The sequence below is a fragment of the Marinigracilibium pacificum genome (assembly GCF_012926615.1).
Lineage (GTDB): Bacteria > Bacteroidota > Bacteroidia > Cytophagales > Cyclobacteriaceae > Mangrovivirga > Mangrovivirga pacifica.
Genome location: NZ_JABBNU010000004.1, coordinates 57,672 through 115,342 on the forward strand (window position 1 = coordinate 57,672; position 57,671 = coordinate 115,342).

The following is a 57,671-nucleotide window of genomic DNA, read 5'->3' on the forward strand; positions in this document are numbered from 1 at the left end:
TTGAAGAACTGGAGCTGGGAAATTGATACAAAGCTAAAACACATTATAAAGAAGGTAAATGAATTAAGAAAAATTCATCCGGCCTTACAGGACACATATAATTACAAGGCTTGTAATATAGATAATGAGCAGATTATTGCTTATTATAAGGAATCTGAAGATAAAAAGGATCAATTATTAATGGTAGTTAATCTTGACCCTCATTACACTCAGTCTGGTTGGTTGCAATTACCTCTTGATTTATTGGAAGAAAAGGCCGGTCATCATTTCACCGTTACTGATCTGCTTTCAGAGAATTCTTATTTATGGGATAAGGAATGGAATTTCGTAGAGCTAAATCCTGCATCAATTCCTTTTCATTTGTTTAAAATAACTCATTAAAACATGGAAACCCTGATTAGAGCAGTACATACCAGACATAATTGGCAAGAAGTATTTGAAGACCCATTATTCAGAGATGCATTTATTGAAGAATGGGTTCCTCAATATATCACGAAACGCCGATGGTTTGCGGGTAAAAGTACTCCTGTCAAGGTCTTTAAAATTGAACGTATTCTACCGCTACCTACTGATTTTGGGTATTATTATCATATCATAGTTGAAGTGGTATATGAGCCCGGGTATACCGAAACCTATCTGTTACCTCTTTCATTCGTGACAATATTGCCTAAGGAAGATGATATTAAAATTCTAGGTAAATGTGTTATCGAAGGAACCGAAGGGTTTCTTGTAGAAGCTGTATATCTTGAAGATTACAGGAATGCCCTTTTCAACCATATGATTAAATCCAGTAAAATCGGAATCGGTGCAGACAACTTCTTCCTTTTCGAACGGGGTAAAGTTATGACCGAAAATGAGGGGGATAAAATTTCTAGTGAACTGCTAAATGTCGAACAAAGTAATACTTCGATTATTTACAATAATAAATACATCCTTAAGATATATCGTAAACTTTTCATGGATCATAACCCTGACCATGAATTAGTGAGGTTCTTGTCTGACCAGGCCGGATTCACACATTCCCCAAAATACGGAGGTAGCGTTTCATGGGTTCGATCAGGAAATTTTATGGTTTCGATAGCACTTATGACAGAGTTAATTCCAAACCAGGGTGAAGGTTGGGATTATATGCTTAAAAAAATAGAATCTGCGTTTGATAACTTCTTAAATTCTGATTTAAAAATTTCAGAGCTTCCAAAATTAAAGTACCTGAGGAAAATGAAAGCCTCTTCAATTCCAGATCAATACAGTGTTTTAATTGGAGAGGAATTTTTAGATAATATTGAAATGCTGGCCAAGCGTACGGCGCAAATGCATGTTGCCCTGGCTTCGAATAAAATAGACCGACATTTTGTGCCAAGATCTTATAACAGCGATTTTAGTGTTTGGTTGAAAAACAGGCTAATCTATATATTCGAGAACCGCTATAATATGTTAGAGTCAAACCTTCATAAACTTGAAGGCGATGGACTTGAATATGCACATGAATTTATCTCTCATAAGTCGGATATAATCAAACACTTTTTATCCTTTGATGAATTAAAACTGAATAGCAAGCGCATCCGGATACATGGAGATTACCATCTGGGGCAAGTTCTTTTGGCTGATAATGACTTTTTTATTCTTGATTATGAAGGAGAACCTGAAAGTACAATCCGTGACAGAAAGGTTAAGCAATCACCTTTAAAAGATGTTGCTGGAATTTTCAGGTCATTTCATTATGCTATTTATGCTACCCTGTTCAAGAAAAAGAAGTATCAGGATAGCCAAAATGAATGTTCTTTACTTGGGTCAAAGTTGTTCAGGGTAATTACGAATGTTTTTCTTGATAAATATTGTCGGGTGGCTTTTAAAAACAACCTTGACATAGGATATAGTCAAGAAATTAAATATTTATTGAAATACCATTTGCTAGAAAAAGCAGTGTATGAATTGGGGTATGAATTGAATGCCAGACCAGACTGGGCAATTATTCCTTTAAAAGGGATTATGCAAATTTTAAATGTTGAAGAAAATGAAAAATAGTCATGAGTCACCTGAAAACAAGGTACAGGCTTTAAGTATGCTTACAGATTTTGATATCAGTCTTTTTAACTCTGGTAAGCATTTTAAATTATATGAAAAACTTGGAAGCAGGGTAACTGAGCATGAAAATAAAAAGGGTGTATATTTTGCCGTATGGGCACCCAATGCTTCAAAAGTTAGTGTAATAGGTGAATTTAATGGCTGGGCTGGTGATGAACATTATTTATTTCCTCGATGGGATAGTTCGGGTATTTGGGAAGGGTTTATTGAAGGACTTGATAATGGAACACTCTATAAGTATAAAATTCAAAACAGTGCTTCAGGCAGAATTTTAGAAAAGGGAGATCCTTTTGCTTTTTATTGGGAAGTCCCACCAAAAACAGCTTCAATAGTCTGGGATAACTCCTATAAATGGAAAGATAAAAAATGGATGCAAAAGAGAATTGAATTAAATGCTCTTGATCGTCCAATTAGTGTTTATGAAGTACATCTTGGATCATGGAAAAGGAAGTTTGAAGAGGCAAACAGGTCATTTTCATATCGTGAAATGGCTGAAGAACTGGTATCTTATGTCAAAGAAATGGGATTTACTCATATTGAGTTTATGCCAGTAATGGAGCACCCGTTTTTTGGTTCATGGGGCTATCAGGTTACAGGATATTTTGCTCCGTCTTCCAGGTATGGTACACCGCAAGACTTTATGTATCTGGTTGAAGCTTTTCATAATGAAAATATCGGGGTATATCTTGATTGGGTTCCTTCTCATTTTCCAAATGATGCTCATGGGTTATTTGAATTTGACGGAACATCTCTTTATGAACATGAAGATCCGCGTCAGGGTTATCATCCTGATTGGAACAGCTATATTTTTAACTATGGTAGAAACGAAGTACGTTCATTTTTAATATCAAATGCATGCTATTGGCTGGATGTTTTCCATGCTGATGGCTTAAGAGTTGATGCTGTTGCTTCCATGTTATATCTGGATTATTCAAGAAACGAAGGTGAATGGATACCAAACAAATACGGTGGAAGGGAGAATTTGGAGGCCATAGATTTTATGAAAGAAATGAATGAAGCGGTTTATGGTAATTTTGAAGGTGTTCAGACAATTGCAGAAGAAAGTACTTCCTGGCCTATGGTTACTAAACCGACATATCTTGGAGGTCTCGGGTTTGGTATGAAATGGATGATGGGCTGGATGAATGATACACTGGTCTATTTTGGTAAGGATGCGATCTATAGAAATCATCATCAAAACAATATTACATTTAGTATGACCTATGCTTTTACTGAAAACTTTATGCTTCCATTATCACACGATGAGGTGGTTCACGGTAAAGGCTCATTACTATCCAGAATGCCGGGTGACGAATGGCAAAAATTTGCAAATCTTCGTTGTTTGTATGGATATATGTTTACCCATCCCGGTACAAACCTGATATTTATGGGTGATGAATTTGGTCAAAGTGATGAGTGGAAGCACGATAAATCACTTGACTGGTGGCTTGAAGAACATAAATATCATTCAGGAATAAAAGAGTTAATTAAGGATCTAAACAAAGTTTATAAGTCACAACCTGCAATGTATGAAAAGCAGTTTAGTGCTGAGGGCTTCGAATGGATAGATTATACTGATTCGACAAATTCAGTAATAGTTTATATGAGAAAAGGTCACGATCCGGAAAATACAATTTTTATAGCAGTGAACTTTACGCCTGTACCGCGTGAAGGATATGAGATCGGTGTTCCTTTTGAAGGAGAATTTGAGGAAATTCTCAATACTGATTATGAGAGATACGGAGGAAGTAACATGTTTAATGGTGGTGAGTTAAAATCAGTACCAGGACAGCAGCATGGACAAAAATACAAGCTGAAGTTGTCACTTTCTCCACTGGGAGTAAGTATTTTAAAAATGAAATAAATGAAAAAATATATATGTATTCATGGACACTTTTATCAGCCGCCACGAGAAAATGCCTGGCTGGAAACTATAGAAGTTCAGGAATCTGCTTTTCCATTTCATGACTGGAATGAAAGAATAAATTTTGAATGTTATGGACCAAATGCTCAGGCAAGAGTACTTGATAGTGATGGGAAAATCATAAACATTGTAAATAATTACAGTAAGATCAGTTTTAATTTTGGTCCTACCCTTCTGTCGTGGATGGAAGAATACGAACCATCGACTTACAAAGGTATTCTGGAGGCAGACCTGGAAAGCATGTCCAGATTTAAGGGGCATGGGTCTGCGATGGCACAGGTGTATAATCACATTATCATGCCATTGGCCAATACCAGGGATAAGGAAACTCAGATTATTTGGGGAATTAAAGATTTTGAGCATCGTTTCAAAAGGCAACCCGAGGGTATGTGGCTGGCTGAAACAGCTGTTGACCTGGAGTCTTTGGATCTTATGGCCAAGCATGGTATTAAATATACCCTGTTAGCACCAAGGCAGGCAAAAAGATTTAGGAAAATTGGAGATAAAGAGTGGACTGACGGAATTAACTCTAGAAAGTCTTATATCATAAACCTTCCTTCAGGCAGACAAATGAATTTGTTTTTCTATGATGGAGATAGGTCGCAAGAAATTGCATTTAAAGGCCTTTTATCTGATGGAGAGAAATTCGCTCATCATTTAACAAGTTCTTTTGATGAAACAGATAAAGATAGCCAATTAGTTCATGTGGCAACAGATGGTGAAAGCTATGGACACCATCACAGATATGGAGAAATGGCATTGGCTTACTGCCTAAAAAAAATTGAGTCACTAAAAGAATTTGAGTTAATAAATTACGGTCAATATCTGGAGATTAATCCACCGGTTCATGAGGTCGAAATTCATGAAGATAGCTCCTGGAGTTGTGTTCATGGCATAGAAAGATGGAGAAGTGACTGCGGCTGTAGTACAGGTGGCCGCCCTGAGTGGAATCAAAAATGGAGGGTTGGACTACGGGATTCTCTCAACTGGCTAAGAGATGAGCTTGCAGCATCCTATGAAAAAGAAATGAAAAAGTTTGAAACTGATCCATGGGAGCTTAGGCAAAAATATATAGAAGTTCTTCTTAACAGGTCAAGACCGTCAGTAGATCGGTTTATCAATAAATATGTCAAGAAGATACCAGAAAATCAGACAGAAAAGACTCATTTGTTAAGGCTATTAGAACTGCAAAGGCAAAGTCTTTTAATGTTTACAAGCTGCGGGTGGTTTTTTGATGAACTATCAGGTATTGAGACCGTTCAAATTCTTCAATATGCTGATCGGGCTATTCAGCTCGCTGAAAGTGAGGCAAACATAAATCTTGAAAAGGAATTTGCAAATAAGCTAGAGGCGGCACTAAGTAATATTGAACAGTTTGGTGATGGGAAGAAAATATATAATGAACTGGTCAGAACAGGTAGGTTAACATTAACAAGTATCGGACTTCATTATGCTGTTAACTCTTTGTTTGCTGATAATCCAGCTATGCTCTCTGTATTAAATTATGACTGTGAAAGCGAAATATATAAGAGATATGAAGCGGGGATGCAAAGGCTTGCATTGGGTAAAACTAAGGTTGTTAGTAAGGTAACTCAAAGTGAAAAAGTATTTTGGTTTGTAATTGTTTATCTCGGGCAACATCAGTTATTAGGTACTTCATCTAATAAGTTTGATGATGAATCTTTTGCCAGGGTTTCAAAAGAAATAAGAGATGAATTTAATATTGGTAACATATCCAAAACCATAGATATAATAAGAGCGAACTTTAAATCAAAGAGTTTTAGCTTTTATGATATGTTCAGAGACGAGCAAAACAAACTTCTGGATACGGTATTACAGGAAAGTATTTCACAGGCCGAATCTTCCTACCGTAGAATCTATGATCGAAATTACAATCTATTAAATGTAATGAAGAATCATGGACTGCATATTCCATTAGCTTTAAAAAGGAATATTGAGGGTGTGGTGCAAACAGAACTGAAAAAAATATTCCAAAATGCAAAGCTTGATATGGTTAAACTGGAAGGAACTGTTAAGGAGGCCAAAAAGTGGAATGTTACCGTGAATAATGTCATTTTGAATCCATTGGTAAACAACAGACTCATACAGATGTTGAATGATTATATTGAACAGCCGGATGATGAAGGGACAATTAAGAATATTAGGAAATCGATAAGGCTTATGCGGTCTATCGGACTAGAAAGTAATTTTAAACAATTACAAAACCTGACTTTTAATATGCTTAGAGGATATGATCCATTTATTCACAACAATATGGATCTTATTGAGTCCTTAGCTGAAGAGCTCAATTTAAATCCTGATGCAATTAGAGAGAATGTAAAGATAAGAAAATAATAAAGCCCGGGGTGACCGGGCTTTTTTTAGACAATTACTACAGAATTATCTTCAAATGTCAGATTGTTTGGAACATACTTGTCAGCTTCAGGATCATTTTCCCATTTTTCGCCGTCAATTAAATATCTGAACTGATATTCTTCACCAGTTTTCAGGCTTGTTACTAATTTGAATTCTCCGGATTTAAGTTTTTTCATAGGTAGTGCATCTGCATCCCAATCAACAAAATCCGCAACGATGCTTGCTTCTTTTGCTTCTTTACCCAATTCTTTTGGGATTAAAAAAGTCACTTTACATTCAGACTTGCTCTTTAAATACTGTTTTTTGATACTCATGATGGACTAAATTTTTATTTTAAAGAACAACTAATTTTTACTTTTTACTATATTAAAATGTGTTTTATATAGATATGAAGCTGTTTTTTTAATATAAAAACAAAAAAACGGGGGTTATTTTGATAAAAAACTAATGATATTGATTATCAATCGTTTACGGTTTTACTTTTCGTAAAAATAATGCATCAATCTTAGTCCATCGAGTGTTAAGTTAACATCAACAATATCAAATGAATCATTAAGAGGAGTTAATATTGATGATAACCCACCTGTTGCATACACATGGATAGAGGTATCCAGCTCTTGCTTAATCAATGAAATCATTTTCTCTACTAATCCGGTATAGCCTCCCAATATGCCAGCTTGAATAGCATGAACAGTATTTTTACCAAGGACAGATTTTGGCATTTCAAGCGGGACCTCCGGAAGCTTTGCCGTATTTTGAGTAAGTGCTTTAATAGCAGTTTTTAATCCTGGAGCAATAGCAACTCCTGCTACACTACCATCATTATTTACTGATGTAAAAGTCAGAGCTGTACCGAAGTCGACAACAACACATGCTTGCCTTCCAGATCTTATATATGCTGAAAGAGCATTACACATCAAATCAGAACCAATTTCTGTAGGCCGCTCAGTGGAAATAGGAATTTTATTATATACTTCAGGGCCAATTATCAATGGTGATATTCCAAAAAGTGCTTCCATTGAAGAACTAACTTTGTCAGTAAGAATTGGCACAACACTACTTAATGAAATGGATGTGATTTCACTGATTTTTATATCTGACTCCAGTAGCCATTGACGAAATATCATTTGAAAAGCATCAGGATTTTTTTCTTTGGAAGATGGTGTTCTCCAAATATGCTCGATTTTGTCATCTCTCCATAGTCCAACGACAATATCTGAATTCCCAATATCTATTGAAAGAAGTGTTTTCATAATTTCCTATGCAAAGAAAGCCAATTTAATATTAATGGACTTAATTTATGGAAAATAAAATGGATATGACTTTTAATTACCCTTCATTATTAATCAATAAGAATATAGCCATTGGAAATATAAAAGTGATGGCTGAAAAAGCCTCTAGTCTTGGAAAAGATTTGAGACCTCACTTTAAAACTCATCAATCTGCCGAAATTGGAGAATGGTTCAGAGAATATGGAATTGATAAGATAGCAGTTTCATCTCCACAGATGGCAGCATATTTTGCTGAGCATGGATGGAATGATATACTAATTGCTTTTCCGGTAAATATCAGGGAGATTGATCTCATAAATCAACTAGCAAATAAAATTACACTGGGAATATGCATTTCTGATTTGAAGGTGGTAGAAAAACTGGTAAATGAAATAGTGGCTGAAACTGATATCTGGATTGAACTCGATGTGAAATATTATCGTAGTGGAATTGACTTTTCTGATACTGAAGGCCTTCAGAATATTGTTAGCAAAATTAAAAAAAATAGTAAGCTTAATTTTAAGGGCTTAATGGTTCACAAAGGTGATCATTACACAACGAATGTAGAACTGCAGAAACAAAAGCATTTTGAAGCAATTGAGATTATTCAGAATGTGAGGGAGTTTATGGATAAATACTCCGAAAATTATATAGTTTCATATGGAGACACACCTTCTTGTTCTTCATTTGATAAATTTGATGGTGTTGATGAACTGCGACCAGGAAATTTCGTGTTTTATGATTTTATGCAAGTGTCATTTCAAGCTTGTGATTTAAATAATATAGCTGTTTGTTTAAGTTCTCCGGTTGTCGCAACATATGAGGATTCGAGAAAAGTGATAACCTATGGAGGAGCAGTCCATTTAGCAAAGGATTTTATTTCTGGTGAACAGGAGTCTTTTGGTAAAGTAGTAAGGCTCAGAAGTGATGGATGGGATACTAAAATAGTCGGGAATGTTGATAAAGTTTCTCAAGAGCATGGTATTATAACCTGGAATGAAGATGAGGATTTACCACTTCCCGGAGAGGTAGTTGGTATTTTACCAGTTCATTCTTGCCATACAGCTTCAACAATGGGATGTTATTATGATTTGAATGGAATAAAAATTAATCGTTTTAATGTTGCTGATCTTGGTCACTATCAAAAAATATAATATATATTTAAGCTGAACCAATTTTTAAAAACTCTATAAATTATGACTTTTAGGAAAATTTCGTTTATGATTTTTTCTGTTCTGGTACTGGTTTCATGTGGATCTCAGAGTGATGAAGCTACAGATGAACAGCAAAAGCAAACTCTTGTATTAAATGGTACGGTAAGTAATATTCCTGACAGGGAAATGGTGTATTTGTACTCAAGTGTTACTAAAGATAAAGATGTAATTGATTCAGTAATGCTCGACTCAGGCAGGTTTAATTTTGTATTAGACTGGAAGGGGCCTGAGGCTGTCGGATTACAAATAGGTGACCAAAATATTAGATTCAACAATATTATTTTAACTCCGGATTCTATTGAAATGGTGATTGATCCTTCAAATAGAAAATCGCCTATTATGGTTAAAGGCTCTGAGTTAAATGATGAATTTATTTCCATAGCAGAGAAGAGAAAAAATTATAAGGCAGATATTTATGATGCTCTTGTAAAGGAATATTATAGACTGGATAGTCTTGGAGATAAGGCTAAGCAACAGGAAATTAGTAAGCAGTTAACTGATATTTACTATGAGAGAACTAATCTGGCTAAGCAATATGTAGCTGAGAATCCAAATTCTTATCTATCACCATTATTAATCAGAACTGAATTAATGTATGGTAAAAACTATGAGCAATTAGATAGTTTAATGGGATTACTGGGGAAAGATTATGCAGATTCTAAAGTAATGAAATATCTAAATGCTCGTTTGAGTGATTTGGAACTTGTGAAAAATGGTAATGTTGCACCTGAAATTTCTCAAGCTTCACCAAAAGGAGATACTTTAAAGCTTACAGATTATAGAGGTAAGTATGTGTTAATCGATTTTTGGGCTAGTTGGTGTGGACCTTGCAGGAAAGAAAATCCTTATATGGTTGAATTATACAATAAATATAAGGGAGATCAATTTGAGGTTTTCGGAGTTTCTTTAGATAACAATAAAGATGCATGGCTTCAGGCAATTGAAAATGATAAAATTTATTGGGAGCACGTTTCTGATCTACAAGGATGGGGAAATGAAGCTGCACAAAAATATGTAGTCAATTCAATTCCACATACTGTATTAATTGGTCCTGATGGAACAATTATAGAGTCTGGCCTACGTGGTGAAAGTTTAGATGCTAAACTTGAAGAAATCTTAAATAAAAAAATGTAATCCTTATCTGGTTAAGGAAACATAATCATCAATGATTTTTGAAACGAACTCATCTTTATTTCTGAACTTGAGTTCGTTTCTTTTTATTTCAAGCCTTTCTATCAGATCATCTACTATCTCTTTGTATAGCTTTTGATTAACTTGATTATCATAATTTTTAGTTCTCTCCTTTACTTCTTTCAGAGCTAATACATACTCATCATTTAGACTAGTAACCTGAGGGAACATTGGTTCATAATTAGATCTGTCAGATAATTTCAATATGTCATTTAAAGAAATATCATATTTTGGTATAAGTTTAATTACCGTAGTATTTGCTGCTATATCTCCTACTCTTTGAGCAAACTTGGTTGAAGAAATTGAAAGAACTCCAATCGATCCAAAACTAAACATAATATCTATTGGTTTTAAAGCCCATCTGAGAAAATAATCTCCCCAGGAAGCTTGCTCACCAGTCATTTTTACTACCTGAATTTTCATTATTCTTTTTCCAGGTGTCTGTCCACTCCAGATTATTTCAAAAAACAAACTATAAAATACAACTTGCGGCACCAGCATGATTGCTAACAACTCACCAACATAATCAAAAGAAAAAATTCCTCTTATCAATAAAGATTGAATTGCAACTCCTATTGCAATTATTACCACATCTAATAAGTAGCTGATTAATCGATACATAACTCCTGCGAGTTCATATCTTATGATTACATTTTGACTTGTATTGATTTCTATAGTTTGCATTTTTATGATCAATTAGTGTATCTTCGACCCATGCGTGAGTCGGAATTTATCAAACAAAATAAAGAAAAGTGGCAGTATTTTGAAAGGTTATCCAAAACTTCAGGATCAAACCCGGATGAATTTCACAAATTATATATAGAAATTACTGATGACTTAAGTTATTCACGCTCGCATTATCCTAACAGGATGATAAGAGTATATCTAAATAATATAAGTCAAAGGCTATATCAGAGTCTGAGTAAAAATAAGAAACACGGCTTTAGTAAAATTATAGAGTTTTTCAGATATGATTTGCCACGTACCATGTGGAATACCAGAAAAGAATTACTGGCTTCTTTTATAATGTTTACCATATTTTTTGCTGTTGGTGCATTTTCTGCTCATTATGAACCTGAATTTGTAACACAAATTTTGGGTTCCCAATATGTTGAAATGACTGAGGAGAACATAGCAGCAGGTGACCCGATGGGGGTTTATAAGGACAGCAATGAGCTGGAGATGTTTGTTGGAATAGGTTTAAATAACCTGATGGTGGCCGCTAAAACTTATCTCTTTGGTATATTTTCTCTTATAGGCACATTTCTGATATTGCTTTATAATGGGATAATGGTTGGAGCTTTTCAATACTTTTTTATTCAAAAAGGATTGTTTTGGGAATCTTTCTCGACAATTTGGATACATGGAACTATAGAAATAAGCTGTATAATTTTGGCCGGAGCAGCAGGATTGGTACTTGGTAAGGGATGGATGTTTCCCGGAACATATTCAAGACTTCAAGCTTTTCTGATTCAAGCAAAGCGTTCTATTAAAATTATTCTTGGAACGGCACCCTTTATTGTAATTGCTGCCTTTATTGAAAGCTTTATAACTCGATTTGATGATATTCCAATAATTTTCAGGCTAGCATTTATTTTTATATGCTTTGTATTAATGGTTGGATATTTTGTGGTCTATCCATATTGGTTACAAAAACAAAATTTATTGGGGGAAGAGAAAATCGATATCCCTTTAACGGAGGCACATACTTTTAAATTAAAAAATAAAATAGTACCAGCAGGGAATATTATTACTGAAGCTTTTTTCTTGCTTCGATCTAATTTTGGGAAACTAATGTTGGTATTTCTTGGGTATATGGTGGTTTCATCTGTTTTAATTCTAATTACAGTTGGTATATATCCGGAATTTAAGGAGCATATCCTGGATTTTAACATCTATGAACTCAATACACTTTTTTTAAAATTTGAAAACCCAAATCTTTTATGGTTTCTAAGTTTTATTATGATATCTGCTTTGTTGGGGTACACTTCCCTCCTACGTGTTTATCAAAGTGTTGACCTAAAGCCAAAAAGAATTCAAATGGCTATTTACCTGGTAATTAGCTTTACCATTATTTGTTTGTTATTAAGTCTGAAGGCCGAGTTGATATTAGTATTTTCGGTATTGATAATACCATTATTATTATGTCCTTTATTTGTAATATCTGATAATGATGAAAGTAAACCAGGGTTTTTATCTTCTGGAATTATTGTGTTGAAATATTCATTTGGTTCAACACTTTTGATTGGCCTGGGATGGCTGTTTTTTACTTTTGTTATATACTATGTTATAGATTTTCTCCTGGGGTCAGGGTCCTTTGTGGAGTATTTGTTAGGTATGCATATTGAGCATCTGGAGTATTATGAATTAATAAATTCTATATATTTGTTAAATGTTGACCTTTTTAAAATTTCTGTATCAGTAATATTGATGGTGTTTTTATATCTCCAACAATATTATTCTGTTAAAGAAATTGCTTATTCAAATGGACTAAAAGAGCGAGTTCATGCTTTAATTAATTCGAATGATGATAGGAAACTGGGGTAGAATATTTTTTTATTTTGGAATTTATTTTTTGAGTCAAATAGGAATTCAAGCACAAGATTCTTTAGTACTTGAAAAAGATAAGCTTGAAGATCTTTCAAAAGATTATCAATATTCTTTTGATGAAAAAGAACCTGAAGAGGCTGAGGCACCAAATGACGAGTTAGAATATGAACCTAGAGAATCAGTTAGTTGGTTCAATGGTTCCGGACAGGTAGTAAAGGCTGCGTTAATAATTATTGCAGCTGGTTTGATAATTGCATTATTGATTTGGCTAATTAATAATAGTTCAAGGTCCAATACTAAAAATAATGTTACTGTTGAAATTCTTTCTGATGATGAAATCACAGAAAAGACTATGGAGCTTGATTTTCCGCAATTAATACAACAGGCTGAAAATGATGGGAAATACAGATATAGTATCAGGCTTTACTATCAGTGGCTAATTAGGAAACTTGCTGAAGCCGAAATGATTATTTGGAAGAAGGATAAAACCAACCACCAACTCTTAAATGAAATACCAGTCAATGAAATTAAGTCAGATTTCAGAAAAATAACATTAGTCTTTGAAAAGTATTGGTATGGTGAGTATCCTATCGATGTAAATACATATTTAAAAGAGAAAAATAAGTTTAATCTTTTGCTGAATAGTTTAAATGAGAGACAACCTAGTTAATATCATAATAGTAGTCTTAGTTAGTTTAGTGATATTTCTGATTGGATTTAGTCTCTTAAATACAAGATATCACTGGAATGAAACATATAGTTGGGAAGGTGAAAACCCTTATGATCTTAAGCTATATAATGAATGGTTAACAACCCTTAATGATCATAATGTTGAGTATCTCAACTTAAAAAACGCTGAAAAATCCTTTAATGATAGTTCTGCATACCTAATTATAGGGAATTCTATTGCAGAGTCTAACAAGCAGTTGCCAAAGTTATTTAATGCAGTAAATAATGGTGCTACGGCAATGATAGCAACATATGAAAATCCTTATGATATTCTAGATTCATTAGAATCTCATTTTGATAATGAAATTTATTATTATTCTTCAGAATCATTAAAACGATATGAAATATATAATAATAACCTCTCTGAGATTTTTGTAAGATATGATAATTATGGTGATCCTCAATTTACCTCTGATTTGAGGTTACTTGAAGATTATGACACAGACTATGTTGATCCTCTATTATTTATAGAATCCTCACCTATAGCATTTTCAGTTCAATTCGGTGAAGGGAGGTTTATATTTGTGAGTACTCCCCTGATCTTTACGAATTACTATTTGAGTCAAAAGAAATATAAATCAGTAAAATTCCTAACTGAAGAGCTAGATGGTAAAACCTTATATCTCGATAGATATTTTACCAACCTTTTCAAAAATGAGGATTATAGTGATGACACAGGTTTAAATGCAAGTCCGTTAAGCTTTGTGTTATCAAATAATCAACTGTCAGCAGCCTGGTACTTGTTTTTGGTTACTGCATTAATTTATTTATTGTATGTTTCTAAAAGGAAACAAAGGATTATACCTGTTATTCCTCAGAAAGAAAATCGTACACTAAGCCATATACAATTGGTTGGTGAGTTATACTTTCAGAAAGCTGATTCTTACTTAATTTATAAAAAGTTGAATAAGGTATTTCTGGAACACATCAGGTCAAAGTATAATTTGAATACATCTAATCTTGATGAGAAGTTTAAGGAAAAACTCTCAATGAAATCAGGAGTTGATAAAAATTTGGTCAATAGCATATTTGATTTTATAAATAAATTCGATTACAAAAAATCTGTATCAGACGACGATCTGATGCGACTATATAATTTAATACACACTTTTTATAATAAGGAATTGTAGAAAATGGAAGAGAACAGAATTGAAGAAAATGATCAGGTTACTGGTGAGAACATTGATAATAATGATGCGAAATATATTCAGCTAAGTGAAAAAGTTCAACTGTTAAAGAATGAGATTTCAAAATTAGTTGTAGGACAGGACGAACTAGTTGAATTATATGTAGTAGCACTTTTCAGTAATGGTCACCTTCTACTTGAAGGATATCCGGGAATTGCAAAAACAATGAGTGCTAAAATGTTGTCAAAGACAATTGATGCCGAGTTTAGCCGTATTCAGTTCACGCCGGATTTAATGCCGTCAGATGTTATTGGAACATCTATTTTTAATATGGGCAAGTCGGAGTTTGAATTTAAGAAGGGACCTCTATTTTCTCAGATAATATTAATTGATGAGATAAACCGTGCTCCGGCAAAAACCCAAGCTGCATTATTCGAAGTAATGGAGGAAAGACAAATTACGGTAGACGGCCATTCTTATAAAATGGAATTCCCATTTATGGTTTTGGCTACCCAAAACCCTATCGAACAGGAAGGAACATATAAATTACCAGAAGCACAATTAGACAGGTTCCTTTTCAAAGTAAACATGACTTATCCTGGTCTTGAGGATGAGATTTCGATATTAAATAAGTTTAAAAATGATTTCAACAAAGAAGCAAAAACTAAGGTTGAAACAATTTTTAATAAATCCGAAATCAATGAATTTCAAAAGCTGGTTGAAGATGTGCATATCAAGGATCAACTGATAAATTATATTGCAACAATTGTTTTTAACACACGAAACCATCATGATTTATATTTAGGAGCTTCTCCAAGAGCCTCTCTGGCAATATTAAAATCAGCTAAAGCTACTGCTGCACTTAAAGGTAGAAGCTTTGTAATACCTGAGGATATAATGTATGTGGCACCTTTTGTTTTAAATCACAGAGTAGTATTAACACCTGAAAAGGAATTAGAAGGAACGGATTCTAAGGAAGTAATTAGAGGAATAGTTGAAGAAATTGAAGTTCCGAGATAATGTCCATTAAGAAGCTATATATAAATCCACCTTTTTATTTACTGTTACTTGGTATAACAGGAGTATTCTTTTTGTCCTTTTTTTATCCTGGCATATATCAATATGGGTTTATTCTTTTAGGATTGTTTTTGGTTACCTGTATTGTTGATGCCGTGTTATTATTTACATGGTATAAGGATCAATATTTTGAAGGACGAAGATCACATGCAAAAGTGTTTTCTTTAGGAAACAATAATAAAGTAAGAATTCACCTGATTAAAACTACTGCTAGAAGTATTAGTGGGTATTTTATTGATGAAATCCCGGTAAAATGCCAGGTTAGAGATATTCAATTTCAATTTGATTTTGAGGAGAAGGATCATCTTACAAAGTCTTATTCGCTTCATATAGTTGAAAGAGGCAAATATGAATATGGAGATATTCAGCTTTTTGTAAATAGTCCTTTGAAAATATTTACCAAGCGAATTACCATTTTGCATAGTGAGACAGTTCCTGCCTACCCTTCTGTTCTTGATTTAAAGAAATACAATTTATATTCAATCCAATCATTGATGATGTATGAAGGGATAAAACGTATTAGAAGGATTGGACAGAGTACTGAGTTTGAGCAGATCAAAGACTATGTTCAGGGAGATGAAATAAAAAAGATCAATTGGAAGGCTACCGGACGTACCGGTAAACTAAAAGTCAATCATTATGAAGAAGAGAAGTCTCAACAGATTTACTCTATAATAGATACATCCAGAGCGATGTATATGCCTTTTAATAAGATGTCATTGACTGATTACGCTGTAAATGCATCTTTAATATTATCGAATGCGGCTATTCAAAAAAATGATAAGGCTGGATTGATGACTTTTTCGGCACATCAAGGTATTGCTGTAAAGTCTGATAAGAACCCTTTACAATTGAAAAGGATCAACGAAGCACTGTATTCCCTTGAACAAGATACAACAGAGGCAGATTTTGAAATGCTTTATCAAAATGTAAGAAAATTAATAAAGCATCGTAGTATGCTCATGCTGTATACCAATTTTGAAAGTAAGTATACCATTGAAAGAGTACTGCCTGTATTAAGGAAACTTTCAAAATTACATTTATTGGTTGTGGTGATTTTTGAAAATGAAGAAACTACTAAATATGCATCTGAAAGTGCAGAAACACTTAGAGATGTTTATTATAAAGTAGTTGCGGGCGAATTAGCCATGGAAAAGAAGTTAATGATAAAAGAACTTCAAAACCTGGGGATTCAAACACTTTATACCACCCCACAAAACCTGAGTATCAATACATTAAATAAATACCTTGAAATGAAAGCCAGAGGGCTCATCTAATTTTAGTGAAAATAAAGGTGGCTTGAAAATGGCAAAAAATGATCCTGTTTCTTATTTTCAGGACAATTTTTTTCGAAAAAAAACTAAAAACCTAAACTGATGCAAGAGTTAAATTCTTTTTTGGAAATGATTAACAGTTTTGTTGGAGAGGCAGATTGGTTTCTGTTTCTACTTCTTGGAACAGGATTGTTTTTCACTATTTACTTAGGATTTCCACAAATAAAGTACTTCAGACATGCTATTAATGTCGTAATGGGTAAGTACGACAAAAAAGGTGAAGCTGGAGATGCTTCCCACTTCCAGGCTTTAACTACAGCATTATCAGGAACAGTCGGAACAGGTAACATTGGAGGGGTAGCCTTAGCACTACATATTGGTGGCCCAGCAGCATTATTCTGGATGCTCGTTACTGCTTTTTTTGGTATGACTACTAAATTTGTCGAAGTTACTTTATCACATAAGTACAGAGAAAAGACAGCTGATGGTACAATGGCAGGTGGTCCAATGTATTATATGAAACATGCTAATTTTAAATTGTTTAATATAAACTTTAACCCTGTAAGCCGGGTTTTAGCTGTTGTTTTTGCTTTGGCAACGATATTATCTTCCTTTGGAACAGGTAATATGCCACAAATCAATAATATAGCATCATCAATTAAAACTACATTTGATATTGATCCATTAATTACCGGGTCAATACTAAGTGTTCTTTTAGCACTAGTAATTATTGGAGGTATCAAAAGAATTGTAAAAGTAACTGAGAAACTAGTTCCTTCGATGGCAATTATTTATTTCATTGGTGCTTTTAGTGTTATCTTCTATAACTTTGAAAATATACTTCCTTCTTTAGCTTCTATTTTTACGAATGCATTTACAGGTACTGCAGTAACGGGAGGATTCCTTGGTGCCGGATTTAAGTTTGCTTTTAATAATGGTGTTGCAAGAGGATTATTTTCAAACGAAGCTGGTCAAGGTAGTGCGCCAATTGCTCACGCAGCAGCAAGAACTGAAGAGCCTGTTTCTGAAGGCATGGTTGCTATTTTGGAACCTTTTATTGATACAATTATTATCTGTACAATTACCGGCCTTGTTCTTTTAACATCAGGTGCGTGGAACCAAAAGTTCCAGAATGAATTTGATATAACTGATATTGAGGTTATTGATAGAGTAATGGAAGAAAATCCTGAAAACCAGAGAGCAATTTTCCGTCATCTGGAAGAAAGGGAACTACTTAATCATTACACTGGAGATCTGAAAATTGAAGAAGGTAAATTTGTTGATGATGTTACTGTTATTCATGCGAGATCTTTTGCTGAAAATGTATTTGTAACCAAGGATGGTGAGCCTTATACCGGAATAATTCCAGCTAATAAAGGAGATCTTTCAGTTCCTGATGGAATTGCAATTACCGGAAAGTCTTTGATTCACTCAGCACCATTAACTACTGAAGCTTTTAGATTAGGATTCTTAGGCGACTGGGGTAAATATATTGTATCATTGGGTATGCTATTATTCGCATTTTCAACAGCAATTTCCTGGTCTTATTATGGAGATAGAGCTACAACATTCCTTTTTGGCAATAAGTATGTGATTATTTATAGAGTATTCTATGTAGTTGCTTTCTTTATAGCGGCCTTTGTAGAAGCAAAAATAATCTGGACAATAGCTGGAATCACTATTGCTTTAATGACTCTTCCAAACTTAATCGGTCTAGCATTATTGCATAAAGAAATGAAATCAACAGTAAATGATTACTGGACGAAATTTAAGAGCAAATAATTAGCCTTAATTAAACCTAAACCTTAAAAGTGGTTCCTTTTTGGTACCACTTTTTATTTTTTCAGATTTCAAGGGTTACATTTTTACAGTAAAAAGTATAAATATTTGAATATTAGTTAGTTTGCAAGTTGATAAACTACTAGTTTTTTTAGGTGAACAGCTTAAAATCATCGATAAAAATTGACATTTGATTATTTTTGATTTACTTTGTAATCCGATTTTTTATAAACTGATGACAAATAATTGCTTACATATTGCGAAAATTAAAATGAACCACATGGTCATGCTATGTAGTTTATTTTTATTTCTATTTGTGAGCACCACAGTGTTTGGTCAACAGTATGCATACATTCCGGCTACGAATGTTTCACTAACAACAAGTGAAGAAATTAATGAAGCCAGAGCTGATCTTCAGTCACTTTTATACCATAGAGATAAATATGATTTGGAGATTCAGGTAAGGGAAATCAATCGGGTTAAGGAACTAGGGCTTAATGATGCTGTTGTGACTAACCTAATAGAGACGCTTGAAAGTTTAATTGCAAAAGAGAGTGTAAACTTACCTGAGAAATCTAGTTCTAAAAATAATTTATCGTTCGTAAAATCGTTCAATAAAGAATTTGCTTTGATAATTGATGACATTGCAAAAGCAAAGGATTACGATTCAGCCAATGTAAAGATAAATGAAGCACTATCCTTTTTTGCAGATCAAAATGTGACTGTTTTGGTTGATTTTGCCTCTGCTGGTGAAGATCCTGTTTACGAAAGACCTCAAACTATTTACGAATTTCTAGAGTATTGTAAGTTTGTAAAGCAGACTAACTTCATAGTTTCAGATGTGGTCTTGCAGGAAGAAAATAAAATTGAAAGATTAATTCTACGTAAAATTTATCATTAATCTTTCTTCTGTCTTTTTTCCATCGAATATTTATTCTTATTTATTCTGTTTTTTTGTAGGTTTGATACCGGAAGTTTTTATTTTTATAAAACTGTTAAGTACGATTACCTATTATTTTTTTGTATCCGTTTGAAATCGGATATTTAAGATGTGAAAATTATGTAAGTCGAATGAGGAAGTTATTTTTTTCAATTTTTATCGCTTCAATGCCATTTTTTGTAGTTCAGGCCCAAGTGGGCAGTGACTTTGCTGACAAAGAAGTGTTAGTGGCTTCAACCAAACAGGTAAACCAGTTTTTTAGAAGGTTTAACCTTGAAGAGGATTGGCAGGGCAACAGGCTACGAAAAGACGATCCATTATATCGAAATAATGAGCTTAGAAAAAAGACTATTGCTCAATTATTTGATATGAGTAATTCAGGGATAAGCAATGATATGAAAAGGCAGTTTATAGAGGATGTTACTAATCCTTCATCTGCTAATTATCTGTATTTCTGGGAAGGTGAATGGTTTGCTGAAGCTCATTGTAAATTCATGTATAACGGAAAGGTTGAGGATGCCATTTTATACATGAAACTTGAAGAGGAAAATAAAGGTATTAAATGGGTAATCAGTGATATCTATTTTGAGCCTTTTTTCAAAATCTTTGACAAAGACCCAAATATTCAGAAGAAATATTTGCACCCTATGAGTCATGAACTTGATTTCATGAATTTAAAGAAAAATTTAAAGGAAGAAGAGGAACAGGATTTAGCTGGAAACTCTTACAAACCTCATTATTTGACTGTATTTTTCTACGAGTTAAAAAAAGGTAATCTTAAGTTTCTTTATACAACACAGACATTTTATCATTTTTTCCAGGTTGATAACTGGTATTTCAAATTAGAAGAATTTAATCGAAGTACATATAACAGTGGATGGCTTATTGCTGACTTATTGAAAATTTCAAGATCACAAAAAGACATGCTACTAAAGAATATCTATCATGAATAGTAGAAATTCAATTATTGTATACCTTTTAATATTTACCTTGGCATTCACTTCAGGAAGTGTTTATGCCCAAGGAAATATGTCGGTAAAACAACAAAATGAGAACAAGCAGCGTGTTGAAGGGCTTGTTTCATTTTTAGAGTATTTATTTAATACACTTGGAGGAGATCGCGCAACAGTTCGTGAAAAACAGATTATTACTGATCAAAGTTACCTGAAAGTATTTAAGGATGCTGAGGTACAAATTGAGGATGATCTTGATGAAGAAAGAAGCTCTGCTATTAACAAGGATGTTCAAGATTATTTGAAGGATATTGACTTTTTCTTTCAAAAAGTAAATTTTGAATTACAAATAAAAAATATATCTCTGATCAATTCAAAGAAAGGGCTATATACTTATAAAGTAACATTGGTAAGAAGAATGAATGGTACCAATGTTAAAGGTGAAAAAGTAAGCTCTGATAAAATCAGATATATTGAGGTTAATCTTGATGAGGCAAAAGATGACTTGAAAGTCGTTAGTATGTACTCTACTGATATTTCTGAATCTGAGATTAATCAGTGGTGGTCAAAAATTCCGGATGAGTGGAAAATTGTATTTCTTGATGAAGTTGGTAGTGATGCCAAACTAGACTTTAGCCTTCTGAAAAGAATAGCAAATATTGATAAGATTGATATTTCAAATAATAAAAATATTAAATCTTTAAAGCCATTAGAAACTCTTATTAACCTTAAAGAGATCAACATGGCTCATACTGAGATTACGTCTCTAAAGGGTATTCAAGATCTTAAATTTATTGAAGTAATCGATATTTCAGACACTGATATTGCTGATATAGATGAATTAACAGGAATGGAGAACCTTAGGCTAATGTTTGTTCAAAACTCATTGGTTTCAGATCTTACTCCTCTTTCTGCTTCAAAAAATTTACAAAAGATTTATTGTGATAATACTCCGATAAGCCCAAAAGCAGCAGAAACATTTCAGAAGTCTGTTCCAAACTGTAAGGTTATTTTTGATAGAGTAAACCTTGCTGAATGGTGGGGTAATTTATCTATCGAATGGAAAAAGATGTTCTCAAGAATTATTGGAAAAACCAAGATGGAGAGAAATGATCTTTTGAAAATATTGAACCTTCAGGCTATCAATATCTCTGATGATAAAACAATTACTACATTAGACCCAATCAAAGATTTTAAAGATCTTAAAGAAATTAAGGCGTCTAATACCGGTATTAATAGCATACAGGCTCTTGCTGATATGCAAAACCTTGAAGTTTTAGATATTAGTTATACTCAGGTTAGTGACCTCTCTCCTATTGCTAATCACAAGAATATTTCAAAATTGAATTTTGAAAAGACTAGAATCAGTTCACTTGATGTAATTAAGGGATATAAGAAGATTACATATTTGAACTGTGAGGAAACTGATATTCCTGAAAAGGAAATAGAAGAGTATATTTCGAACAATCCTAAAATTCAGGTAATTTATAAGGCTATTCCGTTTACAATCTGGTGGATTAACTTGTCTCCAGCATGGCAGTCAGCATTTAAGGATGCACTTAAGATGAATGCCAATGATGTATTAACAGTTGAGCAGCTTCATGATTTGGTTTTTATAAAACAGTTAGATTTATCTAATAATCCAAAACTTGAATCCCTTGAGCCATTAACTATTTTTAAGAATCTTAGAAAGTTAAATGTTAGTAATAGTAGAATTTCTTCTCTTGACCCAATAAAGAGCTTAAACACTTTAGAGTGGGTTGATGCTAGTAAGAATCCTATTTCAACTATCGAGACTCTTGAGTCATTACAAAACCTGAGATATTTTAATATCGAGTTCACACAGGTTGAAGATGCATCTGTAGTAGCAAATTGGCAGGAACTTAAAGAATTGAAAATTTCTGCAACTTATATAAGGTCTCTTAAGCCAGTCGGTAGAATTGTTCATTTAGAAAAAGTCGAATTCTATAACACAGATGTTAAAGACATCGGACCGGTATTAGGATTGAATTATCTTAAAAAACTGGTCTGTTACAATACCAAGATATCTAAAAAGGATATAGATACTTTTAGAAATCTTAACGAGGGTTGTGAAGTAGTTTATTACTAAAATTCAAATCCGATATAAAATATTAGCCGGGATGAAATACATTCCGGCTTTTTTTATTAGATAAAGTGTAACTCTTGAAGTGAAATTAAGGTTAAATGGTTAGTCAGGAAAAAATTTGTAATTTTGTCTCTTTAATCAAATAAGTTGTGAAAAAAAGAGTTGTAGTAGGATTATCAGGCGGAGTTGATTCAAGTGTAGCTGCATTAAAGCTAGTTGAAGAAGGCTACGAAGTCATTGGGATGTTTATGAAAAATTGGCATGATGAATCAGTAACTATAAGCGACGAATGTCCTTGGGTTGAAGATTCTAATGATGCTCTTATTGTAGCGCAAAAGCTTGGTATTCCATTTCAAACAATAGATCTGAGTAAAGAGTATAAGACCAGAATTGTTGATTACATGTTTGCAGAGTATGAAGCTGGACGTACTCCTAACCCTGATGTATTATGCAATCGCGAAATCAAATTTGATATTTTCTTAAATGCAGCATTGAAACTTGGTGCTGACTATGTCGCTACAGGTCATTATTGTAGAAAAGAAGTAGTTGAAACAGATGGACAAACTCATTATCGACTCCTTGCAGGAAAAGATAATAATAAAGACCAAAGCTATTTCTTATGTCAACTGACCCAGGAACAATTAAAGTATGCACTTTTTCCTATAGGTGATATTGAAAAACCAGAGGTTAGAAGAATTGCAGCTGAAAATGAACTTGTAACTGCAGAAAAGAAAGATTCTCAGGGGCTTTGTTTTGTTGGGAAAATCAGATTGCCTGATTTTTTACAACAAAAGTTAATGCCTAAAGAGGGAAACATTATTGAAATTGCCTCAGACAATAATCAATTTATTCAATATTCTGAATTACTTGGTTCTCTTAACGGATCAATAAGTGAAGATAATTTGAAAGAGTTATCTGAACCATTTTCATACTCTGAAGATCAAGGAAAGAAAGTTGGAGAGCATCGTGGAGCCCATTATTTTACAATAGGTCAACGTAAAGGAATGAATGTTGGAGGCACACCTGAGCCTTTATTTGTTATCGGAACTGATGTTCATACTAATACAATTTATACTGGACAAAGCTCTTCGCACCCAGGCTTACATCGCAAGGCTCTATACATAAAAGAGTCTGAGGTACATTGGGTTAGGCCTGATTTAGCGTTAAGTCCAGGAGATAATCAAAGGTTTGATGTCAGAATAAGATATCGACAAGATCTACAAGGAGCCACCATATATAAAGTGGATTCCGGATTGTATATTTTATTTGATGAATTACAAAAAGGTATAACCCCGGGTCAATTTGCTGCCTGGTATAAAAATGAGGAATTGATAGGATCTGGTGTGATTGCTTAATAGTTATCTTGGAAATCATTGTGTTCATCGATTATCTGATGTCTTGAGGTCACCAATCAAGCAGTTTGATCATTTATATTAAATGGATTTTTTTATGTTATTTTCTAGATTTTTTAATAAGGCAGAAAAGAAAAAGGAAGCGACTCGAAGTTATATAAAAGGATTATTATCTGTTGCATCTGCAGACTCTCATTTGTCATATAGTGAATTGAAGTTTGTTTATAAGACAGCCAGAGAATATGATTTTCCTGTGGAAGAGCTTAAGGAATTAATAAAAGATAGAAAGAATCAACACTTTGATTATTCTGAAGAGTTCAAATTTGAACATCTTAAAGGAATCATAGCAATGGCCTCAGCCGACGGTAAGATTTCCATAAAAGAAGTGGCTTATATTAAAAAACTTGCAGTTCAAATGGGCTACAAATCAAATATTGTTGAAGAAATATTTGAAGAATTTATAAATAAAGATTCAGAATTAGTTTTGATCTAATAATCAAGATGTTATAATTGTCTTTATAATTGAAGAATTGATCGTGTGTCCCCCCTGATATTTTATAACATCGGGGGTTTTTTTTGTTAATTCTTGAATGTAATTTTTGATCTTATCTGCATTTTTGCCTGTGATATATTCGTCACTATCACCGTATACAAAAAATACTTTTGATGTCTTTTTAAGTTTAATAGGTGTAAATATATCATGTGCCGGATTTCCAGCATAGCAAATTAATTTATCCGGTGAAAGACCCAATTCAGATATTATTCTTGTTGCGGTGGCTACTCCTTGAGAAAAACCAAGTATTACCAGTTCTTTTATACTGAGATCAATTCCTTTGAATAACATTTCAATAAGTGCTTTGATATAATTTATCTGATTACTTCGGCCTTCTTCTCTAAATTCTTTTGTTAGCCACGAAGCTCCTACTTTGTCATACTTTTCTCCAAGATAAAAAAGAGATAGTCCTTGAGGAAAAATGAGACAATCATCAGTTGTGAAGTGATTAAACTTCTTTGAAAAATAATTAACATTTTGACCGTAGCCATGAAAAATAATCCATATTCGATTGGCAACTTCAGGAGAAGTGCCAATCTTTAAATATGGAGCTTTAAAGCTGAAATCTATTGAATCTGTTTTATTCAAAGTATATGTTATTTAATAATGTATTCTTAATAAATAGATTTTCCTTCTTTTGAAAAATTTGTGATGATATCAGCCGGCTTAAATCTATTTCCATATTTTTCTTTTAAAGAATTAAGGTCGTTCACAAGATTTTCCAAACCATAATTGTGTGCATACATAAATGGGCCACCTAAAAATGGAGGGAAACCTAATCCAAAGATTGCCCCAATATCTCCCGATTCTGCATCTTTTAATATATTTTCTTCCAGGCAATAGAACGCTTCATTAACCATTATTAAAAATAGTCGGTCAGAAACCTCCTTGTCAGCGGTTTTATCAAAGCTATGGTTTGTACCAAAGAGAGATGCTAACTCCGGGTTTAATTCTTTCTTTTTACCCTCATAATTAAAAAATCCTCGTTTGGTTTTCTTTCCCAGCCAACCTTTATCTTCCATTTTTTGCATAACCGGATGTGCGTCTGCACCTCTGGATTTAAACAATTCACCCAGCGCTCCCCTGTTAATATGGGCTCCAACATCAATACCTATTTCATCAATAAGTGTAATTGGCCCAACTGGGAAACCTTTTTTCTTCATCACCCTATCTATGCTTTTAGGCTCATATCCTTCTGAAATAGCAACCATTGCTTCATTGAGCATTGGAGCTAAGATTCTGGTTGTATAAAATCCCGGTCCATCATTTACATCGATACAGACTTTGCCTTGTTTAAGTCCAATATCATAAGCCTGGGCAAGAGCTTTTTCATTAGTTTGAGAAGTTTTAACTATTTCAAGCAGAGGCATTTTCTCTACTGGTGAGAAGTAATGCATACCTAATACCCTTTCAGGATTTTTGCAAACAGAAGCAATTTCAGTTACCGGCAAAGCAGAAGTATTTGTAGCAATTAAAGCATCTTCAGGTAATACCTCACTCCAGTTTTTTAATATTTTTTGTTTTAATGATAGATCTTCAAAAACAGCTTCGATTAATGAATCTGATTTTATTGGGTCACCAGATTCAATTAATTGGAGGTCATTAAGTAGTTTTTGATAACTGCTCTCCGATAGTTGTTTTCTTTTAACCTTAGTCTTTAAATATTCAGAAGTTCTTTCTTTAGCCTTTTTTAATGCTCCATTATTTAGATCCAATAGCGAAACTTTATAACCATTATCTACTGATACAGTGGCTATTCCATTTCCCATTAACCCTGCCCCTAAAACAGACAGGTGTTGAGGTGATTTTGAAAGAGCTTCCATGTATGGGTTTTTTCTGAAATTATTCATCTGGAAAAACAACCTGATAAGTTGCTTAGCTTCAGGTGAATGCAATAGTTTGGTAAATCCTTCTATTTCTCTTCGTATTGCGTCTTCTCTTGATTTACCCGGGTGGTAATCCAGACACTTTAAAATCTCTAATGGAGCCGGATAATTACCTTGAGTTTTAGCTAACACACCTTCTCTGGCCTTATTGATTACCAGGCTTTTAAAAGGGCCGAAAAGTAAAGCTTTATCTTTTACAGAAAGACTTTTAGTCTTTAACGGGGTGTGTTTTCCATTTGCAATATCCTTAACTAATTGAATACCTGCTTTTAATCGGAAGTTTTCGTGAGTATATACATCTGCAAGTCCCATTTTTTTTGCTCGGGATGCGTATAGGTTTTTTCCTGTAAGGATATATTCAAGAGCATTTGGTAGTCCTATTCGCTTATATAATCTTACAGTTCCACCCAGGCCTGGTAGCAAACCTAATTTTATTTCAGGAAGTCCCAGTTTAGTTTTGGGAGAATCAGTAATTACCATTCCATGACATGCTAGGGCTAGTTCTGTGCCGCCACCCATACAAGCGCCATGAATAACAGCTATAATAGGTTTTTTACTATCCTCTATTCTATTGAAAAGCTTATGGCCGGTCTCTCCTACTTCACGTGTTTCTTGCTCTGACATTTCCAGGAAGCGCTTGATATCTGCACCAGCCAGGAAATCCTTTTTTTCACTATAAAATACGGCTCCTATAATTGAATTATCAGTTTCAACTTTATCAAGAAGTGAAACCATGTCATCCAAATCATCTATGGAAATTGTATTGTATTCGCTATCCTTTTTATTCAATTTTATGATAGCAACATTTTCTTCAACTTGAAGTGTAAACATAATTTAGACCTTTTCAATTAACATAGCGTGACCATGACCTCCTGCTGCACAAGCAGCTATAACTGCATATTTTTTGTTTTCAAAATGTAGTCTGTTGACTGCAGTATTCAAAATTCTTGAACCTGTAGCACCAAATGGATGTCCAATACTTAAAGACCCACCCCAAAGGTTAAGCTTGTCCATTGGTATTTCACCAAAGGCCTTATCAAGTCCAAGTGATTTTTTTCCGAATTCATCACTTTTTAATAGTTTTAAGTTATATAAAACTTGAGCTGCAAAGGCCTCGTGAATCTCAAAAACATCTATATCGTCAATAGAAAGCCCATTTTTAATTAAAAGCTTTGGAATACTATATGCAGGCCCTAGTAACAACTCCTCACCGGGATTACGAGCCGTAAATACGTGATCAATAATTTTTGCTTTTGGTTTTAAATTATATTTTTTCAATCCATCTTTTGAAGCCAAAATACTTACAGCAGCTCCATCAGTTAAGAAAGAGGAATTTCCTGCTGTTAAAGTGCCGTATTTCCTTTCAAATGCAGGCTTAAGTTTTTGTAATTTATCAAAGGTAGTCCCTTTTCTAATGCCATTATCAAAAGTAACTTCATCAGAGGCTCCAGGGTAAAATACGCTGGTAACTTCTTTTGTGAGATGTCCTTCCTCCCATGCTTTAGCGGCAAGTTGCTGAGACCTAGCAGCAAATTCATCTTGCTCCTCTCTACTAATATTGTATAAAGCAGCTGATCTTTCGCAATCCACTCCCATAACAGTACCAGTCGTAAATTCAGCAATATCAGGGATTTCCGGTTTGAAGTTTGCAGGCCGAAGTTTTAGAAGGAATTTAGTATAGTCAGCAGCAGATTTAAAAGTACGTGTTTCAAATAGCTTTTGTCTCATATCTTTTGGGAACTGTATTGGAATGTCCGAAACACTATCGGTACCTCCGGCAAGGGTTAAATCAGCTCTTCCAAGCCTGACAACATCAGCCATGCTTGCGATAGCAGCGTTAGCACTTATGCAAGCCTGTGAAACAGTATGACAAGGTGTAAACGAAGTAATGCCTCCAGTTAAAGCAGCTTCTCTTGCCACATTTGAAGTTTGAGTTTGATGAATTACAGTACCCAGACACACCTGCTCAATATCTTTCTCCTCGATATTATTTTTTTGCATTACTGCCTGAATTGCATTTGCACCAAGTTGGTAAGACATAAGATTTTTATATCCGGTTCCTGCTTTTTGAAAAGGGGTCCGAATTCCATCAACGAAATAAACTTCTTTTATATCCATTCTTAAATAGTTTCTTATACTCAAATCTATAATTTATTTGACAAATTAGAAACTTATCCTTATTTTGAACGAGTGTTCAATTTTTTAAAACTATGGGTAGAAAAAGTATTTCCAGTGATCGGCGAAAAGAGATTCTTGAAGCTTACAAACTTGTGATCCGTAATGAAGGCATTGAAGGTGCTTCCATAGGTAAGCTAGCTAAATTTTTAAGCATGCCTCCTTCTTTAATAATGCATTATTTTAGTTCAAAAGATGAATTGATAAAATGTGTCGCCTCCGAAATAATTTCCGATACTTATGATACTTTGATTGAACAAATTGAAGTTTTACCCAAGACTGATCAGATTGAAAGGATTGTTAATTTTCTTTTCGGAATCGAACTACAGAAACACTTTGATTTATTTTATTATCGATTAGTAAACTATTTGGCATTGTCTTCAGAGGATATATCTAATGAAATCTTATTAAAATTTAATCACCTGGTACATAGAATTTCAGAATATATTCAAATGAGTAATGGTAGTGTACATTTAATTGAACTAAATGAAATGAGTTCATCATTATTAAGTTCTTCATTTGGTTTTATGGAAATTGAAATGCTAAAGAATGATCAATCTTCATTTTTTAAAAATAGTCGTGTTATTAAAGATTATTGGATTAAGGCTCTTAAAAATTGAAAGAATTATAGATTAAGCAATATATTCTGCATATCTTAATCCCTTGCTGCTTTTATTCCGTAAATCAATCTGATGAACAATAACTATCCCATTCCGGAAAATGAAGCTGAAAGATTAAACTTTCTTAAAGAATTGGATATTCTTGATACCAAGGAGGAAGAACAGTATAATCGAATTGTTGAATTAGCATCTCAAATTTGTAAGGTACCCATTTCTTTAATTACATTAGTTGATCAGGATAGGCAATGGTTTAAAGCAAATAAAGGCCTCACCGTATCTTCAACTTCAAGAGAAGCCGCGTTTTGTTCGCATACGATAATTCAAAATGAAATTCTTATCGTTAATGATGCTTTAGCAGATGATAGGTTTAAGAATAACCCCCTTGTCTTAGGATATCCAAATATCAGATTTTACGCAGGGTGGCCATTGATAACTACTAATGGTCTTGCATTAGGGTCTCTTTGTGTGATAGATAATATTCCCAGAGAATTAACTGATGAACAAGAATTTGCATTAAAAGTGTTATCAGAACAAGTTTTATTACTTTTTGATAATAGATTAAAGCAGAAGCAGTTAGATCAGAAAATTCATGATCTTGATATTCAGAATAAGAAGTTAACTGAACTTAACCAAATGGGAAATCAATTCATATCTTTGATTTCTCATGATTTAAAAAGTCCACTTTCTACAACAAAGTCATTGATTTATCTTTTGAAAAATAACTCAATTGCTGAAGAAGATCTGGACAAGTATCTTGACCAAATGGATGTCATGATAGATGGCACTAATCATTTGATAGAAAATTTAGTTTCCTGGGGAAGTAAGCAATTAGAAGGAAGAACAATAGAAAGTCAATTATTCTCCCCAATTGAATTGATTGAATCTTCATTAGAAATTTTTAAAATAAATTTAACAGCTAAAAATATCCAGCTTAAAAATTCTGTTCCTTCAGACCTTAGCATTAATTCTGATAAAGATATTCTCTATTTTGTTTTTAGGAATATGATTCATAATGCGATCAAATTTACCGATAATGGTGAGATTAATATAACCTATGAAGCGACAGAGGATTACCATGAGTTTATAGTTAAAGATTCAGGAATTGGAATGGATAATGAAACTGTAGATAAATTAAATTCCGGAAAGATTTCTAACTCAAACAGAGGAACTAAAGGTGAAAAAGGATCTGGCCTTGGATCATATTTTTGTAAGAAATTTTTGGAAAAATTAAGCGGAAGAATAATATTCGAGTCCGTTAAAGGTTATGGTACTAGTGTCAAAATACTTTTACCTAAAAATTAATTATTTTTTTTGACTAATTAATTCATTTAAAATAGCTAAACAGCTATTTTAGTGATTCAATTTTACTTGCTATGGAAATGATACGATTAACTTTTTTTGCAGTATGCATTATACTGCTATCTAATTGTACTGTGCTTGCTCAGGGTAAATATAAAAATAGAAGCCAGCAAAGACAGTCACAATGGTGGATTGGGTTGAAGGGTGGTGTTAACCTAACCAAAGCATCTCCTGACCAGGAATTTTCAATAATGTCAAGAGTTTCCGGGGACCCTGATTTAACCGCTCTTAAGAACTATGATAATTATGGTAATTTTAATGGTCAATTTGGTGTAGTTTTTACTTATGATAGTCCTTTTGGTCTTGCACTAAGTTTTCAACCTACAGTTCAAAATTATACTTTCAGTTATAGTTATGATTTTGATTGGGTGGATGATACTAACACGGGAAATACTCTTGATATTAATTATCAGCATGATCATTTTCTCCGTTATTTCGAATTACCTCTTTTTATTAGGTACCAACTTCCACTCGGTCAAACCAATGTTAAAGGGGCTATAGGTGGCGTTGCTGGAAAAAGAGAGTTTATCCCTTATATTCAAGGAGGTTTTTATTATAGTAAATTAATAGATGCCTTTAAGACAATTTCAACAACAGGTGTTGATAATGTTACAGGAAATAGTGGTGAGATCCAATATTCTGAAGAGTCTTTTGGAGTTAAAAATCAATTATTAAAAGGTAGCATTGGCTGGATTGCGGGTGTTGGCGCAGCATATGACATTGGTAATGTCAGAATATCTGCTGAGATAAATTATAAAAATGGGTTAAATAATATTGCTTCATCACAGAATCGCTTTGCAAATACTGATTCTGCCACTGGTTATTATGATGTATTTGATGATTTTACTCTAAAACACATAGAGTTCAATTTGAATTTATTATTCCCACTCAAGTTTATTACAAGTGATTCATTCAATGCACTTTAATTTTTTAGCTATGAAAGTAAGACTATTTTTAATTAATATATTTATTGTATTAGGGCTTTTGAATTCATCATGTGATATCAAGGAAGATGAATTATCTCCAGATGAAAGCTTTATAAAAGTATATGATGTAAATAATTTTAATCTTGACCTTGAACCTGTTGATATTATTCAAGCTCAGGATAGTGGATATATTGTTCTTTCTAAAGATAGAAATGAAATCCCTAACATATTGGAGTTAGATGGTGAAGGCAATATAAAGTCAATAAGAACGACTTCAGTTGAAGGTGGTGGTTCTTTTACCAAACCAATTGGTGAACTAATGGAAATAGACAATTCGATCTATTTTGTAGGAATGAACACAAATCAGGAAGCAGTTCTTTTTAAAATTGAAGAAGGTAAAATTGGTACCCGAGAATATTCAAATGTTTATCAACCATTGGCAGTGTCCAAGGGGCCTGGTTCGGAGATATTGATTGCCGGCTATAGTAGTTTACAGGGAGATGAAATCGTTACGGAGACTAGTACATTTTATGTTATGAATCCTAATTCTTCTGTTCCGAAATATTCATATAATTTTAGAACTGAAGATGCCTTTACCGATGATATGATTAACTCATATTTGAATGGAGAAGCAGATTTCCCTTTCTTTACAGGTTATATTGGTAATGAAACTTCTGCTACTACCTATTTCGTTAATACATTTTATAATTTCAATTTAACAACCTTATTTCTTAACCCTTCCAATGATCCGGACGCACAGATAAAAGGTGGAGTAATCGGAGATAAGTATTCTGGTAGTTTATTGTCTATGGTACATTTGGATGGAGATAAATTTGCGACAGCTTATAACCATTTGTCAGATTATTATTTGAATTCTGCAAATCAGTTCAATATTAATGGATTTGTATCAGGCTCTGATTCAACTGAAGTTAGAATTCCGGAGATTGATGATCAATCAGAAGTTATTATTAAGAATGTAGAAATTAATGGTGTTGAAACTTTGATTTATGCTGCTCAAAATAAGCGTAAGCAAGTTGTAATGTATAGCTATGATCCAACAACCGGAAATTTCATTGGAAATCTGACGCTTGGTAATCAAAGTCCATATAAGGCTATTGATTTTGAAGTGACAAGTGATGGTGGCATGATAATACTAGCAAAGACATATGTTGGTCAGGGAAGATTTGGAAGAATTGCCCTATTTAAGCTGACAACAGATCAAATAAGTAACTTAATTCAGTAATATTAAATAAATCTGTAAATGAAAAAGGGAGTTTAAAACTCCCTTTTTTTATTTCTTAATTATCTTTTGTGTCAACTTTTTATCTCCCTGAGTAAGGACTGCCATATAAATACCTGGCTCAAGCACTGAAAGATCTTTGTCAACCTTAAATGACCCAGCTTTCATTTCTTTATCAATTACCTTCAATACTTCTTGACCATTAATATTATATAGAGTAATTGAAGTCAGACCTGTATCATTTACATAAAATTCAAATGTAGCAGTTGAACTTACAGGATTTGGATATACTGTTTTAAATTTAAACCTATTTGAAATGAAATTATCATCATCTACGCTAAGTGTCCTTGAACCAATAAGACCTTCAATTTTAAGTAAATTTGAGTCCAATGACGGAAGGATCTGATTTCTTACTTTTGCTGTATCTACCTCAAACCAGTCTTCTAAAACTGAAGCATAAACCTGACGATAGTCAACCGTAGGAGTAATATTACCTCTACCCTCACCCTCAATATAACTTTTCTTTATATTTGGATTTTTACCATGGTTGTAAATCGGATGTTCTCCTATTGCCCCATTAATACCAGTTTGATTTTCAGTATTTTCCTGATTGTAAATGCCACCATTAACTTTATCTCCACAAATAAACATTGGTGCTGCTTTACCATGGTCTGTTCCGAAACTATAATTAGAGACAGCCCTTCTACCAAACTCAGAAAAAGTCATACTGATTACCTTATCTCCTAGCCCTTGTCTATTTAAGTCATCATGGAAAGCTCTCATTGCAGATGCTACATGATATAATAATGAAGCATGAAAACCTACTGTTGGATCGTATGATTCTACTTGCTCAGCATGTGTGTCAAATCCACCAAGCTTTGCAAGATAAACTCTTGTTTTACAACCGCCTGAAATCAGTCTAGAGATCATTTTCAATTGACCTGAAAGAGAGTTTTTCATAACAGCACCAGGAGCATTCATATGATATCTCTCAGGGTAAGTGACTGAAGGCGAGTTAGATCCAGCTTGATAATACTTTGCAAGTAATGAAGCATATGAATTACTCTGACTTTCAATATCCATGATATATTTCAGTTTATCGCGATATCGGGCACCGGTAATTAATGATGGATCCGTACATGTTAAAGGATCAACCCCAACAGAATTAATTAAATTAGCAAATGCTTCAGGGTTACTTAATGCCAGGGCTGTGGGTCCTCCTACATCAGCAGAATGAAATCCAAGAGAAACTGTTGATCCAATTTCAATACCAAGAGGATCTTGAAAAGCTAAATTATCAAAGTTATCTTCTTCGAATGGATAAACTTCATATTGATCATCTAGAAAACGTCCAATCCATCCACCATCTTTTATTACTTCATCAGAGTTTATACCACTTAACCAAATATCCTGACTTCTGAAGTGAGACTGATTTAGCTGTTCGTAACCAACATTTTGTATGATAGCAAGATTACCTCTGTCATACATGTATTTGAAGTCTAGCAGGTCAGGATGCAATCCAATTTGAGATTTATTATCAAGTGTATTATCTAGAGGAATAAATGACCTTGCACCTCTGGAAGGAATGGCAATATTTGGTCTTAAATTATAATAATCATCATAAAGATCTATTGGGATAAGACTATTGATACCATCATTACCTCCATGAAGCTGAATTAATACCAAAATTCTGTCTTCATTTGTATTTGCTGCAGCTCGAAGTAATTGATTACTTTCCATTATTTGCATAGGCATTCCATTTAATACGAATGGTGATGCAGATAATACTCCAAGTTGCTTAAGGAAATTTCTTCTTTTCATAGCTGGCTGATTAGTTTAATTGAAATTCTGGTGTTTGAATTAATGCAGTTATGAGTTTTTCAAGTTGAGTCACAACTGCCACAGGGTCACCTCCTGATTTATAGGCATTCCAGTCATTTTGCCACATTGTAGCTCCAGTTGAAAGTCCTCCATATAGAATTTCATTGACGAAATAATCAATTCTTTCAGCACATACACTTTCAGGAAAAAGAAGGTCAATTAATTGTGTTACCAGTAGTTGCCCGTCACCTGGGTTAGTAATGCCGTTAGCCGGATTTTCAATAAAATCAAGCACATCTAATCTGAAAGGTGGATCATCCTCACCTCCGGGATTAAATAAAACGCTTGTGAAATTATATCTGTTTGCCAGATAGTTTGGTGTTATCCAGGATTTATCAAATGTCGGAGTTTGGTGATGTGCAGGGTAACCTGCAACTTCAAAAGGTTTATAAAATGGTAAACCTTGTCTCTCAAGAACACCATGAACACCTCTTAGCATACTGTCATAAAAACCTTGAAGGTCTGTTTCATATTCAGGTAAACTGATGTTAAATAACTTAAGTGAACCTAGAGTTATTTCAAGTGGAGACTTGATCATACCACCTACTATATCTGAATCATCTGAGCTGTTATCAGTATCAAGAAAATAAGTTGATCCAAGTAAAGCTCTTAAAGCAGACTCAATATTATAATCATTATTAACAAGAACTTGAGCCATAGGCTCAATTATATCTGTCATAATAGTACCCGGGCCATAATTATCATCATCAAAACCTGTGATTTCATGATGAACAAAGTACCTGTAAAGCTCTGCACATATAAATTGAGCAGCTCGCGGTGTTCCGTTGACTATCGGCTGGGAAAAAATTAGCTCGATTAAATCATCAAGTTCAGAATACATACCATCTGCAGTAACTCCAGTACTGTCAACTATCTCTGCAGGATTAGTAGTAATTGTAGCATTACCATAGATATCGCTGAATGTCTTGTCACCAATAGTATGCTGAAAACAAGCGTCACCCCCTCCCCTGATTATACCCATAGGTAATCCGGTATCGGGATCAAGGTTGCTAAACTGATCATCATTGCTATAGCCGGTCAGAATTTTAGCTGCTGCTTGAATATCTGTTTCTGAATAATATGTGTAGCTGTCTTCTGCATCTTGAGGACCTTTACCAACAGTATACAATTCAAGGAGTTCTCTGGCGAAATTTTCGTTAACAACCCCATCAATATTTAATCTGCCATCCAGGAATAGAAGCATAGCATTATCCAGGCACATTTTTCTGGATAAATCTTTAAAACTTCCTGCTGCATAATATCTGAAAAGTTGATTCTGAAAGTATAAAGCTCGTTCGTTTGTGACCTTTTGTTGCGATGTTGTCCAATGTGTATGCCAAAACCAGACTAATTTCTCTTGTATAGACCGATTACTTTTTAACATTAGGTTCATCTGCCAGGCAAAAAAGTACCTGGTCCGAAGAAATCCTTCACTGTTAGCGTCTGTAGCACCGGAAGTCATCCATTCTGTTCCTGTTTGAGGATCAATTGGCGGTTCCGGTAATGTCTGGTCAAAATTGAATAATGTATCTAGAGCCTGAGAAACTGAGAGTCCTGCAAAGAAATTTATATCTTCCCTTGATGGACAAAAAGTAGTTCTACGTAGTAATAACTCGGCTCTCCTTAACCCTAAGGTTCCACTAGCTGGTGTTAAAGCCATCTGTTTAGTTAATTATCTTTAAATCGTGCAAGTAAATAAAAATCTAAAATAGTAAAATATTTAAAAATCATCTAACCGTAATCGTTCATTTTCTTACATACTTATTTTAGACAATAAAAAAAAGCCATCAACTCACCTGAGTTGATGGCCCTTTATAATGTAATATTACCTTTATCTTGGTCGCTTATTAAGCTGAAAACCAACGGATAAAGTAAATGTGCTGTTTTTAAAGCTATTATCTGCATACAGGTCTTCAAACTGAAAACCATCATCTATTTCAGAAATACCCCAATCATACCTGGCTGATAGTTGGAAACGCCCAACCTCTGCTCCAACGCCTGCTACTATAGCCCATTCTGATGATTTCATAAAATCTTCTAGTGCCTGTTTATCTCCGGTGTCAACTTCTCTTACGCTATTGGTTAAAAAGCTAATTTGTGGTCCGGCTTCAATATATAGAGGTCCAATAACTCCAAATTTCACCAATACAGGAACTGACAGATAATCAATTTTTATTTCTTCATCCTGGAAGGAAGCTCCTTTGGTATTGTAAAGGATTTCCGGTTGAATAGCAAGCCTTGAAGATTTTCCAAATCTTAAATAAACTCCTGCCTGATATCCGGTTCGGTTATCAAAGTTTGTTGATGAGTTGATAGTTGCAAAATTCATCCCTCCTTTTATACCAATACCTATGTCCTGAGCATTGATTCCCGTAGGCAGGATTATCGCAATAAAAAGAATTAACCTGATTAAATTTGTTGTTGAATTCATTGGATATATGATTGATTTCTTAATATAAAACACAACTACTATGCCATAAATTGTATCCTATCTGTTTATAATTGGCTAATTGTTTTATCAGGCCTTTTCAACTAATAAATGTCTCATATCCTGTTCTGGGTTTTTCCCCTTTAGATTTCCAAAGAAATCAATAACCTTTTTTCTGTCTTCATCCCATTCAGAAGGCATTATTGGTTCGGAAATAACAAGTTCTTTATTTCCCCAGTCAAACCCACATAAATAGTAAGGGATGTTTGCTTTTTTAGCGATATGCCAGAATCCTGATTTGATATCTTCAATTTTTGATCTAGTACCTTCCGGAGTTATAGCAATTAACAGATCTTCTTCTTTGTCAAAAACTTCAGCAATTGTATCAGTAAGCTTTGTATTACGACTTCTTATTACCGGGTATCCTCCCATCCATTTAAAATATCCTCCAAGAGGCCAGACAAAAAGAGAGTCTTTTGCTACAAACCGAGCGTTTAAATCAAGAATTCTTCGGGCAAAAACACCTACAAAAAAGTCATAATTTGATGTGTGTGGCCCTACTACAATGAGACCTTTTTTTACCTTTTTATCGAAGTTCCCGACGACTTTCCATCCCATCAGGTTAAAGAAGATGAACTTATACAGACTTTTTAGCATATTAAAACAGGTTATTTAATAATTCGTCATCAGCCTTATTAGGAATGGTGACTTTTAATTCAGGTTTATTTTTCATAGCCTCTTTGATTGCAAATAGAGCACCATCGTTTCCAGCCCATGCTCTTCTGGAAATTCCATTGTTCACATCGTAAAATAACATGGAATTAAGCTTTCGATCAGAGTCTTCAGAACCATCAAGTAGCATTCCAAATCCACCGTTGATAACTTCACCCCAGCCTACTCCACCTCCATTGTGAATAGAAACCCAAGTAGCTCCTCTGAAGCTATCTCCAATTACATTTTGGATTGCCATGTCTGCAGTAAATCTTGAACCATCATAGATGTTAGAGGTTTCTCTGAATGGAGAATCTGTTCCTGATACATCGTGGTGATCTCTACCCAATACTACAGGTCCAATTTTTCCTTCCTTGATTGCATCGTTGAAAGCTTTTGCTATTGCAATTCTACCAGCTGCATCAGCATATAGTATTCTTGCCTGAGAACCCACCACTAGTTTATTCTCACCTGCTGCCTCAATCCAAACAATATTGTCATTTATTTGCATGCTGGTTTCATCAGTAGCATCCTTCTGTTGTTTTTTTAATACTTCTGCAGCTAGCTTATCGGTAAATTCAAGATCTTCGCTTTTTCCAGAAGTACATACCCATCTAAATGGACCAAAACCATAGTCAAAGCACATTGGACCCATAATGTCCTGGACATACGAAGGGTAAATAAATTCACCATCTTCACGAATTATATCAGCACCTGCTCTTGAAGCTTCTAATAGGAAAGCGTTACCATAATCGAAGAAATACATACCTCTATCTGAAAGGATATTTATTGCCTCTATTTGTCTTTTTAATGATTCCTTAACAGCTTTCTTAAAGCCTTCAGGATCATTTGCCATCATTTCATTTGACTCATCAAAGCTATAACCTACCGGATAGTATCCTCCAGCCCAAGGATTATGTAATGAAGTTTGATCTGATCCCAGATCTACGTGAATATTTTCTTTAACAATATATTCCCACAAATCTACAATGTTACCCAGGTAGGCATATGATCGAGTAACTTTATCAGCTCTGTCTTTTTGAACTTTTTGCATTAAGATCCCAAGATCACTTTCAATTTCATCTACCCATCCTTGTTCGTGACGTTTATATGCCGCTAATGGGTTAACCTCAGCTGTTATCGATACACACCCGGCAATATTTCCAGCCTTAGGTTGAGCTCCGCTCATTCCACCTAATCCTGAAGTAATAAATAGTTTACCTGCAGGTCCTGAACCTGAAGTGTCGATTTTACGAATAGCATTCATTACCGTAATAGTCGTTCCATGAACAATTCCCTGAGGGCCAATGTACATGTACGAACCAGCTGTCATTTGACCATATTGAGTGACTCCGAGAGCATTAAACTTCTCCCAGTCATCCTGGCTACTGTAGTTTGGGATCATCATTCCATTTGTCACAATAACTCTTGGAGCTTCAGGTGAAGAAGGAAAAAGCCCCATCGGATGCCCTGAGTACATATGCAAAGTCTGGTTGTCCGTCATTTCGGACAGGTATTTCATTGTTAGCCTGTATTGAGCCCAGTTTTGAAATACGGCGCCATTTCCACCATAAGTTATTAATTCCTGAGGATGCTGGGCAACAGCAGGATCCAGATTGTTTTGGATCATCAACATAATAGCAGCTGCCTGTTTTGACTTCGCAGGATAATCTTCTATAGGTCTAGCATACATTTCATAATCAGGCATGAATCTATACATATAAATTCTTCCATAATTCTTTAGTTCTTCAGCAAATTCCTTTCCTAAAACTTCGTGATGTTCAGGTGAGAAATATCTTAAGGCATTTTTTAATGCCAGTTTTTTCTCTCTATCTGAAAGAATATCTTTTCTCACAGGAGCATGACTAAACTTTTCACTTCGTTCCTTTTTAGGAGGAAGTTGATCGGGGATGCCTAATTGAATTTCATTTTGAAATGTATCTAAACTCATTGTTATTGGGTAATATTGTTTTAAATTTTTCTAAATGTTGTTTGGTGTAATCATATCCTGACTGATAAATATCTCGTGCACTTGAAAAGTCTAATGGCTTTATGTCAGCCATTGGTTCTAATTCAAAATAAACGTCACATTTATTAGTCTGGGGAAGCACATTTCCATTTACAATTAATAGAAATGTCCTTTCCAAAATATCTTTTATACTGTTTTTTTGTCTCTTCGATAATCTCGGGTTGCAATTTAAACCGACAATTTGTTTTTTTCCTGAATTAATTAAAGGAGTTACAGGTAAATTATCTGTTAATCCACCGTCATAACAATTAAAACCATCAATTTTTACAGGAAGAAATAACCCTGGGATAGACATTGATGCTAGTAGAGAATCAACAATCAAACCTTTATTAATATAGACAGGTTCACCTTTATCAAAGTTTGTGTAGCATATCCAGGTTTCATTTTTTAAGTCTTCAATCCTGGTGTCTCCGAAAATTTCGAATAATTTTTGGCCTACAATTTTATGATCAAAGATACCACTTGTTTTCCACGCTATTCCGGATAGGTTGTAAATAGAAAATTCAGTAGTCATCTTTATAATTTCATCGGAAGAAATGCCCTTGTTTAATGCACAGGCAATTAAAGCACCAAAACTGGTGCCCGAGAAAGCTTCAAATGAAATACCTTCTTCATTAAGGGCATCTAGTACTCCCAAATGAGCAATGCCTTTTACTCCGCCTCCTGATAAACAAACTGATGGCACTAAATTTCGTCTAGTTTAAATGTTTGATCTACTCGAATTCCTTTTTCAGTTCTTTTTAATGTACAGCATTCTACAAAGGGGTCATGCTCAAGGAATAAAATATAATCGTTGTCCACTGCCTCTTCCAGAAATGCTGATTTTTCCTTGAGAGTTTCTAATGGTCTGACATCATATCCCATAACAAATGGAATTGGTACATGAGATGATGTCGGGATTAAATCTGCTGTGAATACTATTTTTCGTCCTTTGTAATTCAGTACAGGTAGCATTTGCTTTTCTGTATGTCCATCAACAGTTATATAATCAAAGGTAGTAAACGGGTTGTTTTTATCATCAGTAAAATATAACTGACCAGATTCCTGAATTGGTAAAATGTTTTCTTTCAGGAAAGAAGCTTTTTCCCTCTGATTCGGATTAACAGCCCAATCCCAATGGTTAGAATGTGACCAGTATTTTGCATTTGAAAAGGTTGGGATTAGTTTTTCATTATCATATTTAACAGAACCACCACAATGATCAAAATGTAAATGTGTCTGGAAAACATCTGTAATATCACTAAAATCCAGTCCATTATCATTTAAGGATTTCTTTAGAGAATGGTCGCCATGCAAATAGTAATGAGAAAAGAATTTTTCACTCTGCTTATCGCCTATTCCTGTATCAATCAAAATTAATTTATTATCAGACTCTACTAGCAGACACCGCATAGCTAAATCAATCAAGTTATTGTTGTCTGCAGGGTTCGTTTTATTCCAGAGGACTTTTGGAACTACACCAAACATGGCTCCACCGTCTAATTTAAACATTCCTGAATGGATGACTTTTAGATTCATTTGTTATTGGGTTAATTATAATTATAAATCTATTGAAATATGTGGTAATAAAAAAGGTCAACATTAGCTGTTGACCTTTATAAGAACTTAAGTGTTTCTATTCGTTATAAACTCCCATGTTTGAGAATTTTTCTATTCGCTGATTTATTCTTTCGTCTTCAGAAAGTGCTTCAAGCTCAGAGGTTAATTTGGCAATAGTTTTTTTCAAAGTACTAGCCATTTTCTTAAAATCTGTATGAGCTCCTCCCAATGGTTCTTTGACGATGCCATCAACCATTTTAAATTTCTTCATGTCTTCAGCAGTTAACTTTAAAGCTTCAGCTGCCTGTTCTTTATAATCCCAGCTTCTCCATAAAATTGAAGAACACGATTCAGGAGATATTACAGAATACCAAGTGTTTTCGAGCATCATTACCCTGTCACCGATACCTATACCTAAAGCACCACCAGAGGCTCCTTCACCTATTATGAAACACATTACCGGAACTTTCAGCATAAACATTTCTCTGAGGTTTTTGGCAATAGCCTCACCTTGGCCTCTTTCTTCTGCTTCTATACCAGGAAATGCACCAGGAGTATCAATGAAAGTAATAATAGGTTTATTAAACTTTTCAGCAAGTTTCATTAACCTTAAAGCCTTTCGATATCCTTCAGGATTAGCCATTCCAAAATTCCTTGTTTGGCGCTGTTTGGTGTTTCGCCCCTTTTGCTGACCGATCAGCATGTAGGTTTTACCATCGATGGTACCGAAACCACCAACCATTGCTTTATCATCAGAAACAGATCTGTCACCATGTAACTCTACAAAGTCATCAGTTAGCTCATAGATATAATCTAAAGTATATGGTCTTTCAGGATGACGGGAAAGTTGGACTCTTTGCCATCTAGTTAGATTAGCAAATGTTTCCTTTTTAAGATCCTTAATTTTATTTTCCAAAGATTTAATAGTTTCGTCCATGTTGACACCGCTCTCATTAGCGATCTTGGTCATGTCGGATAATTTAGCCTCTAATTCCGCTATTGGTTTTTCAAAGTCGAGCATTTAAGTATTCAAATGGTTTAATGCAAAGTTAATTGATTAAGCTTTTTGAACTAACATTATTTTTTTGTTTTTCTAAAATACTGATAAGCAATTAAATAAAAAATAATTTATAGGGAATGAATTATTTTTGATAGTTATCTGTTGCAAATTAGAATTCATAAATATACCTTTGCATCACCTTTTAAGAAAAGGACATTTTAACAGAGGGTCTGGTAGTTCAGTTGGTTAGAATACCTGCCTGTCACGCAGGGGGTCGCGAGTTCGAGTCTCGTCCAGACCGCCTCCTTACTAAAGCCACTCATTCGAGTGGCTTTTTTCATTTTGTACTATTTCCGATACCTAATGAAACAAGTCTATATTCTCTATTCCCCTGGCCTTGATATATATTATAAAGGACAAACATCAGATTTAGATGAAAGATTGAAGTATCATAATTCAGGATACGAAACTTCTACATCAAAGGGAGTACCCTGGACATTAGTATGGAGTACTGCCAAAGCAACAAGGCAAGAAGCTATGTTGTTAGAGAAGAAATTGAAGAATTTATCCTGGGTTCGACTAGAAAAGTTTATGTCAAAATATTCTGAAGGGTTATCAGAATCAATAATTAAAGATAGGATTATTAGGATTAGCCAATAACGAACAAGCTTTTGGGAGCTTGTTGTCATGGTATGAGCAAATAATGAAAATGATTAAAAATATTTAGCTATAAGTAAAAGAATATCAATAAGATGGGAATAATGATAAAAAAAACATTGATTTTTTATAAAAACAGTATTGCAAATTAAATTTTGAGTACATACTTTTGCATCACCTTCAACGGAAGGAAATAATAGAGGGTCTGGTAGTTCAGTTGGTTAGAATACCTGCCTGTCACGCAGGGGGTCGCGAGTTCGAGTCTCGTCCAGACCGCCTCCTAATAAGAAAGCTGCTCAAATGAGCGGCTTTTTTTATGTCAAAAAATCCTAGTTTTGAAAGCTTTTCTACTTAGCAGGACCATCAAGGCAAATTATTTGTGGTTAATCAGTGATTATTATTGTTCGAGCCAATGACGAACAAGCTTTTGGGAGCTTGTTGTCATGGTACTGATAGCCTTTCAGGCTCGTCAGTATCTCGTCCAGCCGATGACGAAGAGTATAAACCTCTTGTCACGGTGCTGACGGCTATAGCCAATCAGCAACCGCCTCCTAATAAGAAAGCTGCTCAAATGAGCGGCTTTTTTTATGTCAAAAAATCCTAGTTTTGAAAGCTTTTCTATTTAGCAGGACCATCAAGGCAAATTATTTGTGGTTAATCAGTGATTTTTATTGTTCGAGCCAATGACGAACAAGCTTTTGGGAGCTTGTTGTCATGGTACTGATAGCCTTTCAGGCTCGTCAGTATCTCGTCCAGCCGATGACGAAGAGTATATACCTCTTGTCACGGTGCTGATGGTTAAAACCAATCAGCAACCGCCTCCTAATAATAAAGCTGCTCATATGAGCGGCTTTTTTTATGTCCAAAAATCCTCGTTTTGAAAGCTTTTCTACTTAGCAGGACCATCAAGGCAAATTATTTGTGGTTAGTCAGTGATTATTATTGTTCGAGCCAATGACGAACAAGCTTTTGGGAGCTTGTTGTCATGGTACTGACAGCCTTTCAGGCTCGTCAGTATCTCGTCCAGCCGATGACGAAGAGTATAAAACTCTTGTCACGGTGTTGATGGTTAAAACCAATCGGCAACCGCCTCCTAATAAGAAAGCTGCTCAAATGAGCAGCTTTTAATGAAATTATTTATTTCACGTTTTATGCCTCAGGTTCTTTAAGCTTTAACTTGTCGTATTTATCAAACTTCATCCAAGAGAAGTTACCAATTCTCCATTCATTTCCATTTTTTTGCCCTGAAACTGATGCAATCAATACTGCTTTTTCAACTAAACCTCCATCCTTTTCAACAAGTAAATCAGCAACATAGTAGGCATTGAAAATATTCCCCTGTACATAAATATTCTTAAAGTAAGGTGTTCCCATTTTAATTTTTAAGCCCTCAATTTCTGCAAGAAATTGCAAATGATCTTTAAAGTTATTTGTATCATGTTTTTTTACTGAAGGAAGGTTTTGGACATTAATTGTAACCTCATTAGTTGAATGCCTCGGCGTGAAATATTTTAAAACAGAATTAGGGTCTTTTGTTTTGTTTAATTCACTATAGCCTTGGTGCATATTTTTTACCAACTGTATAATGTATTTTTCGTCTGCTGATAAATTGGCTTCATTATATCCATGTGAATCGTTAGATGAATCACTATCAAGATTTTTATGAATATCTGAATCTTGAGGGATTAACATTTGACTTCTCAATTCATCTATTTCACTATTTAACTCACTATTTTGATTTTTTAAGCTATCAATTTGTGTTTTGTAGGCACTTTCTAAATCTTCTTGAGATCCAGAATCAGAGTCTGTGAAAATAAATATCGAAGCGAATAAAAGTAGTATTATCAATATAATTGACAATATCTTGTACCGGTTGTCTGAATTTGGCATAGTATTAGCGATTATGAATTTTTAGAACTTAAACTTTGTATTATATAATTTAAGGATTTAATTGAATATTTATTAGGATAAAAACTGATTATTATGCTGAAAATCAAAATATTTAAAATTGTCGTACTACTACTATTCCTTTCAACTACTCTAATCGGTCAAACGACTGAATCAAAAATTGTAGTCATTGGTTATGGAGATATTGAGGCAACTCCGGATGAAGTAACAGTGAACTTCTTAATTCAATCAAAAAATATGAGTTATAGTGAAACTGTTGATGAATTGAATAAAAGAGTTAATACGCTTGTTAAGGATTTGAATAAATCTAAATTCAATGATCAGGACATTAAGACTACTGCTTTTAATATACAGAGGAATATTATTTATAACAGGGGAACTCGCATCGATAGTGGGTTTGTTGGAAGTCAGAATTTAAAAGTTACTATCCCGTTTAATCAAGAATCGCTTCTCATATTAATCAATACAGGTACTAAGTCTGATTCAAATCCGGAATCATCCATTTTCTTTTCTCTTAGCGACCAAAAAAGAAAAGAATTACAGAATAATTTATTAGAGCAGGCTGTTAATGATGGTATGTCAAAAGCAGGAGTTATGGCTAAAGCAGCAGGTGTTTCTTTAGGGAATATTCTTGAGATCAAGTATGGGGTTGAAAGTAATAATATCCCTATGCCTAATCAAATGATGCTTAATGCTAGAGGAGCAATGGAAAGTGATACTAATACTAATCAGATAAATCCTGAGTCAATAAACTTAAAAGAGAAAGTATTTATTAGTATTGAAATAAAAAATTAATGATTAATGTTTATCTGAGGAAACAATTGAAATTTGTCCTGCTTAATCATTAGTCTTAATTTCTTATTCGTATTGTTAAGATTCAATTAAATCACTAATAATTAAATATTGATCAATTGAAAATTAATACATAAAGGCTTTAATTCTTTTAATGGAGAATTTAAAGCCTTTCTTTTTTGACATGTAATTGATTATTTCAGAATGATTATTTATCTGACCTCTATTTTTACTCCTATTTTCTTTTCTTGTTGATATACTTTTTGTTTTAATGAAGATCTGAAAGATAGGAATATCTTGAGCAGATTGTAATAATCTTTTCCATTGATATTGTCCAGATCTTTACCAAAAAGCTTTTGAGCAGCATCATTAAGAACCACTGCTTTGTCCACTTTAATTACCTCATAATTATTTAGATCCTCCCCCACCACATCGTTAAGAGACTTTAGTTCACCGGACTTTTTATCCTTAAGAAACGTTCCTTCAGTTTCTAATTGTTCAGAATAGTTTTTAATTATATTCATTTGGAAGTGTTATTAAAATATGTAGTAATGTTATATGTTAAGTGTGGGATTTAGAAAGCAGATCATAAATTGATCTATCTGAAGTTACCAATAAATATTGATTTAATTATCAATTGGTTACAATAATTTTAACCATAAATTTATAGTAATTATCTATTTCCGCTTATAATAATATCGAATTATACTGTCAACAAAAAAATCAACGTTATTGTTTTGGTTTTTATGAAATAGAAAATCAATCATATATAACCTTAATATACCATTGGTGTAATTACCATTTTGGTTTGTATAAAGATTAAATATATTAGATAGACACAATAATTTAAATACTATGATGAAAAACATTCTATCAACCTTTGCACTATTATTTATACTTTGTGCGAGTATAAATGCTCAGGAAAAATTACCAATTACTCCTGAGGATATTTCTATTGAATATACCAAATATGTTTTGGACAATGGTTTAACATTGATTGTTCATGAAGATCATAAAGCACCAATTGTAGCCGTAAACGTATGGTATCATGTAGGAAGTAAAAATGAAAAACCAGGTAAAAGTGGATTTGCTCACTTGTTTGAGCATTTAATGTTCAATGGTAGTGAAAATTTCAATGATGATTATTTCCAGGTTCTTGAAAGAATTGGTAGTACTGATTTAAATGGTACAACCAATAATGATAGAACTAATTATTTTCAAAATGTCCCTAAAGGATCATTAGACCAGGTATTATGGTTAGAGTCTGATAGAATGGGACATTTATTAGGAGCTATAGATCAGGCAAAATTAGATGAGCAACGTGGAGTTGTACAAAATGAAAAAAGACAAGGTGAAAATCAGCCATATGGAAAGCAATATGACTTACTTGTAAAAGCAATGTTCCCAAAAGGGCATCCTTATAGCTGGACTGTTATCGGCGAAATGGAAGATTTAAACGCTGCGTCTTTAGAAGATGTTCAGGAATGGTTTAAATCATACTATGGAGCGGCTAATGCTACTTTAGTTGTTGCAGGTGATGTCACTCCTGAGGTCGCTTTGAAAAAAGTAACAAAGTATTTTGGAAACATTCCTTCCGGTCCTACCCTGGTAGTTCCTGAAGAAAATATCCCAATAAGAGAAACAGATACACGTGAATACTATCAGGACAGAGTAGCAGAATCAAGAGTTGTTAAAGCGTGGAATACTCCCAAATGGGGAACTAAAGAGGCTGCAAATCTGGAGTTAGCAGCATTGATTTTATCATCAGGAAAAAACAGCCGCCTTTATAAAGAGCTTGTTTATAATAAGCAGATAGCTACCCAATCTTTCGCATTTAACTGGGAAAAGGAATTAGTTTCAAATTTTATCGTGCAAGCTAATGCTAAGCCAGGTGTCGATATTTATGAACTTGAAAAAGAACTTGAGGTCATTCTTGATAAATTTTTGGCTGAAGGACCATCTTCAGATGAGCTTTTCAGAGTGAAATCAGAATATTTTGCTGATTACCTTAAAGGATTAGAGAGAATTGGAGGTTTTGGTGGTAAGTCTGATATTCTTGCTCAAAACCAGGTTTATGGAGATGATCCTTCATACTATAAAACATGGTTAAAATATATTGAAGAAGCATCCATTAAAGAGGTACATGAGACTGCAAAAAAATGGTTAAGTAAAGGAAGTCATACCATTGTTTGCGAGCCTTTTCCACAGTATTCAGTTACTGGCGAAGAAGCTGATAGAAGTAAATTGCCAGAAGTAACTGAAGTAAGTGCAGTTAAATTCCCGGCAATTCAAACTAAGGAGTTAAAGAATGGATTAAAAATCAAGCTAGCCAGACGTGAAGGAGTGCCAACTGTTGTTATGAATATGGTTATTGATGCAGGATATGCTTCAGATCAATTTGCAGCACCAGGAACAGCCAAATTAGCGATGAGCATGATGGATGAAGGCACAAAGAATATGTCCTCTCTAGAAATTAACGATAAATTGCAAAGATTAGGCGCGTCAATAGGTGCGTATAGTGACCTTGATAATAGCTACATATCTCTAAATACCCTAAAGCCTACTTTAGAAGCCAGTATGGAAGTTTATGCAGATGTTATATTAAACCCTGCTTTTCCTGAAACTGAGTTGGAAAGATTAAAAAAACAGCAATTGGCAACTATTCAAAGAGAAAAGACAACTCCAATCCAGATGGCATTAAGGGTTGTGCCAAAGTACTTATACCCTGAAAATCATGCTTATCATCAACCATTGACTGGTTCGGGTTATGAAGAAACAGTTAATGCATTGAAAAGAGATGACATGATTGATTTTTATGATAAGTGGATTCGTCCTAATAATGCTACTCTTGTTGTAGTTGGTGATATTTCAATGGATGATCTTGTGGATCTTGTAGAGTCAAATCTGGGTAAATGGAAAAAAGGTAATACACCTGAAAAGACATTAACTGAAGTAAATGTAAATGATAGCAATGTGTTGTATCTAATGGACAGACCTGAGTCACAGCAATCTGTAATTATTGGAGCAAAGTTAATTCCTGGTTATGGAAAGCTTGATGAGATTGCTACTACTTCAATGATGAATGTTTATGGAGGAGAGTTTACTTCAAGACTAAACATGAACCTTCGAGAAGATAAACACTGGGCATATGGAGCTTTTGGCTTTATTCAGGATAGTAAGGGACAGAGAGCTTTCCTTTCATATGCGCCGGTACAAACCGACAAAACTGCTGAGTCTGTTACGGAAATCAGAAGCGAAATGACAGGTATTTCAGGAGATAACCCTGTAACTCCTGAGGAACTAGACAAAGTGTTAAATAACTCTATATTGCAATTACCAGGTCAATGGGAAACCAATGGTTCTGTAGCTTCTTCCATCGTTGATCAGGTTGTTTATAATCTACCAGAAGATTATTATTCAACTTATAGTGATAAGATTAAAAATGTAAAATTAAATACCGTTAATAATCTCGCTAAAGAAGTTGTAAATAAAGACCAAATCAACTGGTTTATAGTTGGAGATAAGGAGAAAGTGTTAGAAAACCTGAATAAACTAGGATTTAAGGAAATTGTAGTGTTAGATCAGGAAGGGAATCCTGTGAAACCAGAAGGAGCTTCTGTTAATTCAAGTAAATAACATTCAAATAACATCATAAAAAAAGGCGATCCAATTGTGGATCGCCTTTTCATTTAAACTGTATGGTAAAACATTAAATTGTTGAAGAAAACAAATTCATTTCTGGCTTATTTCTATGTAACCGGAGATCAAAAGCCATGCAAACATTTCTAACAAAAGGCCTTCCTTTTCTGGTTATCATTATACCTTTCTCTGTCAATTTCACTAATTGATCATCAACCATTGGCTTAAGCCTTGATAATAAATTCGCGAAATTTAATGTAGTGAAGTCATCCTCAGCCCATTCATGTTTGAAATTACACATCAAATCCAGAATTATCTTTCTGATTGTTAGATCTTCACTGCCTAGTAAATGACCTCGCATTATTGGTAATCGATTATTTTCAAGTGCTTCGTAATAATCTTCAAGAGATTTTTCATTTTGAGCAAATCCAGTCCAGCAGTCTCCGATTGATGATACTCCCAACCCAACCATTACTTTGCTTGTTCCCACAGTATATCCCATGAAGTTTCTAAATAGCTCACCATTTTCCATTGCTTTGGAAAGCTCGTCTTCCGGTAAGGCAAAATGGTCCATGCCTATTTCAATGTAGCCATATTTTAAAAGTAGCTCTTTTCCGTATTCGTACATTTTACGCTTAACCTCAGGTGCGGGAAGATCTTCTTCTGTAAATTTTCTTTGTCCGTTTCCTTTGATCCAAGGCACGTGTGCATAGCTGTAAAAGGCTATCCTATCTGGTTTTAAGATAGAAATTTCTTTTATGGTATTTTCAACATGTTCAACTTTTTGAAATGGCAATCCATAAACGAGGTCTACATTAACTGATTCATATCCAACTTCTCTTGCCTCTTTGATTGCTCTAACAACATTTTCCAGTGGTTGTATCCTGTTGATTGCTACTTGAACTGTATGATCCAGATCCTGAACACCATAACTTACTCTTTTAAATCCAAGCTCATATAATGCTTCCAGGTGCTCTCTGGTTGTATTATTTGGATGACCCTCAAAACTAAACTCATATTTATCTGCCAATTCAACTGTTTTTAGCCATTCTGAAAGGAATTTATGCAAGTTTAGAGGTGAAAAGAATGTAGGTGTTCCCCCCCCTAAATGTAAAGCGTTAATTTTTGGCTTAGCTTCAAGAGCATCAAGATATAGGTTCCATTCTTTTGCTAAGGCTTCCAGATAAGGCGATTCAACGCTGTGGTTTTTGGTTATTCTTTTATTACAACCACAAAAAGTGCATAGTGATTCACAAAAAGGGAGGTGCATATATATGGCATTACCCTCATTGTTTGTTTCTCTAAACTGTTGTTTCAGCCTGCTGATATACTCCTCGGAATTAAATTTTTCTTCATTCCAGTATGGAACTGTCGGATATGAAGTATATCTCGGCCCTGCTACGTTGTATTTCCTTATTAACTTATTATTCAGCATTGATTTAAAAGTCTTATGCAAACTTATAAACAGTCTTAAATCAATAAACTGAGCTATGTCAGGAGGCTTCCTGATTTTTATTGGGCAAGGTGAGAAAAGCGTTTTCTAGTTTCTATTTTCTTTAATTCCCTTTCAATAACCATTTTTGCTAGAAGCTCTGATTTGGCCATAAGCCCCGGAGCCTCTAATGCTTTTTTAAACTGATGTTCCGGTACATCGATTCTATATAATAGATTGACAAGGTAATTGGGGTCATTATCGAGGAGTCTTTCAATCTGGTCGGCAAGAATATCCTGTAATTTATCCAGCGTGTACTGCTTTCGTAGATTTATTTGTGCAGCATCCATCACCAGGTCTTTTCTTAGCAATCTGGAAAGGTCTTTGATGTCTTTTTGAGAAATTTCAGCCATAGTGCAATTTATCAATTATTGTGAAGAATGTTTTCTGATTAGTTGTCAAAATGCTATGTTGGTATTTTTATTAGGCATGAAAGGTATTTACTCTTAAATATGTTCAATTCATTTAAAGAGATATTGAAAAGGTCATTGAATTCCAGATCTACCCCATTCAGCAAATCTATGCCTGAATTAGTTAGATTATATTTTCTTTCTTACCTGAACAAAAAAAATGAAAAGCCTGTTGTTGTGAAATTCAGGGGGCTAAATGTTGTGAGCCCTAACTATCCTTTATTTATTAACTTGATTAATGAGATTTTTTACCAGGAAGTTTATGCAAATGAAATTCAAGTAGATACCCCATTAATAATTGATGCCGGATCTAACATCGGAATTTCTATTTTGTATTTTAAGTCCAGATATCCGGATAGCGAGATCATTGGAATAGAGCCCGATCCACAGAATTTTAACATGTTGAAGGAAAATGTTTCTATTAATGGATTCGAAAATATTAAGTTAATCAATTGTGCCTTAGGTTCATCAAAAGGAGAAACTGTGCTATATAAAGAAGGTGGTAATCCTTACTTGAATCCTAGTATTTTGAAGGTCTGTGATGTTGATCAAGGAGTCAAAGTTCGGTTAGAGAGTTTAACTGATATAATTTCTAACAGAGATGTCGATTTACTGAAAATGGATATTGAAGGTGCCGAGATGATTGTATTGAAAGATATAATTATGTCCGGAGCTATCAATAAGGTTAATTCATTTGTTTTGGAAACTCACCCTGATAATGGTGTTTCTAGTGAAGAAGTTAAATCATTACTAATTAAAAGTGGTTTTGAGGTGTCTGTAAATCCACTAAATAAAAACATTATTAATGCAAAAAGAATATATCTTCCCTAGAGCCGATAATTAATAATATCTGTTTAAAAACAGATATATTTGTTAATCTGCTTATAAACAGATATATTAGCATTAAATAGCATTCAATTATTATTATGACAGGTATAATTACGGGTGATATTATTCAATCAGGGAAAATGCTCGGTGACCCATTATGGATGAATGTTTTGAAAGATGAGCTTCCTGGATTGGCCATTACACCAAAAGATTGGGATATATTTAGTGGAGATAGTTTTCAGTTGGAGGTAGATCCTTCGGAGGGTATCAAAACTATGTTGGTTATCAAGTCACTATTACTTTTTAAAGTAGAAGTTGACACCCGATTGGCACTTGGGATTGGATCCAAAACATTTAGTGGAGATTCTATTTCTGAATCAAATGGAGAGGCCTTTATTAACTCAGGCCGATTGTTAAAGGAGCTGAAAAATGTTTCTATGGCGATAAAAACTCCCTTTGATGATTTTGATGATAGCATTAATCTTATGCTTGAATTAGGTTGTTTGACATTTGATAAATGGACACCAAGTAGTGCAGAAGCTGTTTATTATTTTCTATCAGAAAAAGTATCAACTCAAAAAGATCTGGCGAGTATACTCGATATCGGTCAGGGACGAGTAAGTGAAAGATTAGGAAGAGCCGGTTATGAACAAATTATTAAATTAGATAATTATTATAAAAACACCCTACATCAACAACCAAAACACTCATGACATTATTACTTTTATTGCTAATCGCCCATTTATTGGGTGATTTTGTCTTTCAACCTGGCTTATGGGCAAAAGATAAACTTAATAGAAAAATTAAATCCAAATGGCTCTATTTTCATGTTCTAGTACATGGAGTGTTAGCAGCCTCCATCCTTTTGATTGATTCGAGCTACTGGTGGATTCCTATGGTGATTATAATTACTCACTATGGTATTGATTTGTCTAAAGCATATCTGGAAGGGAAAGTTAAACCTCCTATCCTCTTAATAATAGATCAAGTATTACATATTTCTGTATTAACTTTAATAGTTAAGCTAACTGGTGTAAATATCAGTATTTCAATTGATTATGATCTTAATTCGGTGTTGCTTTTTCTGATGGTTATCCTAATGGTGACTTATATGGGAGCCGTATTTGTTAAGATTACTATTGCTAGTTGGTCTCCATCCTCCTTTTCCGATTCAGATGATTCATTGGTTAATGCTGGGCGTTATATTGGTATAATGGAAAGATTATTTGTCTTCATTTTCATTATAACAAATCATTGGGAAGGAATTGGTTTTTTACTAGCAGCAAAGTCTGTATTCAGGTTTGGAGACCTTAAAGAAGCTAAAGACAGAAAACTTACTGAATATATGTTGATAGGCACTCTGGTAAGCTTTGGGATAGGAATCATCGGAGGTATTAGCTATCTGTATTTTATTGATTTGTTATAATACAGGTTCTACTATGACATTAATCATCTTCATCTTCAACACTATATTTTACCTTGACGAATAGCAAACTACAGGCTGCAAGTAAAATTTAAGATGAGATTTATATCTGTTTTTCTGATGTTGATGCTTCCATTTTATATTATATCACAGGATAAACCTGAGTTTGATGGGCAATTATCAGGATTTTCAAGTTATAGCAAAGATGCAGAAAGGAAATGGCTGATTGGTGGCAGGTATATCCCCGAATTAAACTATAATCATTCATTTGATTCACTAAGTAGTATAGCTTTTGAGGCTTCAGCTAATATTTACGGCTCAATGAATTTTAATTTCGGAGAGTCTCCTGATTATTATTCCAGAATCAGACCATATCGAATTTGGGCCAGATACACCAAAGGTAGGTTTGAAATACGGGCGGGATTACAAAAAATTGAATTTGGTTCGGCACAGATGTTAAGACCTCTACAATGGTTTAATGAAATTGACCCAAGAGACCCTCTGTCATTGACAAATGGTGTATATGGAGGTTTGATTAGGTATTATTTTAATAACAATATGAATTTGTGGGTTTGGATGCTGATTGGTAATGAAAGACGACGAGGGTTTGATGTTACCGGAACAGAGAAAAATGTACCCGAATATGGCGGTAGAATTCAAATCCCTGTTTCTAAAGGTGAAATTGCTTTGTCATATCATCATAGAAAGGCGAACACGAATAATTTGCTATTACCCGAATTGCCGGATAATTCAGCGGAAAACAGAATTGGTGTAGATGGTAAATGGGATGTTGGACCCGGACTTTGGTTTGAAGGTTCAATTTCTCAAATGGATAAAGACCTGGATTTTCTAACAAGCCAGCTATTAGGAACTATTGGTGTAGATTACACATTTAGTTTAGGTAGTGGGTTATATATGTCTGTAGAACAGATGTTTATGAACTATGGACAACGCCATTTTGATTATCAGGAGCACTTTGGCATCATTGCATTAAACTTAGGGTATCCTCTATCCTATTTTGATCGGTTAAGTTTAATCAGCAGCTATAACTGGAGTAATAATGATGGCACCATATTTTTAAGTTATGAGCATCAGTTTAACAAATTAACTACCTACCTGATGTTGTTTTATGCTCCGGAAACTCAGCCGTTTGTTGAAAGCACGGAGTTCATCCAGACATTTTCAGGTTCCGGAATTCAATTGTTGGTCGTTTTTAATCATTGAAAAATGAGTAATAAAAGTATAATATCGCTTGAATCAGTTACAAAAGATTTTGTTGATGGAGAAACTATATTTCATGCGTTGAAAGGTATAAATCTCCAATTTGACAAAGGTGAATTTAGTGGTTTTGTCGGACCCAGTGGTTCAGGGAAAACAACACTATTGAATATCATCGGTTCTCTTGATAGTCCAACTTCCGGAAAAGCAAATGTTTTAGGACAGGATATAGCTTCTTTAAGCCATAAGAAAGCAGCCAGACTAAGGAATTTTCATATAGGATTTATCTTTCAAGTTTATAATTTGTTTCCTGTTTATACAGTATATGAAAACGTTGAGTTTGCATTATTACTCCAGAAAAGAAGTGCGCAGGAAAGGAAAAAGCTTGTAATGGAAGCCCTTGATAGTGTTGGATTGGCCAGTATGGCTAACAAGAGCCCGGCCAAATTATCCGGTGGTGAAGGTCAGAGAGTGGCAATTGCCAGAGCAATGGTTAAAGAGCCGGATATAGTGCTTGCAGATGAACCTACAGCTAATCTGGATGCAAAAAATGCACATTCAATAATTCAAACCATGAAAAACCTTAATGAAGAAAAAGGTACCACATTTATTTTTTCTACTCATGATGAAAAGGTAATGAAATACCTTGACAGGATAATTCATCTAAATGACGGTGTGGTTGAGAATGATGAGGTGATAATTAAACAAATGAAGTAATAATGCGACTGCTCCTGAAAATAGTCTACCGAAATTTAAAAGGTGCCGGGTTGAGAACCTTTCTGAATGCTTTTGCTCTATCTTTTTCATTCGTCATAATAATTTTCTTTAATGGATTAATTGATGGTTGGAACAGACAAGCCCGAAAGGATACAATAGAATGGGAATATGGTAATGGTCAGTTACGTCATGCTGATTATGATCCGCTTGATCCTTTTACTTTGGAAAATAGTTTTGGGAGCATTGATATTGAGGAAAATCCACATTTAACACCCGTATTATTGAGGCAAGGGACGTTATACCCTAACGGACGAATGACGCCTGTTCTATTATATGGGATTGATAAGGATCAAAAAGTTATTAAAATTCCAACACAAAAATTAGCTGCTGATAGTAATGATTTTATTCCGGTAATTATTGGATCAAGAATGGCAAAAAGTACCAATTTGAAAAAAGGTGACGAGGTTGTTATGCGTTGGCGTGATAAAAATGGTGCATTTGATGCTACTGAAGTAAAAGTAGTAGAAATATTTAATTCAACTGTGCCTACAATAGATCAGTCAAAAATATGGTTGTCAATTGATGATTTGAGAAAGCTGACCAGTATCGAAAATAAGGCAACATATTTTATTGCTGATTCTGAATTCAACTATAAATCTGACAAGTTTGGAAATGAATGGGAGTTTTATGATCAAAGTAACTTGTTGAATGAGCTGGATCAAATTATCCGTCAAAAGAAAGTTAGTGGTTTCTTTATGTACATCTTGTTGATGGGAATTGCACTCCTGGCAATTTTCGATACACAGGTACTGTCAGTTTTCAGAAGACAACGTGAAATAGGTTCATATATAGCCCTGGGTATGACCAGACAATCAGTAATAGCTTTGTTTACACTTGAAGGTAGTGCTTATAGTATTTTAGCTTTGATTTTAGGAGCTCTTTATGGTGGTCCTTTATTGTTTTTAATAAGTAGAATTGGAATAGGATATCCTGCTTCTTCACAGGATTTCGGACTTTCTGTAGCCGAAAGAATATACCCGGTTTATGGATTTTGGTTAATTATAATCACGATGGTAACAGTATTCATATCATCTACCATTGTCAGCTATTTACCAACAAGACAAATAACCAAAATGGATCCTGTTGCAGCAATTAAAGGTAAGATACAATGATCAGGTTTATACTAAAAGGGATTATAAGAGATCGCTCAAGAAGCTTGCTGCCAATCATCGTAGTTACCATTGGCGTCGCCATTACTGTGTTGTTAAGTGGTTATATCAATGGTGTTATGAATGATTTTATCGAGCAGAATGCCAGGTTCGAGACAGGTCATTTAAAAGTGGTTACACGGCCTTATCTAGAGAATATTGATCAAATCCCTAATGATCTGGCAATAATGGATTCAGACTCGGTCTTAAAAGCTCTAAAAACGAATTACAAGGATGTAGAGTGGGTAGAAAGAATAAAATTCGGTGGTTTAATAGATATTCCGGATAGTTCTGGTGAGACCCGGGCACAGGGACCTGCTGCCGGAATGGCAATTAATTTAATAAATGAAACAGCTAGTATAAATGGAGATATAGAAAGGTTAAATCTTAAACCTGCGCTTGTTGAAGGTAGATTTCCACAAAATTACGGAGAAGTGCTGCTATCCAGAGAATTGATGTCAAAAACAGATGTTAAAATTGGCGATCAGGTTACTTTCATTGGGTCTACCATGTTTGGAAGTATGGCGTTGATGAATTATAAAGTTGTTGGATCAATAAACTTTGGAATTCAGGCTATGGACAGGGGCTTAATAATAATGGATATCGTTGATGCCAGATCATTGCTTGATATGGAGAATGCTACAAGTGAGATTCTGGGTTATTTCCATTCAGGGTATTATGATGATGAAAGATCAGAGAAATTGAGTTTGTTATACAATAGCTCAATTGATCCAAACAATGAATTTGCACCTGTTATTATCCCATTAAAGGATCAAAATGAACTTAGTGGTATGCTCGAATATGTGAATGTTTATACTGTAATTTTTATTAGTATTTTCATTTTGGCAATGTCAATAGTTTTATGGAATACAGGGCTGCTTGGAGGATTAAGAAGGTATCGCGAATATGGAATAAGGCTTGCTTTAGGTGAGTCAAAAACCAAAATATACAAGACAACTATCCTTGAATCCTTAATAATCGGGCTTATTGGTTCAATATCCGGGACATTATTAGGTTTGGCAGGAGTTTGGTATTTGCAGACTTATGGGATTGATATTAGTGATATGATGTCAAACAATGCAA

General features: G+C 34.2%; 49 protein-coding genes and 2 tRNA genes (2 of these 51 cut by a window edge). 33 read left to right on the top strand and 18 right to left on the bottom strand.

Annotated features, from left to right (window positions below):
* The 4 genes in view from HH304_RS07130 to HH304_RS07145 are tightly spaced (at most 3 nt apart) and all read left to right on the top strand, a layout consistent with a single transcriptional unit that may run on beyond the window.
* A protein-coding gene (locus HH304_RS07130) for an alpha-1,4-glucan--maltose-1-phosphate maltosyltransferase (protein WP_169679565.1) crosses the window boundary here: on the top strand, positions 1-381 show its end. It extends 1,569 nt beyond the left edge of the window; only the last 381 of its 1,950 coding nucleotides appear in the window; the start codon falls outside the window, past its left edge; it ends in the stop codon at positions 379-381.
* A 3-nt stretch (positions 382-384) separates the two neighbouring features.
* Positions 385-2,025: a maltokinase N-terminal cap-like domain-containing protein gene (locus tag HH304_RS07135; RefSeq protein WP_169679567.1), complete on the top strand. Its 1,641-nt coding sequence runs from the start codon at positions 385-387 to the stop codon at positions 2,023-2,025.
* A complete protein-coding gene (gene glgB, locus HH304_RS07140) occupies positions 2,015-3,949 on the top strand; it encodes a 1,4-alpha-glucan branching protein GlgB (protein WP_169679569.1) in 1,935 nt (644 codons plus the stop codon). The genes HH304_RS07135 and glgB overlap by 11 nt, the downstream gene beginning before the upstream one ends.
* Positions 3,950-6,364, top strand: coding sequence for a DUF3536 domain-containing protein (locus HH304_RS07145; RefSeq protein ID WP_169679571.1), 2,415 nt, complete (start codon positions 3,950-3,952; stop codon positions 6,362-6,364). It abuts the gene before it with no gap.
* A 26-nt stretch (positions 6,365-6,390) separates the two neighbouring features.
* On the opposite strand, the gene HH304_RS07150 is transcribed toward HH304_RS07145, so the two are convergent.
* On the bottom strand, positions 6,391-6,699 hold the full coding sequence (locus HH304_RS07150; RefSeq protein ID WP_169679573.1) for an isoamylase early set domain-containing protein: 309 nt from the start codon (positions 6,697-6,699) through the stop codon (positions 6,391-6,393).
* Between the two features lie 162 nt (positions 6,700-6,861).
* Complete coding sequence (locus HH304_RS07155; protein ID WP_169679575.1) at positions 6,862-7,638, bottom strand: type III pantothenate kinase; 777 nt, start codon at positions 7,636-7,638, stop codon at positions 6,862-6,864.
* A gap of 47 nt (positions 7,639-7,685) precedes the next feature.
* On the opposite strand from HH304_RS07155, the gene HH304_RS07160 reads away from it, so the two are divergent.
* Both HH304_RS07160 and HH304_RS07165 read left to right on the top strand, forming a co-directional pair.
* Positions 7,686-8,810 carry an alanine racemase gene (locus HH304_RS07160; RefSeq protein ID WP_169679577.1) on the top strand — a complete coding sequence of 375 codons (1,125 nt, stop codon included), beginning with the start codon at positions 7,686-7,688 and terminating at the stop codon, positions 8,808-8,810.
* Between the two features lie 42 nt (positions 8,811-8,852).
* The gene (locus tag HH304_RS07165; RefSeq protein ID WP_169679579.1) at positions 8,853-10,004 is read left to right on the top strand and encodes a TlpA disulfide reductase family protein; all 1,152 of its coding nucleotides are present in this window, start codon (positions 8,853-8,855) and stop codon (positions 10,002-10,004) included.
* A gap of 3 nt (positions 10,005-10,007) precedes the next feature.
* Here the strand turns inward: HH304_RS07165 and HH304_RS07170 are convergent, their stop codons facing one another.
* Positions 10,008-10,745, bottom strand: coding sequence for an RDD family protein (locus tag HH304_RS07170; RefSeq protein WP_169679581.1), 738 nt, complete (start codon positions 10,743-10,745; stop codon positions 10,008-10,010).
* 30 nt (positions 10,746-10,775) lie between these two features.
* Between HH304_RS07170 and HH304_RS07175 the strand changes: the two genes are divergently transcribed.
* From HH304_RS07175 to HH304_RS07225, 11 genes are all read left to right on the top strand, one after another.
* Positions 10,776-12,608, top strand: a complete 1,833-nt coding sequence (locus tag HH304_RS07175) for a stage II sporulation protein M (RefSeq protein WP_169679585.1) — start codon at positions 10,776-10,778, stop codon at positions 12,606-12,608.
* Positions 12,586-13,281, top strand: a complete 696-nt coding sequence (locus HH304_RS07180; protein WP_169679588.1) for a hypothetical protein — start codon at positions 12,586-12,588, stop codon at positions 13,279-13,281. The genes HH304_RS07175 and HH304_RS07180 overlap by 23 nt, the downstream gene beginning before the upstream one ends.
* A complete protein-coding gene (locus tag HH304_RS07185) occupies positions 13,262-14,470 on the top strand; it encodes a DUF4350 domain-containing protein (RefSeq protein ID WP_169679591.1) in 1,209 nt (402 codons plus the stop codon). Before HH304_RS07180 ends, HH304_RS07185 begins: the two co-directional genes overlap by 20 nt.
* 3 nt (positions 14,471-14,473) lie before the next feature.
* The gene (locus tag HH304_RS07190) at positions 14,474-15,487 is read left to right on the top strand and encodes an AAA family ATPase (RefSeq protein WP_169679594.1); all 1,014 of its coding nucleotides are present in this window, start codon (positions 14,474-14,476) and stop codon (positions 15,485-15,487) included.
* Positions 15,487-16,821, top strand: a complete 1,335-nt coding sequence (locus tag HH304_RS07195) for a DUF58 domain-containing protein (protein WP_169679597.1) — start codon at positions 15,487-15,489, stop codon at positions 16,819-16,821. The genes HH304_RS07190 and HH304_RS07195 overlap by 1 nt, the downstream gene beginning before the upstream one ends.
* 99 nt (positions 16,822-16,920) lie before the next feature.
* On the top strand, positions 16,921-18,600 hold the full coding sequence (locus HH304_RS07200) for an alanine/glycine:cation symporter family protein (protein ID WP_169679600.1): 1,680 nt from the start codon (positions 16,921-16,923) through the stop codon (positions 18,598-18,600).
* Between the two features lie 313 nt (positions 18,601-18,913).
* Positions 18,914-19,498 (top strand): hypothetical protein, encoded by a 585-nt coding sequence (locus HH304_RS07205; RefSeq protein ID WP_169679602.1) that lies wholly within the window; start codon positions 18,914-18,916, stop codon positions 19,496-19,498.
* A 170-nt stretch (positions 19,499-19,668) separates the two neighbouring features.
* On the top strand, positions 19,669-20,490 hold the full coding sequence (locus tag HH304_RS07210; RefSeq protein ID WP_169679604.1) for a hypothetical protein: 822 nt from the start codon (positions 19,669-19,671) through the stop codon (positions 20,488-20,490).
* Positions 20,483-22,600, top strand: a complete 2,118-nt coding sequence (locus HH304_RS07215; protein ID WP_169679605.1) for a leucine-rich repeat domain-containing protein — start codon at positions 20,483-20,485, stop codon at positions 22,598-22,600. The genes HH304_RS07210 and HH304_RS07215 overlap by 8 nt, the downstream gene beginning before the upstream one ends.
* Positions 22,601-22,746: 146 nt before the next feature.
* The gene (gene mnmA, locus HH304_RS07220) at positions 22,747-23,952 is read left to right on the top strand and encodes a tRNA 2-thiouridine(34) synthase MnmA (protein ID WP_169679607.1); all 1,206 of its coding nucleotides are present in this window, start codon (positions 22,747-22,749) and stop codon (positions 23,950-23,952) included.
* Between the two features lie 94 nt (positions 23,953-24,046).
* Entirely contained in the window at positions 24,047-24,442 is a 396-nt protein-coding gene (locus HH304_RS07225; RefSeq protein WP_169679609.1) for a tellurite resistance TerB family protein, read from the top strand.
* Between the two features lie 3 nt (positions 24,443-24,445).
* On the opposite strand, the gene HH304_RS07230 is transcribed toward HH304_RS07225, so the two are convergent.
* From HH304_RS07230 to HH304_RS07240, 3 genes are read right to left on the bottom strand one after another with little or no spacing between them, the layout of a single operon-like run.
* Positions 24,446-25,090, bottom strand: coding sequence for an alpha/beta hydrolase (locus HH304_RS07230; protein WP_169679613.1), 645 nt, complete (start codon positions 25,088-25,090; stop codon positions 24,446-24,448).
* Positions 25,091-25,116: 26 nt separating this feature from the next.
* Complete coding sequence (locus HH304_RS07235) at positions 25,117-27,219, bottom strand: 3-hydroxyacyl-CoA dehydrogenase NAD-binding domain-containing protein (protein WP_169679616.1); 2,103 nt, start codon at positions 27,217-27,219, stop codon at positions 25,117-25,119.
* Positions 27,220-27,222: 3 nt separating this feature from the next.
* The gene (locus HH304_RS07240) at positions 27,223-28,506 is read right to left on the bottom strand and encodes a thiolase family protein (protein WP_169679619.1); all 1,284 of its coding nucleotides are present in this window, start codon (positions 28,504-28,506) and stop codon (positions 27,223-27,225) included.
* A gap of 92 nt (positions 28,507-28,598) precedes the next feature.
* Here HH304_RS07240 and HH304_RS07245 point away from each other — a divergent pair, with 92 nt between their 5' ends.
* The 4 genes from HH304_RS07245 to HH304_RS07260 all read left to right on the top strand — a co-directional run bounded on the left by HH304_RS07245 (position 28,599) and on the right by HH304_RS07260 (position 32,711).
* A complete protein-coding gene (locus tag HH304_RS07245; protein WP_169679622.1) occupies positions 28,599-29,183 on the top strand; it encodes a TetR/AcrR family transcriptional regulator in 585 nt (194 codons plus the stop codon).
* A 72-nt stretch (positions 29,184-29,255) separates the two neighbouring features.
* A complete protein-coding gene (locus HH304_RS07250; protein WP_169679624.1) occupies positions 29,256-30,485 on the top strand; it encodes a GAF domain-containing sensor histidine kinase in 1,230 nt (409 codons plus the stop codon).
* 71 nt (positions 30,486-30,556) lie between these two features.
* The gene (locus HH304_RS07255; protein WP_169679626.1) at positions 30,557-31,468 is read left to right on the top strand and encodes an outer membrane beta-barrel protein; all 912 of its coding nucleotides are present in this window, start codon (positions 30,557-30,559) and stop codon (positions 31,466-31,468) included.
* Between the two features lie 10 nt (positions 31,469-31,478).
* Positions 31,479-32,711, top strand: coding sequence for a hypothetical protein (locus HH304_RS07260; RefSeq protein WP_169679628.1), 1,233 nt, complete (start codon positions 31,479-31,481; stop codon positions 32,709-32,711).
* A gap of 48 nt (positions 32,712-32,759) precedes the next feature.
* Here the strand turns inward: HH304_RS07260 and HH304_RS07265 are convergent, their stop codons facing one another.
* From HH304_RS07265 to HH304_RS07300, 8 genes are all read right to left on the bottom strand, one after another.
* On the bottom strand, positions 32,760-34,529 hold the full coding sequence (locus tag HH304_RS07265; protein ID WP_169679630.1) for a DUF1501 domain-containing protein: 1,770 nt from the start codon (positions 34,527-34,529) through the stop codon (positions 32,760-32,762).
* 10 nt (positions 34,530-34,539) lie between these two features.
* A complete protein-coding gene (locus HH304_RS07270) occupies positions 34,540-36,249 on the bottom strand; it encodes a DUF1800 family protein (RefSeq protein ID WP_169679632.1) in 1,710 nt (569 codons plus the stop codon).
* Between the two features lie 171 nt (positions 36,250-36,420).
* Positions 36,421-37,020 carry a porin family protein gene (locus tag HH304_RS07275; RefSeq protein WP_169679634.1) on the bottom strand — a complete coding sequence of 200 codons (600 nt, stop codon included), beginning with the start codon at positions 37,018-37,020 and terminating at the stop codon, positions 36,421-36,423.
* Between the two features lie 87 nt (positions 37,021-37,107).
* The gene (locus HH304_RS07280) at positions 37,108-37,674 is read right to left on the bottom strand and encodes a 1-acyl-sn-glycerol-3-phosphate acyltransferase (protein ID WP_169679636.1); all 567 of its coding nucleotides are present in this window, start codon (positions 37,672-37,674) and stop codon (positions 37,108-37,110) included.
* A 1-nt stretch (position 37,675) separates the two neighbouring features.
* Positions 37,676-39,679, bottom strand: a complete 2,004-nt coding sequence (locus HH304_RS07285; protein WP_169679639.1) for a urocanate hydratase — start codon at positions 39,677-39,679, stop codon at positions 37,676-37,678.
* Positions 39,654-40,442 (bottom strand): patatin-like phospholipase family protein, encoded by a 789-nt coding sequence (locus tag HH304_RS07290; RefSeq protein ID WP_169679642.1) that lies wholly within the window; start codon positions 40,440-40,442, stop codon positions 39,654-39,656. The genes HH304_RS07285 and HH304_RS07290 overlap by 26 nt, the downstream gene beginning before the upstream one ends.
* Positions 40,442-41,275, bottom strand: a complete 834-nt coding sequence (locus HH304_RS07295; protein ID WP_169679645.1) for an MBL fold metallo-hydrolase — start codon at positions 41,273-41,275, stop codon at positions 40,442-40,444. The genes HH304_RS07290 and HH304_RS07295 overlap by 1 nt, the downstream gene beginning before the upstream one ends.
* A 97-nt stretch (positions 41,276-41,372) precedes the next feature.
* Positions 41,373-42,317, bottom strand: coding sequence for an acetyl-CoA carboxylase carboxyltransferase subunit alpha (locus HH304_RS07300; RefSeq protein WP_169679647.1), 945 nt, complete (start codon positions 42,315-42,317; stop codon positions 41,373-41,375).
* 206 nt (positions 42,318-42,523) lie between these two features.
* On the opposite strand from HH304_RS07300, the gene HH304_RS07305 reads away from it, so the two are divergent.
* From HH304_RS07305 to HH304_RS07315, 3 genes are all read left to right on the top strand, one after another.
* A tRNA-Asp gene (locus HH304_RS07305) sits at positions 42,524-42,597 on the top strand.
* 62 nt (positions 42,598-42,659) lie between these two features.
* A complete protein-coding gene (locus HH304_RS07310; protein WP_169679648.1) occupies positions 42,660-42,956 on the top strand; it encodes a GIY-YIG nuclease family protein in 297 nt (98 codons plus the stop codon).
* Between the two features lie 199 nt (positions 42,957-43,155).
* Positions 43,156-43,229 (top strand) — tRNA-Asp (locus HH304_RS07315).
* A gap of 873 nt (positions 43,230-44,102) precedes the next feature.
* On the opposite strand, the gene HH304_RS07320 is transcribed toward HH304_RS07315, so the two are convergent.
* A complete protein-coding gene (locus HH304_RS07320) occupies positions 44,103-44,843 on the bottom strand; it encodes a hypothetical protein (protein ID WP_169679651.1) in 741 nt (246 codons plus the stop codon).
* A gap of 93 nt (positions 44,844-44,936) precedes the next feature.
* On the opposite strand from HH304_RS07320, the gene HH304_RS07325 reads away from it, so the two are divergent.
* Entirely contained in the window at positions 44,937-45,656 is a 720-nt protein-coding gene (locus tag HH304_RS07325) for an SIMPL domain-containing protein (protein ID WP_169679654.1), read from the top strand.
* Positions 45,657-45,865: 209 nt separating this feature from the next.
* Here HH304_RS07325 and HH304_RS07330 read toward each other — a convergent pair whose 3' ends face one another.
* The gene (locus tag HH304_RS07330; protein ID WP_169679656.1) at positions 45,866-46,177 is read right to left on the bottom strand and encodes a hypothetical protein; all 312 of its coding nucleotides are present in this window, start codon (positions 46,175-46,177) and stop codon (positions 45,866-45,868) included.
* 331 nt (positions 46,178-46,508) lie between these two features.
* Here HH304_RS07330 and HH304_RS07335 point away from each other — a divergent pair, with 331 nt between their 5' ends.
* Positions 46,509-49,289: a M16 family metallopeptidase gene (locus tag HH304_RS07335; RefSeq protein ID WP_271711538.1), complete on the top strand. Its 2,781-nt coding sequence runs from the start codon at positions 46,509-46,511 to the stop codon at positions 49,287-49,289.
* A 73-nt stretch (positions 49,290-49,362) separates the two neighbouring features.
* On the opposite strand, the gene hemN is transcribed toward HH304_RS07335, so the two are convergent.
* Together hemN and HH304_RS07345 are read right to left on the bottom strand one after the other, a co-directional pair.
* Positions 49,363-50,727, bottom strand: coding sequence for an oxygen-independent coproporphyrinogen III oxidase (hemN, locus tag HH304_RS07340; RefSeq protein ID WP_169679658.1), 1,365 nt, complete (start codon positions 50,725-50,727; stop codon positions 49,363-49,365).
* 77 nt (positions 50,728-50,804) lie between these two features.
* A complete protein-coding gene (locus tag HH304_RS07345; protein WP_169679661.1) occupies positions 50,805-51,137 on the bottom strand; it encodes a hypothetical protein in 333 nt (110 codons plus the stop codon).
* A 99-nt stretch (positions 51,138-51,236) separates the two neighbouring features.
* Here HH304_RS07345 and HH304_RS07350 point away from each other — a divergent pair, with 99 nt between their 5' ends.
* From HH304_RS07350 to HH304_RS07380, 7 genes are all read left to right on the top strand, one after another.
* A complete protein-coding gene (locus tag HH304_RS07350; protein WP_169679664.1) occupies positions 51,237-52,025 on the top strand; it encodes an FkbM family methyltransferase in 789 nt (262 codons plus the stop codon).
* A 95-nt stretch (positions 52,026-52,120) separates the two neighbouring features.
* Positions 52,121-52,735, top strand: coding sequence for a transcriptional regulator (locus HH304_RS07355; RefSeq protein ID WP_169679667.1), 615 nt, complete (start codon positions 52,121-52,123; stop codon positions 52,733-52,735).
* Positions 52,732-53,448 carry a DUF3307 domain-containing protein gene (locus HH304_RS07360; protein WP_169679670.1) on the top strand — a complete coding sequence of 239 codons (717 nt, stop codon included), beginning with the start codon at positions 52,732-52,734 and terminating at the stop codon, positions 53,446-53,448. The genes HH304_RS07355 and HH304_RS07360 overlap by 4 nt, the downstream gene beginning before the upstream one ends.
* Before the next feature lie 93 nt (positions 53,449-53,541).
* Positions 53,542-54,669 carry a hypothetical protein gene (locus HH304_RS07365; RefSeq protein WP_271711539.1) on the top strand — a complete coding sequence of 376 codons (1,128 nt, stop codon included), beginning with the start codon at positions 53,542-53,544 and terminating at the stop codon, positions 54,667-54,669.
* Between the two features lie 3 nt (positions 54,670-54,672).
* Positions 54,673-55,380: an ABC transporter ATP-binding protein gene (locus tag HH304_RS07370; RefSeq protein WP_169679673.1), complete on the top strand. Its 708-nt coding sequence runs from the start codon at positions 54,673-54,675 to the stop codon at positions 55,378-55,380.
* Between the two features lie 2 nt (positions 55,381-55,382).
* Positions 55,383-56,552 carry an ABC transporter permease gene (locus HH304_RS07375; protein ID WP_169679676.1) on the top strand — a complete coding sequence of 390 codons (1,170 nt, stop codon included), beginning with the start codon at positions 55,383-55,385 and terminating at the stop codon, positions 56,550-56,552.
* On the top strand, positions 56,549-57,671 hold the 5' portion of the coding sequence (locus HH304_RS07380) for an ABC transporter permease (protein WP_169679679.1). Its footprint extends 158 nt past the window's final position; only the first 1,123 of its 1,281 coding nucleotides appear in the window; it begins with the start codon at positions 56,549-56,551; its stop codon lies off the right edge, out of view. Before HH304_RS07375 ends, HH304_RS07380 begins: the two co-directional genes overlap by 4 nt.

Coding starts and splice junctions, on each gene's coding strand:
- HH304_RS07135 (WP_169679567.1), top strand. CDS start 385: ATGGAAACCCTGATTAGAGCAGTACATACCAGACATAATTGGCAAGAA.
- glgB (WP_169679569.1), top strand. CDS start 2,015: ATGAAAAATAGTCATGAGTCACCTGAAAACAAGGTACAGGCTTTAAGT.
- HH304_RS07145 (WP_169679571.1), top strand. CDS start 3,950: ATGAAAAAATATATATGTATTCATGGACACTTTTATCAGCCGCCACGA.
- HH304_RS07150 (WP_169679573.1), bottom strand. CDS start 6,699: ATGAGTATCAAAAAACAGTATTTAAAGAGCAAGTCTGAATGTAAAGTG.
- HH304_RS07155 (WP_169679575.1), bottom strand. CDS start 7,638: ATGAAAACACTTCTTTCAATAGATATTGGGAATTCAGATATTGTCGTT.
- HH304_RS07160 (WP_169679577.1), top strand. CDS start 7,686: ATGGAAAATAAAATGGATATGACTTTTAATTACCCTTCATTATTAATC.
- HH304_RS07165 (WP_169679579.1), top strand. CDS start 8,853: ATGACTTTTAGGAAAATTTCGTTTATGATTTTTTCTGTTCTGGTACTG.
- HH304_RS07170 (WP_169679581.1), bottom strand. CDS start 10,745: ATGCAAACTATAGAAATCAATACAAGTCAAAATGTAATCATAAGATAT.
- HH304_RS07175 (WP_169679585.1), top strand. CDS start 10,776: ATGCGTGAGTCGGAATTTATCAAACAAAATAAAGAAAAGTGGCAGTAT.
- HH304_RS07180 (WP_169679588.1), top strand. CDS start 12,586: ATGATGATAGGAAACTGGGGTAGAATATTTTTTTATTTTGGAATTTAT.
- HH304_RS07185 (WP_169679591.1), top strand. CDS start 13,262: ATGAGAGACAACCTAGTTAATATCATAATAGTAGTCTTAGTTAGTTTA.
- HH304_RS07190 (WP_169679594.1), top strand. CDS start 14,474: ATGGAAGAGAACAGAATTGAAGAAAATGATCAGGTTACTGGTGAGAAC.
- HH304_RS07195 (WP_169679597.1), top strand. CDS start 15,487: ATGTCCATTAAGAAGCTATATATAAATCCACCTTTTTATTTACTGTTA.
- HH304_RS07200 (WP_169679600.1), top strand. CDS start 16,921: ATGCAAGAGTTAAATTCTTTTTTGGAAATGATTAACAGTTTTGTTGGA.
- HH304_RS07210 (WP_169679604.1), top strand. CDS start 19,669: ATGAGGAAGTTATTTTTTTCAATTTTTATCGCTTCAATGCCATTTTTT.
- HH304_RS07215 (WP_169679605.1), top strand. CDS start 20,483: ATGAATAGTAGAAATTCAATTATTGTATACCTTTTAATATTTACCTTG.
- HH304_RS07225 (WP_169679609.1), top strand. CDS start 24,047: ATGTTATTTTCTAGATTTTTTAATAAGGCAGAAAAGAAAAAGGAAGCG.
- HH304_RS07235 (WP_169679616.1), bottom strand. CDS start 27,219: ATGTTTACACTTCAAGTTGAAGAAAATGTTGCTATCATAAAATTGAAT.
- HH304_RS07240 (WP_169679619.1), bottom strand. CDS start 28,506: ATGGATATAAAAGAAGTTTATTTCGTTGATGGAATTCGGACCCCTTTT.
- HH304_RS07245 (WP_169679622.1), top strand. CDS start 28,599: ATGGGTAGAAAAAGTATTTCCAGTGATCGGCGAAAAGAGATTCTTGAA.
- HH304_RS07250 (WP_169679624.1), top strand. CDS start 29,256: ATGAACAATAACTATCCCATTCCGGAAAATGAAGCTGAAAGATTAAAC.
- HH304_RS07255 (WP_169679626.1), top strand. CDS start 30,557: ATGGAAATGATACGATTAACTTTTTTTGCAGTATGCATTATACTGCTA.
- HH304_RS07260 (WP_169679628.1), top strand. CDS start 31,479: ATGAAAGTAAGACTATTTTTAATTAATATATTTATTGTATTAGGGCTT.
- HH304_RS07265 (WP_169679630.1), bottom strand. CDS start 34,529: ATGAAAAGAAGAAATTTCCTTAAGCAACTTGGAGTATTATCTGCATCA.
- HH304_RS07270 (WP_169679632.1), bottom strand. CDS start 36,249: ATGGCTTTAACACCAGCTAGTGGAACCTTAGGGTTAAGGAGAGCCGAG.
- HH304_RS07275 (WP_169679634.1), bottom strand. CDS start 37,020: ATGAATTCAACAACAAATTTAATCAGGTTAATTCTTTTTATTGCGATA.
- HH304_RS07280 (WP_169679636.1), bottom strand. CDS start 37,674: ATGCTAAAAAGTCTGTATAAGTTCATCTTCTTTAACCTGATGGGATGG.
- HH304_RS07285 (WP_169679639.1), bottom strand. CDS start 39,679: ATGAGTTTAGATACATTTCAAAATGAAATTCAATTAGGCATCCCCGAT.
- HH304_RS07295 (WP_169679645.1), bottom strand. CDS start 41,275: ATGAATCTAAAAGTCATCCATTCAGGAATGTTTAAATTAGACGGTGGA.
- HH304_RS07300 (WP_169679647.1), bottom strand. CDS start 42,317: ATGCTCGACTTTGAAAAACCAATAGCGGAATTAGAGGCTAAATTATCC.
- HH304_RS07310 (WP_169679648.1), top strand. CDS start 42,660: ATGAAACAAGTCTATATTCTCTATTCCCCTGGCCTTGATATATATTAT.
- HH304_RS07320 (WP_169679651.1), bottom strand. CDS start 44,843: ATGCCAAATTCAGACAACCGGTACAAGATATTGTCAATTATATTGATA.
- HH304_RS07325 (WP_169679654.1), top strand. CDS start 44,937: ATGCTGAAAATCAAAATATTTAAAATTGTCGTACTACTACTATTCCTT.
- HH304_RS07330 (WP_169679656.1), bottom strand. CDS start 46,177: ATGAATATAATTAAAAACTATTCTGAACAATTAGAAACTGAAGGAACG.
- HH304_RS07335 (WP_271711538.1), top strand. CDS start 46,509: ATGATGAAAAACATTCTATCAACCTTTGCACTATTATTTATACTTTGT.
- hemN (WP_169679658.1), bottom strand. CDS start 50,727: ATGCTGAATAATAAGTTAATAAGGAAATACAACGTAGCAGGGCCGAGA.
- HH304_RS07345 (WP_169679661.1), bottom strand. CDS start 51,137: ATGGCTGAAATTTCTCAAAAAGACATCAAAGACCTTTCCAGATTGCTA.
- HH304_RS07350 (WP_169679664.1), top strand. CDS start 51,237: ATGTTCAATTCATTTAAAGAGATATTGAAAAGGTCATTGAATTCCAGA.
- HH304_RS07355 (WP_169679667.1), top strand. CDS start 52,121: ATGACAGGTATAATTACGGGTGATATTATTCAATCAGGGAAAATGCTC.
- HH304_RS07360 (WP_169679670.1), top strand. CDS start 52,732: ATGACATTATTACTTTTATTGCTAATCGCCCATTTATTGGGTGATTTT.
- HH304_RS07365 (WP_271711539.1), top strand. CDS start 53,542: ATGAGATTTATATCTGTTTTTCTGATGTTGATGCTTCCATTTTATATT.
- HH304_RS07370 (WP_169679673.1), top strand. CDS start 54,673: ATGAGTAATAAAAGTATAATATCGCTTGAATCAGTTACAAAAGATTTT.
- HH304_RS07375 (WP_169679676.1), top strand. CDS start 55,383: ATGCGACTGCTCCTGAAAATAGTCTACCGAAATTTAAAAGGTGCCGGG.